This window comes from Acetobacter sp., from assembly GCF_052102375.1.
Lineage (GTDB): Bacteria > Pseudomonadota > Alphaproteobacteria > Acetobacterales > Acetobacteraceae > Acetobacter.
On sequence record NZ_JBQDXI010000005.1, the window covers coordinates 57672 to 115342 of the forward strand.

Here is a 57671-nt window from a genome sequence, read left to right on the forward strand (position 1 = left end):
TGCTGGCTCTCGCAGGGTGCGAACGTAAAAATGACCAACATCAGATGCCACCCCAGAGCGTTGGTGTATTAACCCTCCGTACACAGCCCGTTGTTATACACACCAGCCTGCCGGGCCGTACGGACGCTTTTGAAATTGCGCAGGTTCGCCCACAGGTGACCGGGGTTATTGAAAAACGCCTGTTCAAGGAAGGGTCCGATGTAACAGTCGGGCAGCAGCTTTATCAGATTGATGCCTCCCGCTATCAGGCCGCCTACGACACGGCACGCGGTCAACTGGCTGAAGCAGAGGCAGGCGAAGTTACCGCACGCGCCAAGCTGGAACGCTACCGCGCACTGGTCAAAGAACACGCCGTCAGCAAACAGGAATATGATGACGCTGTCGCCGCTGAAAAGCAGGCACAAGGCCAGATTCTCAGCGCCAAAGGGCAAGTGGAAAGCGCACAGGTCAATCTGGGCTACACAAAAATGTATGCCCCTATTTCTGGCAGAATCAGCCGTACCTTGGTCACGGTCGGCGCATTGGTTACCGCAAACCAGACAGATAACACGGCCATCATCACACGCCTTGACCCTATTTATGTGGACGTCAACCTGCCCGCCATTACGCTGCTGCGTCTGAAGCGGGAACTGGCTGAAGGCCGTATTGAGCGCCAGCCAGATGGTGAGGTACCAGTTACCCTGACACTGGAAGACGGCTCAGGCTATGAGCACAAAGGCCATATGGCCCTGTCGGAAGTGAATGTTGATACGTCAACGGCGTCTGTCATTGTGCGCGCCATCATGCCCAACCCGGACAAACTGTTGCTGCCCGGCATGTACGTGCATGCAGAACTTGAAGAAGGGACAGACCCCAACAGCCTTCTGGTGCCTCAGGAAGCTGTAACCCACAACACCCATGGTGATGCGGAAGTATGGGTTGTCAAACCTGACGACACGGTGGAACGCCGCCAGATCCAGACTGGTGCGGCCTTTGGCACCAACTGGCTGGTAACCAGCGGCCTTAAAGCCGGTGAGCGCATTGTCGTGGTTGGCCTGCAAAAGGTCACACCGGGAGCCAAGGTCAAGCCGCAGGAAATTTCTGCCACGGCAACACCTGACGCCCCAGCCAGCCAGAACAAAGGGCAGTAAGACCCATGTCTCTGTCACGCTTCTTTATTGATAGACCCATCTTTGCGTGGGTTATCAGCCTTATCATCATGCTGATAGGTGGCCTGTCCATCTTCCGTCTGCCTATTGCGCAGTATCCCAGCATTGCTCCCCCACAGATCGCCATTTCCGTGACGTATCCGGGCGCATCCGCCAATACGGTGAACGACACCGTGGTGCGCCCCATTCTGCAACAGATGTTCGGGCTGGATCACCTCGAATACATCTCCTCGCAGTCTTACGCGTCCGGCCAGATGGAAATTGACCTCACCTTTGCCCAGGGGACCAACCCTGATATTGCGCAGGTGCAGGTACAGAACAAGCTTCAGCTTGCTCAGCCCAAACTGCCAACAGAAGTCACCGCGCAGGGCCTGAGCATTACCAAGGCCGTCAAGAACTTCATGATGGTTCTGGGGTTCATTTCAACCGATGGCAGCATGAGTGGGGCTGACATTGCTGACTATGTGGCCTCCAACATTTCTGATCCCCTCAGCCGCGTTACCGGCGTGGGTGACCACACATTGTTCGGTGCCGAATACGCTATGCGTATCTGGATGGACCCTGCAAAACTGTTCAGCTACGGCCTGACGGTAAAAGATGTTCAGGCGGCCATCCAAACCCAGAACATTCAGGTCTCATCTGGTGAACTGGGCGGTCTGCCTGCCGCAAAAGGCATTCAGCTTGATGCCACCATCATTGGCCCAACCCGCCTGAAAGACCCGGAACAATTCCGCAGCATTCTGCTTAAGGTGCAGCCTGACGGGTCACAGGTCCGTATTGGCGATATCGGCAAGGTTGAGCTGGGGCCACAAACCTACAACACCAACTCTTTCTACAACAATATGCCTGCGTCCGGCATGGCGCTGAAGCTTGCCCCCGGTGCCAACCAGCTTGCTACCGAAGCTGCCGTGCGCGCCCAGATGAAAGAGCTTGAGAAATTCTTCCCGCCAGGGCTGAAAACCGTCTATCCGCTGGATACAGAGCCCTTCATCACCCTGTCTATTGAAGACGTTATCGTGACCCTGCTGGAAGCCATTGCGCTTGTGTTTGTGGTCATGCTCATCTTCCTTCAGAACTTCCGGGCCACTCTTATTCCCACCATTGCTGTGCCTGTGGTGCTGCTTGGCACCTTCGGGCTGCTGAACATACTGGGCTACTCCATCAATACCCTGACCATGCTGGCCATGGTGTTGGCTGTGGGTCTGCTGGTGGACGATGCCATTGTGGTGGTAGAAAACGTGGAACGTGTGATGTCGGAGAAAAACCTTTCTCCGGTTGAAGCCTCCCGCGTCTCCATGGATGAAATTTCCGGCGCACTGGTCGGCATTGTGCTGGTGCTTAGTGCAGTGTTCCTGCCTATGGCGGCCTTCTCCGGCTCCGTTGGCGTGATTTACCGCCAGTTCTCCATCACGATTGTTGCCGCCATGTGGCTGTCGGTACTGGTGGCTATGGTGCTCACACCTGCCTTGTGCGCCACCATGCTGAAACCCGGTACGCATGAGAAAGATACCGGCCTTGCTGGCTGGTTCAACCGTAACTTCCACAAGCTCACCAACGGTTACCTGCGTGGGGTCAATTTCCTTGTCAGCCGTATGGTAGTGTCCTTCATCGGGTTTGCCATCATTACCGGTCTGGCTGTGTTTCTGTTCATGAAGCTGCCGGGCGGCTTCTTACCGGATGAAGACCAGGGACTGATTTTTGGGCAGGTCACCATGCCACCCAATACGCCAATGGAAAAAACGGCGCAGATGAACCACGAAATCACGGATTACATCCTCAAGACCGAGGGTAATCTGGTTGAATCCGTGTATGCCATGAACGGCTTTAACTTCGCCGGTCAGGGACAGAGTGCAGGGGCGTTCTTTATCCGTCTGAAAGACTGGAAATTCCGCACCAAGTCTTCAGAAACCTCTGCGGCCATTGCCAACCGCATCATGATGCACTTCTGGTTCAATCCGAAAGCGCAGATCTTTGCCATCAACCCTCCGGCGGTGCTGGAACTGGGTAACGCAACAGGTTTTGACCTTGAGCTGGAAGACCGTGGCCATCTTGGCCATGCCAAACTGCTCGAAGCCCGTAATATGGTGCTTGGCCTTGCCTCCAAGGACCACCGCCTGATGGCTGTGCGCCCGAATGGTATGGAAGATGCCTCCCAGTACTCTCTGGACATTGACCGTGAAAAAGCAAACGCTCTTGGCATCACCATTGATGACATCAACAACACCATTGAAGGTGCTTTGGGGTCCATTTACGTCAACCAGTTTACGCGGGATGACCGTGTAAAGCAGGTTTACATTCAGGGTATTCCGGAAGGCCGTATGCTGCCGCAGGACCTGAACAAATGGTATATCCGCAACGCCATGAACACCCTTACCCCCATGAATGCCTTTGTCAGCGGGCACTGGATCATGGGTCCGCAGAAGGTGGAAGACTATAACGGCCTGAACTCCTTTGAAATTCTGGGCCAGCCAGCACCGGGTTACAGTTCTGGGGATTCCATTGCAGCCATCAAGGCTATTCTGGAAAAACTGCCTACCGGCATAGGGTATGAATGGACCGGCCTGTCTTTCGAACAGCTTGCCTCTGGCTCCGCCACCGGCCCGCTTTATGCTCTGGCAGCTATTGTTATTCTGCTCTGTCTGGCGGCTCTGTATGAAAGCTGGGCCATTCCGTTTGCCGTTATTCTGGTGGTGCCTCTGGGTGTTCTGGGTGCCATTGCGGCAACGCTCTTACGGGGCATGGCTAACGACGTGTATTTTCAGGTGGGTCTGCTCACCACGGTTGGTCTGGCAGTCAAAAATGCCATTCTAATTGTGGAGTTCGCCAAAGCCGGATTTGAACGCGGCGAAAGCCTTGAAGAAGCTGTGCAAACAGCAGCGCGTGAGCGTCTTCGCCCCATTCTCATGACCTCCATCGCCTTTGTGGTTGGTGTGTTTCCGTTGGCCATTGCGTCTGGTGCCGGGTCTGCTTCCCGCATTGCCATTGGCACTGCCGTGGTTGGCGGGATGGCAACAGCAACCCTTCTGGCTGTCTATTTTGTGCCGGTCTTCTTTATCGCGGTGCTGCGTCTGTTCCGGGTCAAACGCCTTAGCGAACGTCAGGAACAAGCCGTCCCCGTCCAGACCCTCCATGAAAGCGAATAAGAGTATGCCAGCTTTCACGCCTTCTTCCCGCACACTCCGTTTGCGCGCAGTTTCCCTGGCTTTGGCTGGGGGGCTGCTGTCGGGGTGTACTATGATCCCGCATTACACACGGCCTGCACCACCACTGGCCAAAACATGGCCTGCCTACCCCGGCACGGGTAACCCCCGTATGCAACAGGCCGCCTACGATATTGGCTGGAGCGACTTCTTTACAGATGCACGCCTGAAGGCCCTTATTGCCATTGCTATTCGTGAAAATCGCGACCTCCGGGTTGCCGCAGCCAATATTGCGGAAGCTCAGGGTCAGTACGATGTGCAGCATGCAGGGCTGTTCCCAACCATTTCTGCCACAGGCGGCCCTATTTATCAGGCCCCTGCCAGTGCATCCGGCCTTAGCTTTGCGCCGGGATTGGAGCAAAACAGAAGTGATGCCGCGTTTGGTAACGGTCGCGTTTTTAAATATTACCAAGGTGGGATTGGCTTTTCGTCTTACGAAATTGACCTGTTTGGCCGCATCCGCAGCCTGACGCGTGAGTCTGCGGAAACCGCTCTGTCCAAGGAAGCCAACCTGCGCAGCCTGCTTATCAGCATTGTCTCTCAGGTTGCCACTGCTTACGTCACCTGGCTGGGCGATAAAGAAGCCCTAGACCTTGCAAACAGTACTCTGGAAACGCAGGAAGCCACCCTGCGTATGACCCAGCAGAAATATGACCACGGGGAAGCCAACCTGCTGACCGTGCGTCAGGCTGAAACACAGGTGCGACAAAGCGCTGCCTTGCGGGCAGATTCCCGCCGCAAGCTGGCACAAGACGAAAACCTGATAACCCTGCTTATTGGGGCGCCTATTCCTGCTACCCTACCAGCCCCGCAGCCTTTAGGCCAACAAACCATTCTGGCTGATCTACCCGCAGGTGTGCCTTCTGACCTGCTCAACCGTCGCCCGGACATTGTGGCTGCAGAGCATGACCTGCTGGCAGCACAGGCCGATATTGGGGCAGCACGCGCAGCGTTTTTCCCACGTCTGACACTGACAGCGAATGACGGCGTTTCCAGCCTTCAGTTTCATAAGCTGTTTACGTCAGCCGCAACCACATGGGGCCTGAACCCAAGCCTGCAAATACCGCTCTGGACCTGGGGCATGAACAGCGGCAACCTTAAGGCATCCAAAGCAAGACGTGATGGTAAGATTGCATCTTACGAAAAAACTGTTCAGTCCGCTTTCCGCGAAGTGGCAGATGCCCTTGCTGCGCGTGAAGCCTATCTGGATGAGAAAAAGCAGGTGGATGACCTTGTCACATCCTCTCAGGATGCCTTCCGTCTGGCCAAGATGCGCTATGATGCAGGAACAGACTCTTACCTGACCACACTGGACTCCCAGCGTTCTTACCTGCAATCCCGCCAGATACAGATTATGGTGGATGTCTCTAACTATCAAAACCTGATCACGATTTATCGTGCTCTGGGCGGCGGATGGAAAGAGCATACTCTCCCACCACAATCTCCGGTGAATGTTGCCCAGCACCCTATGTCTCAAACACGCTAAACAGAGAAAGAGGCACCCCTTGGCATATAAGCCTTTGGGTGCCTCTCTCTTTCTGCTGCTGTGCTAGCCTGCCAACAGCTTGTGCATGACGCACCTTACCCCTGGAAGAAACCCAAAAGCCGCTTCTTCCCGAAGAATATCCAGTAAAAAGCCATCCTGCTGCGTAGGCACGGTTTTGACGAACCCCAGCTTTTCATAAAACGGCCTATTCCATGGCACGCTCTCAAAGGTTGTGAGGGTGATACGCCTGTAATGGCGGGTTAGGGCCTGCGTGCAGGCTTCTCGCACCAGCGCGGTTCCCAGCCCTTGGCCCTGAGCAACCTGTGCCACAGAGAGCTCCAGAATATGCAACGTGTCTCCGTGCGTCTCTGCACAGAGAAACCCCCACGGCCTCTGCGCTGCATCAACAACAACCCAACTGTTCTGCTTGGCGAGGCAATCGCCATGCTCTTCTAGAGAAATAGCCGCAGGCTCCTGCGCAAGAAAAGCCAGATCAGGCTGTGTCTTGAAACTCTGTGCTGCTGAGCATTCAAGGTCAGGGAGTAGGCCTACATCCTCCTGCCGCGTTGCACGAATAGTAAAGGGCGGATGAGGCAAAGCATCACGCAGCATAGGGTCTCCCAATAAAAAAAGGCTGCCACAAGGACAGCCTTTTAACGAAAAAGAAACGGAAAAGTCTCTTACTTCTTGGTAGCAACCGGAGCAGGGGAAAGCTTGAGCACCCAAAGCTGGGCAATATCATGCGTTCCGTTGTCCCCTTCAACAGCTTTAAGCGTTGCAATCGCCTCTGCTTTTTTGCCAGCCTGCATTTGAGCCAGACCGTAATGCAAAGATGCCAAGTTGGGGTCATTAACCCCTTTCGCAATGGCTTTCTGCATAAGGTCCAAGCCCTTATCAGCCTGACCGAACATGACGTAATTATAGCCAACGTTCAGCAGATCATCGCCGGTTTTGGCCTGAAGCGCTTTGGCTTCATCCGCAGCGATAGACGCTTTTTTATCAGCAACAGCTTTTTCTACCAAAGTTTTCAGGCGTGCCTGACGTGGTGCTTCCGCACCCTGCCCCAGAACTTTAGCCTCGTACCCTTTGTTCATCAGGTCGAGTGCCAACTGCGGCAAGCCTGTCTGCACAGCAATCTCGGTCATGTCCATAAAGTCACGGACCTGAGACACGTTTCCGGCTGCCAGACGAATCCGGTAGACATCCAGCTGAAGCGTGGGCGGAATTTTGGCATTCACAATCAGCTCATGCAGCAGCAGATCCCAATACTCCTTTTTGGGGTAGTAGGTTGCCAGCATAACGTAAGCGTGGGTGCTGGCAGTGGAATCTTTCTGTGCTGTTGCACTGGCCGCCAGCATCTGAAGCTGTGCTTCGGTCGGAGCCTTTTTAGCTTTGACCTCAGCAGCAATCTGCGCCTTCAACACGCGGATTGTGTTGGGGTAATCCTTTTGCAAATAGTAAGACTGCGCCAGCAGCGTATCCATTGTGGGGTTAGGGCCCACTTCATGCTGGTAACGCTCAATCGCTTTGATCGCACGCGGGTAATCCTTGGCGGTGTACGCCATGGTCCCTTCGGACATCAGCATCTGCTGTTTGGTCGCTTTGGGCGTGCGGGAAGAAGCAATGAGCTTATCATACGCAGCGCTTGCAGCACTGACATCGCCTGCCTGTGTTGCCACGGCAGCACGCATCTGCGTGACAGTGTAAGAATCGTAATCTGTCTTGCCTTTTACGGCATCTGCCTCATCCACCGCGGCCATGGCTTTGGTGTAATTATGTGCAGCCAAAGCACTCTGGGCTTGCTGCAACGCTTTACCCACTTCCAGCTTCAGCGTGTCTTCTGCGTGGGCCATGGGTAGGGCAAATGCGAATGCCGCGGTGGCAAACAGCGAGATGCGTAAAAGATGGGAAGACATAAACTTACTGTCCTTCTGCAAACTGCTCTTGCCCGACAATACCAAGTTTGGTCACGCCAAGGCGTTGGGCGTCTGCCATAACATGCACCACCGTTTTATAATCCGCTAGCCGGTTTGGCTGCAGATGGACTTCCGGCTGGTTTTCTACAGGGCCAGTAGCGGCTTCACGCAGACGTGCCTGAAGGTCATCCTCACCAGAAATGGGGGAGCCGTTCCATGTAATGCTGTTATCAAAATCCACAGCAAGGGTGACGACTGGTGTTTCCACCGTAGATGGCGGGGGATTGCCTTGTGGCAGGTCAATGGAAACGGCCTGGGTCTGCAACGGAATAGTGATGATAAGCATGATCAGCAGCACCAGCATGACGTCAATCAACGGTGTGGTGTTGATATCTACAATGCCTTCGTCTTCTGTCGTGCTCTCAGATCCGACATTCATGCCCATGGGCTGTCACTCTCTTATCAAACTTCTGGTTCTGCCATCCGGGCCCAAAACGGCCTGATAACAGAAGGAGGGGGACAGAGGCCCTGCCCTTACCCCTAAGGGTAGAAGGCAGGGCTTCGTTAGGTGATCAGCCGTCTTTCGGCTTTTCTGTAATAAAGTCGATATGTGCAATACCGGCTTCCTGACAGGCTTCAATCAGCTTACCCACAGATTCATAGCGGGACTTCATGTCACCCCGGATCTGAATTTGCGGCTGGGGCTGCATGACAGCGACCTTTTCCAGACGGCTCATAAGATCAGCACGTCCTTTAATCGGCGTTTCGTCCCAGTATGCCTGTCCGTTCTCCGTCACTGCAAGCACGACATTTCCCATTTTGGTCTGTGTCGGCTGGTTCATATCCTTCGGTAATTTAACCTTTACCGTGTGCGTTGCGACCGGAATTGTGATCAGAAAGATGATCAGCAACACCAGCATGACATCGACGAGGGGGGTCGTATTGATAGCAGATACGACGTCGTCTTCCCCCCCGCTGTCTCCGACAGACATACCCATGATTAGCCTACCCGGTTAGAAACAGTTGATGTGGTCGGGGAGTTATCAGCGCGGACCGTAATGCCAGCTGCACCAGCACCGTGACGGAAACCACCGATCAGGATGGACTGAAGGTCAGCAGCAAAGTCACGCACATGGTCCATGGCAGCTTTGTTACGACGTACCAGCAGGTTGTAACCCAGAACCGCAGGAACAGCCGTTGCCAGACCGATAGCAGTCATGATGAGAGATTCACCAACAGGGCCTGCAACTTTATCGATGGAAGCCTGACCGGCAATACCGATAGCTGTCAGAGCGTGGTAAATACCCCAAACGGTACCAAACAGACCCACGAACGGAGAGGTGGAACCAACCGTACCCAGGAAGGCGAGGCCTTTCTGAAGGCTGTTCTGAATGTTGTTCACAGAGCGCTGGATGGACATGGAGGTCCAGCTGTTCAGGTCGATGGATTCCTGCATCGTGCCTTCATGGTGCTCAGCAGCCACAATCCCGGTATCCGCAATGTAGCGGAAAGGTGAGGTGGCGCTCAGAGAAGCAGCACCTTCCTGAATGGATGTTTTGGTCCAGAAGTTCTTGGTGGCTTCTTTAGCAGCCGTGAACAGACGAGCCTGCTCAATGAACTTCGTGATCATGATGAACCATGTGCCGAGGGACATGACGAGCATGATAACCAGAACGCCACGCGCAATGATGTCACCGTTGGACCACAGAGCGCTCAGACCGTAGGGGTTGGCTTCTTCTTTGGTGTCTTTTGCAGGAGCATCTGCTGCCGGAGCTGGAGCAGGCGCTGCATCTGGTGCTGCGGCTGCTGGAGCAGCGGCATCAGGGGCCGGTGCTGCAGGGGCTGCGCTGTCAGCTGGTGCGGCAGGAGCTGCTGCATCCGGTGCCGGAGCAGCCGGAGCTGTTGTGGAATCAGGTGCTGCAGGAGCAGGGGCAGAAGCCGCAGGAGCAGAGGCGTCCTGAGCCAGAGCCAGGACCGGTGTCGCCGTGCCCAGCATGACCGCGAGAGCCGGAACCGCGAGACCCGACACTGGAAGACGAGACAGTCTGATCATGAAACGTAAAATCCTTATTCTTGTGCGGCCTGGTGTCAGTACCCTTTATCTGGCACCAGGCAGTTTCCCCAGTAATTCGGCTAAACGCCGGGATCAGTCGTCCAGTCTGAACCTGATCACATAAACCTTGTGCAGCTCCTTAACGGGAACCCCGTTTTTGGTCGCTGGGCGGTAGCGTGCCTTGTGAACATAGTCGAGAGCAGCCTGAGCGAAGGATTGACCACCCTGTACGCCCTGTACGGAGCAGTTGCTCGTCATACCGGTTGTCTCAACGTCACAGGCTACGGTTACGCGGCCTTCAATGTTCTCTTCTTCCATATCCGGTGGATAGACCGGACGGGCGTTGTTAAGCGGCGACGTACCAGCCGTTGTATCCGGCGAGTCAGACGGCGCTGCCTTGGACGCAGGCTCCGTAACCGGTGGTGCCGGTGACGTTACTGTCTGCGGCGGCGAAGGATGCTTAGGCGGCGTCCGCGAAACATGCTTCATCGGCGGGTTAGGCGGCGGCGGCAGCTGAATCTTCGGCGGCGGAATGTATGGCGGCGGCGGCACTGCCATGGTCGGCGGTGGCGGCGGCGGCGGTGGTGGCGGTGGCGGTGGTGGCGGTGGTGGCAGAACCCTGGTCTTGATAGGCGGCTTGGGCACCGGAACGCTCGTAGAAGCTCCCATACCAAGTGTCAGACCGACAACTGCTAAAATGTGCAGCAGAATAACAACCAGCAGAGCGACAACACCGACAACAGCTCCTGTCCCGATGACATAATTCACCGGTCTCCGTTGCTGTTGCGCGTGGTCCTTCATATTTCTACATCCTCCTTCTTCCACGCCAGCCATAAAACGCTGGTGTGTGTTCCGCACTCTTCGCCCAATTTGTCGAGTGTGCGGCTACACCCCAACATTTCGTGCCTCAGCACTGGGCAGACTGACAGAGCTGCATATCTGCCATCTTCCTGGCGCTAATTGGGCAATTTGGAAGCACATATGTCAAGAATGTTCTTTTTGTAAAATACGTCCTGCCTCGTATAAAGCAAATAGCGTAAAAAACAGGCACCTCGCCTTTTTTGGCAGAAAAACGCCATATTTGATCAAGAAATCTTTACCAGTTCCCTAACCACTGCGCTTTTTTATGACAGCAAGATAATGAAAAAAAATTCTGCCGAACGCACAGGATCGTAAAAGAGTTTCTTCACATCAGCGAAATATAAAAAAAGCGGGCCTCGAACATGGGGCCCGCTTTTTAACAAAAGTGTCTTTTTTCTCTACAGCTTATTGTGCGTTTGCACTCGCCTCGGAGCGGGTTGCGCCCACACGGGCCGCAAGAGCCGCTGCCATGAAGGCATCCAAGTCACCATCCAGCACAGCATCCGGGTTTCCGGTTTCCACACTGGTCCGCAGATCTTTAACCATCTGATAGGGTGCCAGAACGTAAGAGCGGATCTGGTGCCCCCAGCCAATATCGGTTTTAGCCGCTTCCGTTGCCGCTGCCGCAGCTTCACGCTTCTGCAACTCGGCCTCATACAACCGGGCACGCAGCATCTGCATGGCTGTAGCGCGGTTACGATGCTGCGAGCGGTCAGTCTGGCATGCCACCACAATCCCTGTCGGGATATGGGTAATACGGATGGCCGAATCGGTTTTGTTCACATGCTGACCACCCGCGCCTGACGCACGGAACGTATCAACTTTCAAATCCGAATCGTTCACCTCAATCTCGATAGAATCATCAATCACGGGATAGACCCAGACTGATGCAAACGAGGTCTGACGGCGTGCTGCGGAATCAAATGGGGAAATCCGCACAAGCCGGTGCACACCAGCTTCTGTTTTCATCCATCCATAAGCATTGGGACCACTGACCAGAATGGTGGCAGACTTCAGACCAGCCTGCTCCCCTTCTGAGCTTTCCATCAGCGTTACCTTGTACCCGTGGGCTTCTGCCCAGCGCGTGTACATGCGCAACATCATCTGGGCCCAGTCCTGAGCCTCTGTACCACCTGCACCGGCATTGACTTCAAGGTAGCAGTCATTGCTGTCTGCTTCCCCGGAAAGCAGACTTTCCGTTTCACGGCGCTTGGCTTCCTCTGCCAGAGCTTTAAGGGTTTTCACGCCCTCCTGCACCATTTCGGTGTCGGCTTCAGCTTCTGCCATTTCCACAAGGTCGCAGGTATCCTGCACACTTGTCTCCAACGCCAGAACGCCTTCAATTTGCCCTGCCAGAAGGGTGCGCTCACGCATCATTTTCTGAGCGGCTTCGGGGTCGTTCCACAACTCGGGGTCTTCTGCCCGGTTGTTTAGTTCTGCCAGTCTGGCTTCAGCGACATCCCAGTTAAAGATGCCTCCTCAGCAGCGCGACCGACTGCTTGATCTGTTCATTAAGGGCGTCTGTCTCGGCGGACATGGGGCCTGCTCTCCATCAACTGCTAGACGTGTCTGTCTGGTTTAGTGTGGCCTCAATAAAGGCCACCCATGCCAATGTCACCCCCGGAAGGCTGCTGAGCGGGTCTTTGTGCATCTGGCCGCTGACCATTGCCTGCCCCACTGCCGGGCTGACCACCGCCACTCGCAGCCATGTCGCTTTCCGAATCCGGCATGTTTTCAGCACCCGTATCGGCGGCTGTCAGTTCCTGCGATGCCCCGTTGTCTGCCAGACTGACACTCACACCCGGAATCTGGTCTGGTTTAAAGCCATCAATCCCCACGCCACGTCCGGTATCATACCGCACAAGGGTAATACCTTCCGGCACCGGGAAGTCGAGCTTCGGTTGACCTTCAAAAGCCGTCCGCATCACTTTGTTCCAGATTGGCCCAGCAATCACGCCACCAGTCTCATTTTTACCCAGAGACTGTGGGGTATCAAACCCGACCCACACCACAGTCACCAAGTCTGGGGAGTAACCAGCAAACCAAGCGTCATTAAAGTTCTGGCTTGTGCCGGTTTTCCCGGCAACTGGCCTATCAATGCCTTTCCCGGCCGAAAAACCGGTACCGTGGCGGATCACGTCCTGCAACATAGCGGTAATCTGGAAGGCACTCTGCTCTGATGCCACGCGCGGCCGGTTATCCTGAAGATAGGGCAGATCATCAATGCCCAAGACCGGAGCGGCTCCCGTTACCGGCTTAGCGGATGCTGCGGGCTGTGGCTCAGGCTGGCCACCGGGAAAGACTGCATCCGGCTGGCTTTGCTGAGATGACGTATTTTTGCCGTCTACCGTCGCTGCTTCAGCCTGAGATGCGGAGATCAAAGCAACGCTGTCCGGACGCCAGATCACCTTGCCCTGCCGGTCCTGTACATCATCAATCAGAGTAGGCGTCACCTTCCGCCCTCCGGCTGCCAGCGTGGCATAGGCCGCTGCTTCCTTCATGACGGTTGTTTCTACAGCCCCCAAGGCTGCTGGCAGCACATGAGGCATGGAGTCAACAAGACCTATCTGCGTTGCCAGATCAGCCACAGTCTTGATGCCGATATGCGCAGCAAGGCGGATGGTCACAAGGTTACGGGACTCCCGTAACGCATCATGCAGGGAAGTAGGCCCCCAGAAGTCTTTCTCATAGTTATTAGGGTGCCACGTCCCGTAAGAAACCGGCGAGTCGTCAAACATCTGGGAAGGAGAAATACCTTGCTCCATTGCCTCCAGATATACGAAAGGCTTGAATGAAGATCCCGGCTGACGAAGTGCCTGCGTAGCACGGTCAAACTGTGACACCTGGAAAGACCAGCCGCCAACAAGTGCCAGAACGCGCCCGGTGTGGGCATTCAGTGTCACCACCGCCCCTTCCACATGGGGTATCTGCATCAGGGCAACACTCTCCGCCTTGGCCTGAGGCTGGATCATGATCAGATCCCCTGCCTTGAGCGGATGAGTGCGGCGGGCCCACCCAATGTCGCGGTCAAGAATCTGCCCGCTCTGCGGCACACCACCTTGTGCTGCGCCATTACGCCGCACAATAGCGCCTTCAAGCCAGCCAACACGGCCTTTTGCGGGGTCAAGCACCACAGCCAGACGCCACTGGTCCAACATGCCGGGAGGCGCAAGCTCAGCCTGAAGTGCTGCAACCCAACCGTCCTGCGCTGTTTCTGCCGTAACGCCAGCAACATGCTTGATGGCGCCACGCCAGCCGCCATGCACACGGTCATACGCCAGAAGGCCTTGCCGCAACGTGTTCTGTACAGTCAGCTGAAGGTCCGGGTCCAGACTGGTATGAACATCCAGCCCGCCCTGCATGGTGACATCCTGACCATATTTTTCAATAAGTTGACGGCGGACTTCTTCTGCAAACCACTCGGACCCAGGGGCTGGGCCTGGGCGCACGAAGGCGCGGGGGATCAGTGGTTCAGCTTCAGCTGCGCGGGCGGCATCATGCGTAATGGCGCCAATCTCTGCCATACGCTCCAGCACCCAATTGCGCCGCCCCCGTGCCGCATCCGGAAAACGAGTGGGGTTGTAGTTGGTGGGAGATTTAGGGAGAGCACCTAGAAACGCCGCCTCGGCATCATCAAGTTGATCGAGCGGTTTGTTAAAATAGGTCTGTGCGGCGGCCCCAATGCCGTAAGCTCCGCTACCCATATAAATTTCGTTCAGATAGATCTCAAGAATCTTCTCTTTGGGCAGAACCTGCTCAATCCGCATGGCAAGAAAAGCTTCCTTGGCCTTTCTTTTCATGGAAACGGCATTGCTGCCCAGCAGCATGACACGCGCCACCTGCTGCGTAATGGTGGACGCCCCAATAGGCCGCCGCCCCTTGCCACGTGTCAGGTCGGTCAGGCCCGCACGGATAATAGCCAGCGGGTCTACCCCTTTGTGGGTCCAGAATTTCTGGTCCTCAGCGGCAATAAAGGCGTTTTTCACCCGGTCTGGGATAGCACTGTAGGGCACAAAAACCCGGCGTTCGTCCGCCAGTTCTGCAATCACCTTGTCATCCGCTGCATACAAGCGGCTCATCACCGGCGGCTGGTAGGACTGCAACCCCTCTACCGTAGGTAAGTCTGCAACTATGCCTTCATATTGGTGCCAGACCACCATCCCGGCACCGGCACTCCCAACAAGTGCAACAGCAGCAACACCACCCAACAGCCCACGCCAACGGCGGAAACGCGGTGTACGCACACGCTTATCCTGCCTGGAAGACGAACCAGAATCACCAGAAGACGAATTTTGTGTCATGCCGGCCCTTTACCACTCCCATGCTCTGCCGTCTTCCTTCTCATGCGGTATCATGACCGCATGATGGCAGAAATTGTACTTAACTCAGCATTTCGCCCAATAAACGGGCTGTATAGTCCACAACCGGGATAATCCGGCCATAATTGATACGCTTTGGCCCTATAACGCCTATAGCGCCAACAATCCGGTTGGTCTCGTTCCGGGCGGGGGCGACCACCATGGACATACCGGAAGACCCGAAAAGCCCGCTTTCCGCCCCTATAAAGATACGCACACCTTCCGAGCTTTCTGCCAACTCCAGCAAACGCAGCATGGTCTCCTGCGTTTCCAGCCTGTCAAAAAGGGTCTGAATAGCTTGCAGGCGTTCCTGCCCATCCACATCTGCCAGAAGCTTGCCTTGCCCACGCACAATAAGCGTTCCGCCACGCTCATCGCTCCCACCACCCCAAACAGCCAGACCGCTCTCCACCACATCAGCGGTCAACTGGTCCAGCATGGTCTGGTTTTCAGCAATTTCTGCGCCTACGCGCTTCCGCAAATCCGGCAAGGTACTGCCTAGAACACGGGTGTTCAGATAGTTTGCGGCCTCCACAAGGGCTGAAGGCGGCATACCAACCGGTGTTTCCATCACACGGTTTTCCACACGCCCATCCGTCCCGACCAGCACAACAAGGGCACGGTTACCCGCCAGCGCTACAAATTCAATATGCTTTATGCCGCCTTCCCCCTTGGGGGCGACAACAAGGCCAGCAGCATCTGACATACCTGACAGAAGGGAAGATGCCTCCGTTAAAGTGTCCTGAAGGGAACGACCCCGCGCTTCCAGAGAGCGCCCAATTCCCGCCTGCTCTTCTTCCGACAGACCACCAAACTGTAAAAGCCCATCCACAAACAGGCGCAACCCTGCCTCGGTTGGGAGCCGCCCTGCTGATGTGTGGGGAGAGAACAGCAGCCCGGCCTCGGTAAGGGAGGCCATGACATTCCGAATAGTTGCCGGAGAAAGGGGCATACCCAATCTGCGGGAAAGCGTGCGAGAGCCTACTGGCTCTCCACTAGCCACATACTCCTCCACCACTTCCCGCAAAATAGTTGCAGAACGTGCGTCCAGCCCCGGCGGCAGGGCAGATTTTACAGGCAGCAGACCGCGCTTCATGGGTAACAGGCCTCCCTTTTACACCTGCATGCGTCAAGCCGCATTATGTAGCACCAGCCTTCTTTCTGCGCAGCCGGAACGTATCTGACAAGACAGGATAATGTTTCACTCAAGCGCAAACCGCTTTATGTGCAGGTAAACCGTTGCCCCAAGGAGATTTCTCTCATGCGTCCATCAGGCCGCCTTGCTAACCAAATGCGTACCATTTCCATTGAAACCGGCTTTGCCCACCACGCTGAAGGCTCTGCCCTTATTCGCGTTGGCAACACGGAAGTGCTCTGCACCGCCAGCGTTGAAAACCGCGTTCCTCCCTTCCTGCGTGGCAAAGGCACGGGGTGGGTTACGGCTGAATATGGCATGCTGCCCCGCGCCACCCATACCCGTGGCAACCGTGAAGCTGCCAAGGGCAAACAATCTGGCCGCACGCAGGAAATTCAGCGCCTTATTGGCCGCTCCCTGCGCTCAGTTGTGGATCTGCCAGCGCTAGGTGAAATGAGCATTACGCTAGACTGTGACGTGCTGAACGCAGATGGCGGCACCCGCTGCGCCTCCATCACCGGTGCATGGGTGGCTCTCCGTCTGGCGCTGGGTAAACTGGTGGCCACCAATGTTCTGCGCCAGTTACCTTTACGTGGGCAAGTTGCCGCTGTGTCCTGTGGTTTAACTGCCGCCGGGCCTGTGCTGGATCTGGACTATGTTGAAGACAGCTCCGCTGCTGCCGATACAAACTTTGTGCTAACCGCTGACCGCCGCATTGTGGAAATTCAGGGTACCGCCGAAGAGTCTCCTTTTACGGAAGACTCCTTTAACGAGCTGTTCGCTCTGGCGCGCCAAGGGGTTTCCGTTCTGTTTGAAGCACAGACAGAAGCTGTCAATCGTGCCGAAAACCGCTGAGGCATGAGCACCCTTCCCCTGAAAGCTGGCACCAAACTGGTGCTGGCCAGCCATAACAAAGGCAAGCTGGCAGAGTTTTCCACTCTGCTGGCAGACTTTGGGATTACCGTTCTCTCCGCCGGGGACCTGGATCTGCCAGAACCCGAGGAGACCGAGACCACTTTTGCTGGCAATGCCGCCCTGAAAGCTTTGGCCGCCGCCAAGGCAACAGGCCTGCCCGCACTGGCGGATGACTCCGGATTGTGCGTTTCTGCTCTTGGCGGCGCACCCGGCATCTACTCTGCCCGCTGGGCGGGGCCGGACAAGGATTTTCTGGCAGCCATGACCCGCATACAAGAAGGCATTGGCCAAGATGAACGGGATGCGTGGTTTACCTGCGTCCTGTGTCTGGCGTTTCCGGACGGCACATCCTACAGCTTTGCCGGACGGGTAGATGGGCAGATTACGTGGCCCCCACGCGGGGACAAAGGGCATGGTTATGACCCTATTTTTACCCCAGAGGGTGAAACACGAACCTTTGCGGAAATAGATGAGGCAGAAAAAAATGCCATCAGCCACCGTGCCCGCGCCTTTGCGCTGTTTAAGAAAGAGTGCCTAGCCTGAAGCCTTGGCAAAGCTTTTTTTCGTCTGATAGGCTTGTACAGCCGGGGCCTTATGCTCCGGCTGTATTTTTATAAAGTCTGTCAGGATCACTCCCCATGAGCACACCCCAATCCGCTTACCGCACTGTGGATGCTGAGGGTGTTCGGGCTTATGTAGCCAAACTCCCCCATCTTGCAGCCCGCCTTGGCGGGAACCCTGCCGACTGGACCATACGCGAAGTCAGCGATGGCAACCTGAATATGGTTTTTCTGGCACACGGGCCAAAAGGAGGGCTTTGTCTAAAACAGGCTCTCCCCCATGTGCGCGTAGATCCTTCTTGGAAAATGCCGCTTGACCGCACATTTTTTGAAGCCTCCTACCTGCGGGAAGTTTTTAGCTCTGTGCCTGACCTGACAACAGAGTGCCTGCATTTTGACCCTGAGCAGTTTATTTTAATTGTCGAAAGCCTTGCTGACCATACAGTGCTACGCACAGCCCTGATGGGCGGAACAGCCCCTGAGCAAAGCGCTGTGCATGTTGGACTTTTTGTGGCCCGCAGCACATTCCACACCTCTTTATTTTCGGAATCTTTTGAAAAAACCATGGACCGGCGCATTCTTTTTGCGCGCAACCAGACACTTACCCGGATAACTGTAGATCTTGTCCTGACAGACCCTTACTTCTCCCACCCGCGCAACCATTGGGCGGAGACAGAGCTGACTGCTACTGTAGCAGACATACGTGCAAACCCGACTGTGAAAACGCGCGTTGATGATTTGCGTTTGAAATTTCTCTCAAACCCTCAAGCTCTTTTACATGGAGACCTGCATACAGGCTCTGTGATGGCTACCCAGTCTGATACGCGTGTTATTGATGGCGAATTTGCAACCTACGGGCCTATCGGGTTTGACATAGGGCTCTTTATGGCCAACCTGTTCCTGAGCCTTTTCTCACAAGAGAATATCGAAAAAACATCTCTTCAGATCAAAATGATTGAGAAATTCTGGCTTTCATTCGAGTCAGAATTTTTAAAACTCTGAATGGCCGCCCCCAAAAACCCTGACCCATCAACACATTATTACGAGAAAGACTCTTCTTCAAAAAACTCTTATGAAAACAAAAAGAAGTTCATACAGACTATTTTTCAAGATGCTTTAGGTTATTGTGCCACAGAAATTATACGCCGCATTATTGGCTACGCGCATGTTGCAGACTTTTCGGCCTTGAAGGATCATCATAAAATTGCAATCCGTAAAAAAACTGCACTCTTGTTTGCAAAAAATCTTTTAACTCACGGAAATAGTGCGGAAACTCTGGAAAACGTTTTTGAAATATTTTCCCAAAAAATTGCATCTCACCCAGAATGTAAATTCTGATTTTTAGTGTTAAAATCACACTCTGTTAAAAATTTGAGAATTCACTATCCTTCTTCCTGTGCGTTATAAGCGGAAACGCCCTCAATGGGGAACCTGATAAGGTGATACGGTGGGCGGCGTTTATCCTGCCCACCATTAAAGCTTGCAAGCCTGTTCCATTGCCCAAGCGTGCAATAAACATGGGTGGCTGTGCAAAAAATACCATCAGGTGACAAAATACGTGGGTCATGCACCATCAAATCAAACGTGCCATCCACATTCCTGCGCAAAATACAATCATGCTCAAAATTAGTTGTGTAGATACGTCCTTTTGAATCTGTTGCCAGACCGTCTGCTGTGCCTTTTTCGCCCTCATCCCGTACGGCGGCACTTAAATCAGCCTCTGTCACGGTCGGGTTTGCCAATAAAGCCGTCGGCAGGCTGTACAGTTTGCGGCTTGTCAAAGGGGCGTAATAAAGTAGGTCACTTTCCGGGCTCAAGGTTATACCGTCTGCACCACCCACCACAAAACGTGGCTTCTGGTCTGGGGTATACACAAGAGGCACCCCTTCCACGACAGCCATAAACCCAGCCTCTGCCTGTGTGGAGGGGTGATGCGCCAGCACCCGCCGCTGTTGGCCAGACGCAACATCCACAACCACCAAAGCCGGGCTATGCCCAAAAGAACTATCTGTCACAAACACGGTGCCTTGGCTGCCATGCGTCAGATCCACGCGCAGGTCATTCATGTGGCTATCCGGCAAAAGGGCTGGGCTTTTAAGAATAATCTTATGCAGCAAGCGCCCCGAAGCTATATCAAAACACATTATTTTGGCCGCACCGGGGGACAATGGTTGCCCGGCCAATTTACCGTCATCAATGGCCCATAAGCGCCCTTGGCTATCAAGGGTCATGCCATGCACTGACATCAACCTGTCGGCAGGCTCTGCACCAGAAGGCAGACTGAGTGCTACGCTTGGCCAAGGCACGACACGCCCCTGCACAAGCTCCCCCAGTGTTGCCCCTGTATGGTTAACTGCATGGCGTGGGAACCCCACAAAAATACGCCCGCTCTCCGTCACCACAACGCCCGAAGGACCGGGCCCGTAAAAATCCGCCACAATTTCAAAAGTCCCGGCAGGCTCGAACCCTTGGTCTCCATTAGGTCCTGTTGTCAGTGTGCCGCCCGCAGCCCGCGCACTCGGGCTTAGAGAAGCAGCACCACTTGTTGCTGCGCACAGTCCGGCCAGAAGGGTTACCCTGCGAGTTAGTCCATTTTTTAGCCTTGGATGCAAGTTTGCACCCAGCACAACGGAAGGAGAGGATGTGGGTTTTCCTGTAAGGAATGTGCGGGGCATGAGGTCCGAACTTTCAGTGACGGCAGAATATGTCCCAATCAGGGGTATATGCTCATGCTTTCACCTCTTCCCGCCTAAAACAACCCTCCCTGCCCCACTCACCCATCACGTTTGCAGAGAGCAGAGACAAAAAAAGCGGCACCCTTGCGGGTACCGCTTTTTTCAAGAAACGATCTTTCACGCTCTGTAACGCGAGAAATGCTCCCCGCGCCAGAGCCTGACAGGCTTCGTCTCTTAGGCGTCTGTGTTACGACGACGGATCGCCGCACCCAGAATATCACCGAGAGACGCACCGCTGTCGGATGAGCCGTATTCGTTGATAGCCTGTTTGTCTTCTTCCACTTCGCGGCCTTTGATGGTCAGGGCCAGCTTGCGGGCTGCACGGTCAACGGAGACAACTTTCGCGTCAACGCGTTCACCAATTGCAAAGCGTTCCGGACGCTGTTCTGCTTTGTCACGAGCCAGTTCAGCGCGACGGATGAAGCCGGTCAGAACATCGTCAACCTTCACTTCAATACCGTTGGTCTGAACAGCGGTCACTGTGCAGGTTACGATAGCGCCTTTCTGAACACTGGTCAGAACGTCAGCTGCCGGATCTTCCTGAAGCTGCTTGATGCCCAGAGAGATACGTTCTTTTTCCACGTCCACGTCCAGAACCTTGGCTTTTACAACCTGGCCCTTTTCGTAGTTCTTCATGGCTTCTTCGCCAGCTTCGTCCCAAGACAGGTCGGACATGTGAACCATGCCGTCGATGTCTGCAGACAGACCCACAAACAGACCGAATTCGGTAATGTTGCGGATTTCGCCTTCTACGGTGGAGCCAACTTTGTGCTCTTCCGCAAACTGTTCCCAAGGGTTGCGCTGAACCTGCTTCAGACCCAGAGAGATACGGCGTTTTGCGCTGTCTACGTCCAGAACCATCACGTCAACTTCCTGAGAAGTTGCAACGATTTTGCCCGGATGGACGTTTTTCTTCGTCCAAGACATTTCAGAAACGTGTACCAGACCTTCAACACCCGGTTCCAGCTCAACGAATGCACCGTAATCGGTGATGTTCGTCACGCGGCCGGTGTAACGTGCACCTGGCGGGTATTTCAGAGCAACATTTTCCCATGGATCAGCTTCAAGCTGCTTCATGCCAAGGGAGATACGCTGCGTATCAGAGTTGAAGCGGATAACCTGCACGCGAACCGGCTGGCCGATCTGCAGAGCTTCGGATGGGTGGTTGATGCGCTTCCATGCAATGTCGGTCACATGCAGCAGGCCATCAACGCCGCCGAGGTCAACGAACGCACCGTAGTCGGTGATGTTCTTCACAACGCCGTCCAGGATCATGCCTTCGGTCAGGCCCTGAATCAGTTCGCTGCGCTGTTCTGCACGGGTTTCTTCCAGCACTGCACGACGGGAGACAACGATGTTGCCACGTGCACGATCCATTTTCAGGATCTGGAAAGGTTGGGGAACACCCATGAGCGGGCTAACGTCACGCACAGGGCGGATATCAACCTGGCTGCCGGGCAGGAACGCCATGGCGCCACCCAGATCAACCGTGAAGCCACCTTTAACGCGACCGTAAATGGTGCCGTTCACGCGCTGGTTCGCTTCGAAAGCTTTTTCCAGGTTGGTCCAGGCTTCTTCACGGCGTGCTTTTTCGCGGGACAGAACAATGCTGCCGTCACGGTCTTCGTAACGCTCAACATACAGTTCAATCACGTCGCCCGGCTTGATGTCCGGCGTTACACCCGGAGGTGCAAATTCACGCAGGGAAACGCGGCCTTCGCTCTTCAGGCCAACGTCAACGATAGCGAATTCGTCGGTCAGGCGAACGATGCGTCCACGCACAACAGACCCGTCAAAGCCGGTATCGCGGCCGAGGGTCTCGTCGAGAAGGGTAGCAAAATCTTCACCACGGAAGTGGTCCGTGGTTGGGGTTGCGGCTGAAGCCATGTGTAACTGTAAATCCTGCACCGGCTTGCTGTGTGGCTAAACCGGTCACTCCTGCGCGCCACCAATGCAGCACGGCTTGCCCGGGACCGTGACATGAAGGAAGGGCCCTTCATGGTCCGCTAGGCCATATGTCGAAAGAAAACGAAGACCTACCGTCAAACGGCAAGCATCTGTTGGCAGAGACACCGTCCTGCGGCGCATTGTCAACACAAACCCCACGAAAATAACGTGAGGAAGCCTGAAAACAGGCGGTTGTGCCGCGCAGGTAACATCCACCCCCTGCGGCAGGACCTTGCTAGCTGCCGAGTCGCTCCCGTGTGTAAGCCAGCGCCAGTGCCAGAACAGCCTCCGCACTCAGGTGGTCTGTCTCAATCACCTTTGCATCAGCAGCAACCTGCAATGGTGCTGCTGCACGGCTGGAATCCGCCGCATCCCGCGCTTTCAACGTGGCTTCCATCTCTGCCAGTTTTTCACCAGCATCCGGTGCAGTCGGGTTACCATCCATCTGCATATATCTACGCAAGGCCCGTGTGGCGGGGGATGCTGTGATAAAAAGCTTTACATCCGCATTGGGGAAAATGGCGGTACCAATATCCCGCCCGTCCAGCACCGCGCCGCGCTCTGCTGCAAACCGCCGCTGCGTCTCAACCAGAGCCTGACGCACGGCAGGTTGAGCTGCCACCTTGCTGGCAGCCTGTGCAACATCGGGGGTCCGCAGGTCTTTGCGGGCCATATCCTGCTGGGTCAGGTGCTGGGCAAAATGCTCAGCCGGACCAGACGGATCTTGCCCGGCATCCAGCGCCAACCGCGCAACAGCACGGTAGAGCAGCCCTGTGTCCAGATACGGCAGACCTAGTTCCTGCGCCAGCTTTTTGGCCAGAGTGCCCTTTCCCGCAGCAGCAGGGCCATCAACAGCAATAACCGGGCCGTGGGGTGTCATGCCGTAAATCCCGCCCCAAGGCTGTTGAGCAGCGGGAAGTAGCCGGGAAAGCTGGTGTCAATAAACGCGGTATCGTCAATTTCCACCGGATTCTCCGCCACAAGCCCCAGAACAGAGGCACTCATGGCAAGACGGTGGTCCATGTGGGTCTCCACAACACCGCCACCGGGAATGGCACCCTGTGTGCCGTAAATAATTAGGTCGTTACCGTCCACTTTGGTGCGCACGCCATTTTTTTCCAGCAGCGCCACAGTGGAAGCCAAACGGTCACTTTCCTTAACGCGCAATTCCTCCACGCCACGGAAGCGCGAAATACCACGGGCATAGGCAGCCGCCACGGCTAGAACAGGATATTCATCAATCATGGAAGCAGCACGGTCTGCTGGTACATCCACCGCCAGAAGGGAGGACGCCTTTACATGCAGGTCCCCTACAGGTTCTCCGCCTTCCGTGCGCTCATTGGTAATATCCAGCCGAGCCCCCATCTCCCGCAGGGTGGTGAACAGGCCGGTCCGCAGGGGGTTCAGGCCCACATTGGTAATCACCACATCCGAGCCAGCAACCAGCAACGCCGCAACAAGCACAAAAGCGGCTGAGGACGGATCACCGGGCACTGTAATATCCCGTGCAATCAGGCGTGGCTTACCTTGCAAGCGAATGATACGGCCGCCCTCTGGCGTCTCTTCCACACTCACCTTTGCGCCAAAATGGCGCAGCATGTTTTCAGTATGGTCACGGGTTGGCACGGGTTCTTCAACCCGGGTTTCTCCCTCAGCGTTCAAACCGGCCAGCAAAACGGCAGACTTAACCTGAGCCGACGCCATAGGCAGCCGATAATCAAGCGGCGGCGGGTTGGCATTTCCCTGAATGGCCAATGGCAGACGCCCCCCTTCCCGCGCTAGAAACACGGCACCCGTTGCTGCCAACGGGTCGGTCACGCGCTTCATGGGGCGGCGGCGCAGGCTGGCATCCCCGGTCATGACAGAGGTCATGCCGTGGCTGGCCAGCAAGCCGGACAAAAGGCGTGCTGCTGTGCCAGAGTTACCCATATCCAGCACATCGGCCGGTTCCTTCAGGGCGCCAAGGCCGCAGCCATGCACATGCCAGCGGCCATCATCTTCCCGCGTAATCCGTGCGCCAAGTGCACGCATGGCGTCTGCTGTACGCAGAACATCCTCACCTTCCAGCAGGCCCACAATGCGCGTCTCGCCTTCTGCAAGGGCAGAAAACATGAGCGAGCGATGGCTGATGGATTTATCACCCGGCACGGCCACAGTGCCGGTCAGGGGTGTGGAAATTCGGCTCACTTGCAAAGAGCGAACAGCGGGATGGGATGGGGTGGATGCTGGCTGTGTCATGCTCATGTTCATTCCGGCTTGTCCTGCCGTAAGTCAATCCGCCAGAGGGGGGAAACTGCCCTTAAAATAGGGAAAATCGTGCTTTTCCGTGTTGTGGGGTTTGACAGCGCCCGTATGCAGTGGCATTTGCCCTCGGCTTAAAGAGTTGTGTGTGATTCCGGCATCGGGGCTGATCCGATCAGGGAATCGCCCATTTTACGGGGTTATATGCCCCCCAATGTCTGCTCAGGATCGACAGGTAGCAAGATGTCCCAGCCCGATCTCGGCACCAAACGCGTCTGCGTGTCCTGTGGTGCCCGTTTTTACGACCTTAACCGCTCTCCCGCTGTCTGCCCGAAATGCAGCACGGAGCAGCCTGAACTTGTCTCCCGTCTGCGCCGCAGCACGGACAGCCTTTCTGCCAACCCGGCTGATACAGCCCCGGTAAAGAAGAAGGATGATGACGAGGATCTGGATCTGGATACGGACACCGAGTCCGATGACGATGATGTGATGGAAGACACATCCGATCTGGATGATGACGATGATGACATCAGCTCTGATATTGATGTCAGCACGGATACGGATGAGCACGATAGCTGATTTGTACCAGCATCCTCCCGGACAATCAGTCCGGGACAGAGCGTAAAAAAAAGCCTGCTTGATGCAGGCTTTTTTTATGCGTGTTTCACCAGTTTTCTAGCGTGTGGCACGAGCCGTCCGCCGTTCTATTTCAACGCCTACGGATTCAATTTCCGCAAAGACATCCAGCTTTTCAATCTTGACCCGTACCACCCGCACGCGCTCATCAGCCAGAACCCCCGCAGCAATGCGTTCGGCCAGTGTTTCAACCAGCCTGACATGCCCTTCCCGCACAATCCGGTGCACCAACTGCACAACGGGTTCGTAGGAAACCGTGCGGCTCAGATCATCCACCCCAATTATCTGGGTATCATCATCATCTACGCCAAACGTAACAGACACCCGGATACGCTGGGTAACACCCTGCTCATGCGGGAAAATGCCAATATGCGCATCCAGCACCATGTTGTTCAGAAACAGGGACCGTAGGGGTGGCTCATCGCCCCATGGAGCAAAAACAGTCATGTCGGGTTTTATTCTTCCAGCGGGCTGCCAACAGCAGCGGGAGACCATTGCAGATGTTGCCCGCCATCAAGAGCCAGCATCTGACCTGTTACGGCGGGGAGAGCCAAAAATGCCAAGGCCGCACGCGCAACCTCTGCCGCAGATGTCCCATGCCCCAGAGGCACAGACGCGCATTGCCGGGCAAACTGCTCATCCGATTGCCGCACACTTGCTATCGCTGGCCCCGGACCAATAGCATTCACCCGGATGCCATGCGGAGCCAGAGCAAGCGCCATGGTGCGCGTCAAAGTCCAGAGAGCGCTTTTGGACACGGTATAGCTTACAAAATGGGGTGTCAGTGACCACACACGCTGGTCCAGCATATTGAGGATAAGACCCTCAGCCTCTTTTGGCAGAGCCTTGCCAAAATCCTGCATCAGCACAAACGGCGCACGCAGGTTGGGTTTCATGTGTTCTATCCAGCTTGACCGGGTGGCATCATGCCACTCGTCCCGCTCAAAGGTAGAGGCGTTGTTGACCAACACCCCTAACGGGCCACCAAGCCCCTCCGCCGCCTTGCCAATCAGGGGTTCAACTTCTTCTTCCCGCATCATATCGGCCTGCAGAAGGCATGCCTTACGGCCAAGGGCGAGAACGGCTTGACGGGTTTTTTCAGCTTCCTCAGCATCACCCCGATAATGAATAGCCACATCAAACCCGGCTTCAGCCAGAGCCAGAACAATGGCCTTCCCCAAGCGGGCTTTACCACCGCTAACCAGTGCACGACGCGGAATTTTAGCGGAAATGGGAAACAGGTTCTCAGCCATGCCTACTTTCTCTGTTATGCGGCTTTGGTCAGGCCTTACGCAGGCCGCCTTGCCCCGAGTGCTGCCGCCAATGTACCATCATCCAGCACATCCAGCGCGCCGCCAACTGGCACACCCTGCGCCACGCGACTAACGGCAACGCCCTCATAGTCTGCCAGACGGTCCATAAGCCAGTGCATGGTTGTTGCACCTTCCACCGTGGCACCAAGGGCTAGAATAACCTCCCGCACGCTGCCACATGCCAGCCGGTCCAGCAGGGAGGCAATATTGAGGTCTTCCGGACCAATGCCTGCCAAGGGAGATAAAGTACCACCTAGCACCTGATACACCCCCCTATGTACCCCTGCACGCTCCAGCGCCCAGAGGTCACCCACTGTTTCCACAACACACACAATGCTGCGGTCCCGCACCGGGTCCGTGCAAATATGGCAGGGGTCTGATGTATCAAGGTTCCCGCAGGTTGAGCAGGTTTTCACCGCCTGTCCGGCAAGTTCCAGCGCACGCGCCAGCGGTGCCAGCCGAGCCTGCGGCTCACGCAGCAGAAACAGGGCAATACGACGAGCAGAGCGCGGGCCAAACCCCGGCAGGCGACCCAGAAGCTTGATAAGCTGCTCTATTTCATGGCCGCCCATAAGACCGCGTTCCTGTCGTATGCTGATAAACGCTGCTTAGAACGGCAGTTTCATGCCGGCTGGCAGGTTAAGACCGCCTGTTACTTTCTGCATTTCTTCAGCGGCTGTAGCGTCCAGCTTGGTGCGGGCATCTGCGCAGGCAGCCAAAATGAGGTCCTGCAACATTTCCATTTCCGTGGGGTCTGCCAGTTTAGGGTCAATGGTAATAGAGCGCATGTCACCCTTGCCGCTCAGCACGATCTTAACCATACCGGCACCAGCAGAACCTTCAATATTCATGGCTTCAAGCGTGGTCTGCATGGCTTCCATCTTGGCCTGCATCTGCGTTGCCTGCTTCATTAGTCCGGCAAGGTTCTTCATGGTCTGCTCTCCTTAATCTGACCACCAGAAAGGTAGTCTGGCATCAATTATAACTGGTGCGGTGGTCATCAAACGTCAAACCGGGGGCGCAACCAGCCCGACTTACTCCATGGAGGAGCCGGGGTCGAAGGGTCGTTCATCGTCGTCCAGAAGTTCTGCGTCAAGCGGGGCGAACAGAAGATCAGGCACCTCTTCGGGCGGCAGGCCGTAATCATCCAACGCATGGTCCCGCACTTCGCCAAGCTCGGCATCCGGAAAAACCGCCAGAATAGCTTTGACGAGCGGATGTGCCTCTGCTGTACGCCGCTGGAACTGGATAATTTCTGCACCCTGCTCGTCCAGTGTTGGCTCACCGGCTTCACGCGACAGGCTTATACGCCACGGCGTCTGGGTTGCCTCCTGCAGGGCCTGCTGAAGCTGCTTGCCAATATCTGGGGGAATGCCAGCCTGTGGGCGAATGGTAATGTGCCCCGGCGTAAAAGAAACCATATGGACCGCATTACGCAGCAATCCGTGCAGACGCGCCTTACGGCAGTCTTTAATCAACGCAACGGCTTCCCGCCATGTGCGGGGCATGGGCGCTATTTCTGGCTCAGCCGCAACAGGGGAAGGCTCCACGGGTTCAGGCACTACAGCGGCAGAGACTGTCGCCTGAGGCTCCGGAACCGGCTCTGAGGCCATGGCAAGAGCGGTGCCACCAACCATACGTAAGGCAGGACCACCGCTTCCCTGTACGAGCATAGTCTGCGCTGAGGCCTGAACCCCGCCTGCATCACCTGTTCCGGCTGAAGTGTGTTGTACGGCAGCGGTTGTGACAGAAACGTTGTTTGCTGAGCCTGAGCCTGAGCCTGAGCCTGAGCCTGAGCCTGAGCCTGAGCCTGAGCCTGAGGGAACGCTTCCCTGCTGGGCGGACAAGTGGCGAATCACGTCTTCTGGAGAAGGAAGATCAGCCACAAAACTCAGACGGATCAGCACCATATCCGCAGCAGCACGGCGGTCCGGCGCAGCTTCTACTTCCCGCACGCCTTTTACCAACATTTGCCATGCCCGCATCAACACGGGAACAGGCAGACTCTCTGCAAGTTCTGTCCCACGCACGCGCTCGGCTTCAGGCAGATCGGCTGAATCACGCAAGCCCGGCACAGCCCGTAACCGGGAAATTGTATGCACCAGATCAAGCATATCGGTCAGCATCAAACCGGGGTCTGCCCCACGGGCATGGGCGGCGTCTGCCAAAGCCAGAGCTTTGTCCGGCTTACCGGTCATGACTGCTTCCAGCAGGTCAAACACCACCTGCCGGTCTGCCAGCCCCAGCATGTCGCTCACCAGTGCAGCGCCAATTTCCTGCGCGGAGCCATCAGCCGCGGTACCCTGTGCAATGGCCTGATCCAGCAAGGAGAGCCCGTCCCGCACGGAGCCATCCGCAGCACGGGCAATAAGAGCCAGTGCATCTGCTGAAAGACGGACATGCTCCTTGTCCGCAATGCGGCCAAACAGGGCGGTCAGGTCTGCCTGTGGTACACGGCGCAAGTCAAAGCGCTGGCACCGGGACAGAACTGTGACCGGAACTTTACGGAGTTCGGTCGTTGCAAAAATAAAGGTAACCTGTGCGGGTGGCTCTTCCAGCGTTTTCAACAGCGCGTTGAACGCGTTACGCGAGAGCATATGCACTTCGTCGATAATGAAGACCTTCATCCGTCCCTGCATGGGGCGGAAACGGGTGGCTTCAATAATTTCACGCACGTCATCCACGCCGGTGCGGGATGCAGCATCCATTTCCAGCACGTCGGGGTGGCGGTCGTTCAGGATGGCCACGCAGTTGGCACAGACACCACAGGGGTCTGGTGTTGGGCCACCTTTACCATCGGGCCCAATGCAATTGAGCGCACGGGCAATAATACGGGCTGTGGTTGTTTTACCCACCCCACGTACGCCGGTCAGCATGAAGGCATGTGCCACACGGCCCAACGCAAACGCATTGCGCAACGTACGCACCATGGCTTCCTGACCAATCAGGTCATCAAAGGTGGTGGGCCGGTACTTACGCGCCAGAACACGGTAAGGAGATACAGTGCTGGACGGAGCAGGAGGCGTTGGAACGGGAGGAGCGGCTATGGGCTCTTCGCCAAACAGACCGGGACCTTCCATTGCAGGAGTGGGAAGCCCCTCATCCTGAGGAAGTTCGGCATCGGTCTTATCGGTCATGACAGTTCCGAGGACTAAGGGTCACGCCGCAGGACTACCAGAGAGCCGGGCGGAATAGGTGGAAAGCCAGACAATGACCCGGACGAAACTCACTGTGGCTGCTTCCTTCCGGATCTGACCAGGTCAACAAGGTATCCGTCCACCGCTGACTTTCCGCTGGGAGCAATAGCACCAAACCAGCCCTCATGCCAACCCTGCACATAGCCCCCTAACCCAAATAACAGGTGTTTACCTCTTGGCCCAACGCCCAAGACCACGCTAGGACACAAACATTAGCCAGATGGGCTTATTGTTTCCTGCTGACCCAGAAAGTGTGCGCGCGTGTCCAGAATTACAGCTTTGTCCGCCCTGCCCGCCCTGCTCGTTGCCCTCCTGTGTGTGCCGCTGAGCGCCCATGCAGAAGGCGGAGACGAAGTACGCAGCAAAGTACCCAACATGCAGTTGCAGAAAGAACTGGCCGTTCTCCAGTTTCAACCTGAAGCCGCGAGTGAAGCCTGTATCGAGTCGCTAAAAGAACTGCATAAAACGCAGGCGCTTTTGGAAGAAGAGCAGAAACACACCAATGATCAGGATCTTGCCATTGCGCAGGATGTTCTGGAATCTGACTTTGAGAACTCCATAGAAATGTGTGCCCCCGATGTGCACAAACTGTGTGAAACCCAAAACCCGGATGCCAGGCTGGTTAAAGCCTGCGAAAATGTTGGCAGCCTGCCTGACACAACGGCATCGGCTCAATAACGTACCCTGCGCGGGCCATGAACAGCGTTTGCCTGTTATTTTTTACGGAACACCCGCTCACAGCCAGACGTTACCTTGAGAGAGCATTCCTGCCTCTTGAGGGTACTTTACAGAAGGCGCAGGCATTAAATGTGCGCCTTCCAACAAAGGGACTAACGTCATGGACTTTCGCCAACTTGGCTCAACCGATTTGCGCATTGCCCCAGTTGTTTTTGGCGGCAACGTATTTGGTTGGACAATTGATGAAAAAACCAGCTTTGCCATTCTAGATGCCTTCGTCGATCACGGCTTTAACGCCATTGATACTGCCGATGTGTACTCTCGCTGGAGCCCCGGCAACGAAGGTGGCGAATCTGAAACCATTATTGGCAACTGGCTGAAGGCCAACCCGTCCAAACGGGATCAGGTTCTCATTTTCTCAAAAGTCGGGTCAGATCTGGGTGGCGCGGGGCAAAAAGGCCTTTCCGAACGCTGGATTACAGAGGCAATAGACGGCAGCCTTCGACGGCTACAATGTGAGCGGATTGACCTCTATTTTTCACACTGGGCAGACCCAGCCACACCGTATGAAGAAACCTTGCGAGCGTATGAGAAACTGCTGAAAGCCGGAAAAATCCGCGCCATAGGAGCCTCCAATCTGGATGCTCAGCAACTTGGAGAAGCTTTGGCAGTCTCTCAGGCACACAACCTGCCTCGATACGATGTACTCCAGCCTGAGTATAATCTTTACGACCGGTCAGGCTTTGATGGTGCTTTGAAAGACCTCTGCCTGCAAAACAATTTGGGTGTTGTGACCTATTACAGCCTTGCCTCTGGCTTTCTGAGCGGGAAATACCGTTCGGAAAAAGACCTGGCCCAAAGTGCGCGCGGCAACGGCATTGCAAAATATCTGACCGAACGCGGCCAGCGTATTCTTCAGGCACTGGACACTGTTGCCGCACGCCACACTGCAAAACCGGCTGAAATTGCTCTCGCATGGCTTATTAGCAGCAAGGGCGTTACCGCTCCGATTGCAAGCGCCACACGGCGGGACCATGTTGCAAGCTTTGCAAAAGCCGCCACACTTATCCTAACGGCTGAGGACAAAGCTGAACTGGAACACGCCAGTACACCTTAATAAAAAAGCAGGGCGACGGCCCTGCTGTTCCTGTCACTGCATAAGTGCGTTACAGAGAGGGTACGCTAAATGTATCGCATTGCTTGACATCACCTGACGCAAGCCCCCGCCGGAACCACTCCACACGCTGGGCAGAAGAACCATGCGTAAAGCTGTCTGGCACAACATAGCCCTGCGCCTGCTTTTGCAGCCTATCATCACCAACGGCCGCAGCGGCATTCATGCCCTGTTCTACATCGCCGCTTTGTAAAATACCTTTGCTGTCATCCGCGCGCTTTGCCCATATCCCTGCGAAGCAATCCGCCTGCAATTCCAACCGGACAGACTTACCATTGTCCCCTTTCTCCGGCATGGGGGCGTTCATGTTTGCATACCGCGACATGATACCAAGCTCGTTCTGGACATGGTGGCCTATTTCATGCGCCACAACATACGCTTTTGCGAAGTCCCCACCCGCTCCCAGCCGACCTTCCAGTTCCCTAAAAAACGCAAGGTCCAGATAAACTTTATGATCTGCGGGGCAATAAAACGGACCAACTGATGTCTGCGCATACCCGCACGCTGACTTCACGCCTCCCGTAAACAGCACAAGCCGCGGATCATGATAGGTGCGGCCCATCTGCTGAAAATAAGTGCCCCATGTGTCTTCAGTTGAGGCTAGAACCCGGGAGATAAACCGCTTCTGGGCATCATTACGGGCTACCAGACCATCCTGATGTGTACTTTGCGAAACGGATGGAGCAGAAGCTGACCCACCATCCAGCAGGCTCATGACCAGCCTTGGGTCTACCCCAAAATACAAAGCCCCCAGCACAAGAACAAGACTACCAATCCCACCAATCCGCAACGGAATACGGCCACCGCCGCCACCGCTGCTTCTCTGGTCGTCAATATTGGTGCTTTCGCGCTCATCATCCAGACGCATGCCGTGGGTATGTCCTATGAAAAAAGAGGGGAAAAACCCCAGTGATTTTGTGCTGCCTGTTTTAAAAGGTAATGGCTATTTAATACCATAGTGCACACTGTGTTTGTTAGGATATTCCGAGGTTTCGTAACAAAAAGGCGTGGGGTTTTCACCCCACGCCGCACATACTACCTCTACGTTTTTTCTGGAACTATTCGGGCAAGCGCAAAATTGCGTCTATTCCCTCAGCACAGCCCAAAATAGCGGCTTTTTCCTTAGGGGTTAAAGCCTTGTCCGCCATGGCAATGTTTTCTGCCTCCGCAATCTTTACCAAGCCCACCAAACGGTCTGCATTAATGGGCTCACCTGCTTTACGGGCAGGCGGCAGCATGTCCCTGTGCGCTTGCAACAAACTGCGATCAGCCCGCAAGGCACGCAGGGCACCATGTGGCAGGTGAGGGGTTTCATCACTTTCCAGCGCCCTCACTGTTTTACGCAGCACATCAGGCATCTGTGTTTCTTCGGGCACCAGCAGCAACCCGGCTTTCAGAAAGCTTTGCCCGACTGCTCGGCTACTGGTCAGCGCCACAAGTGGAATTGAGAAAACCAGACCAAGCAGAACCGGTGTCATCCAGAAAAACAGGGACGGGGAAACAACCCATGCACCGCAGCCAAGAACCAGACCAAACAAAGTGAATTTGGCATATTGCCGCACGACAACCATGAGGGGAAAACCCCCATCGTCCCGGCGCTGGGTATTCCAGCCGGAGTCATGCCCTGACAAAATAGACACAACGCCGGAGGTCTGGATGAGCATGGCTATTGGGGCAATCAGGCCGCCAATAAAGGTTTCAACCAGAACAGACCCTGCTGCACGCACAATACCGCCGCACCCTTTGCGGGTCGTACGGTCAAACAACAACGCCAAGAAGGCGAGCATTTTTGGTGCCAGCAAAATAAGCATCGTGCCGATAAACACATATTTTGCCTGTACCGGGTCCACATGTGGCCAATGCGGATAAAGGGTTTTGGTATCCCCAAAATACTCGACCCGCTCAAAATGAGCCTGAAGAGAAATAAGAATACCTGTCAGCAGAAAGATCAGCCAGAGCGGGGATGTCACATACGCCCCAATCCCCACAATCATGTGCATACGGCTAACCCAGTGCAGCCCTTTACTGGGCAGCACTTTGACATGCTGGAGATTACCCTGACACCATCGGCGATCACGAATAGCCACATCGGTCAGGGAAGGGGGGCTTTCCTCGTAGGAGCCATCAAGAGCTGGCACCATATGAATGGCCCAGCCACCCCGACGCATGAGCGCGGCTTCTACGAAGTCATGGCTCAGAATATGGCCCCCAAAAGGTGGCCGCCCCGGCACATGCGGCAAACCGGCCTGACCCGCAAAAGCACGGGTCCGGATAATGGCGTTATGACCCCAGTAGTTACCTTCCGAGCCATGCCACCATGCAATACCATGCGCAATGATGGGGCCATACACACGGCCAGCAAACTGCTGCATCCGGGCAAAGAGGGTTGTGCCCCCTACAATAACCGGCAGAGTCTGGATGAGCCCAACAGTCGGGTGGCGCTCCATGGCAGCAGCCATACGCACCAAGGTGTCCCCAGACATGACGGAGTCCGCATCCAGCGTCACCATCTGTTCATAGGCACCGCCAAAACGGCGCACCCACTCACCCACGTTCCCGGCTTTGCGCTCTATGTTGTTGTGCCGCCGACGATAGAAAATAGTGTTATGGCCGCCCGTCTGCTCGCGCAGGGCTAGAAAAGCGGCTTCTTCCTGCACCCAGACATCAGCATTCGTGGTGTCGGAGAGGATGAACACATCAAACGCGTGTCCTTGGCCTGTTTCCTGAAGGCTTGTGTAAATGGCCTTGAGGCCCGCCATCACCCTGTTTGGCGGCTCATTATAGGTTGGCAGCAGCAATGCGGTGCGGCTGTTAAGCTGGGGCAAGGGGCCGGAGCGGGTAATACCCAAACCAAGGCCGCCACGCGTAATGAGAGAGAAAAACCCGGCAAGGGAGGACGTAAACGCCAGCGCAATCCACATGAATAGAGCAACGAACAGCACCATCATGATAACGCCAAGTGTTGTCAGCCCATTGGCATCCAACACCTTATGGGTGCGCCATGCACCAAAAACGGTGAGCGCAAACGCTGAGCCCAGTACCGCTAGACGCCGCACCACTATGCTACGCGGTTCTGTAACGGGTGTACGGGGCCTACCTTCAAAATCCGGTGCACCGTGCAGGTCCTGCACGGGCATGGAGAGTGGGGCTTCCGGAGGCAGAGCCTCAAAAAACGGAGTGGTAGAGGGGGAGGCCTGCTGTGTTACGGTGTCCACCGGTACAACCATTCTTCTGAAATCGGAGCGGTATCAGTTGCCAGTACGGCACGGAGCTCTGCCAGTTTTTCATCACCCGGCACAAATTCAAAGGTGGTCCGCCATCCTTTGATATTGGGGTTCGGCTCCACCACAACATTACGGATTGTGCCAGCCGACGCCTGCGGCACAAGATGCAAATGTGCATCCTGAGGCAGGTTCTCAAACGGTGCGCCGCTGAAGTCGATAGCAAAGAAACGCGCGTTCTTGTCATCCACAACGGAGCCCACGCGCGTTCCCGCAATACGCGCCAGAGAGGTGGGGAACGGGTTATCCCACCCCCAGTACATACGGTAGGTAAAACTGTATTCTTTCCCCGCAGCCAAAGGTGTTTTAGGCCGCCAGAACGAGACGATATTGTCGTTCACTTCATTTGGGGTGGGAATTTCAACCAGATCCACACAGCCTTCACCCCAATCCCCGATCGGTTCAATCCAGAGGGAAGGGCGTTTTTCATAATTTAACGCAAGGTCTTCAAAATCATGGAAGCTTCTGCGCCGTTGCATCAAGCCAAAACCGCGTGGCGAGACATCCCGAAAGGCTGAGAACTGAAGGTCCAGCGGGTTGCGTAAGGGACGGAAAAGCTGCTGGCCAGCTCCCGTCCACATTTGCAGAGCCTCACTGTCATGTGCCGCAGGGCGCCAGTCATCCACATGGTTGTGGTCGTTGGTGTCAAAATAGAACATGCCTGTCAGCGGTGCGATGCCCGATTGCTGAATGGCTGTCCGAGGGAAGAAAGTGGACTGCACATCAAAAACAGTCGTATCCCCCGGCCGAATTGTGAAGCTGAACGCGCCCGCAACGGACGGGCTGTCCATCAGCGCATGGATGACAACAGATTTGACATTAGGCTGTGGTTTTTCCAGCCAGAAAGCCCGGAAGAGTGCAAACTCCTCTCCTTTTGGGTCTCCTGTGCCATTTGCAAAACCGCGTGCGGACAGACCGTAATTCTGCCCCTTGGCCACAGCCCGGAAATAAGAGGCCCCCAGAAATACGCAAAATTCTTCCATAACACCGGGCGTATTAATGGCGGTGCGCAAGCGCAGGCCGGCAAACCCCACATCTTCCTGAACTTCCAAAGCCGGATCACCATAACTGAACAAATCCGGGCTATAGGGAACAGCCGCTGACTGGCCGTCCTTAACCTCAAAAATATCAATCCGGGGCCGGTACAGGAATCCACGGGGGAAGAATTCTACGTCAAATGCCAGACTGTCACCGTGCCATAAAGCGCGGTCTTCCCGGTACGTGATATTCCGGAACTGGTCAAAATTAAGGTTATCAATCGCCTTGGGCAGAGATTGGTCCGGTGCCTTATACGGTGCGGAAGCAAGGCGTTTAGCAATTTGCCTTACCGTGCCGTCATCAAATGTTCCTGTTGCGCCTGCAAGCCCTGACGCTGTGTTGCTCTGCGCCTGCGCTTGACTGACAACACCCTCAGCAAGGGTTGCCAACGTTGCGCCTGCGCCAACCCGCATCAGGTCGCGTCGCTGAATAGATGATGACACACCAATCTCCCGCTTTCCGTTATCTGACGGCATTATACTCTAAACTCTTCCTTCAAGGGTTGCTCTTGCCATACGGCTTTTTAAGGGCATTCGGCTTCCGGCACCGCCAGCAGGCGCGCAAGCCTGTTCATGCTGGGGGCGCTGGCGCGGGCTGCCTGCTGCTCAATATCTCGATATAAATACAGAACTGTCTGGCCGGTTTCTGTCAGAAACGCGCCGCCACCGCCGCCAGCGCGCGTTGCCACGACCGGTTCGGCAAACAGAGAATTAAGGCTATCCACCAAAAGCCATGTCCGGCGATAGGACATGCCAAGAGCACGCCCCGCAGCCGAGATAGACCCGGTCTCGACCAGTTTTTCCAGAAGCTTTATCTTGCCGTGCCCAATAGCTGCCTTTCCGTCCGCATCAAGCCGCAACGTCAATTTCAACCGCTGTGACATGAGGCGCTCTCCTGTCGCAACGGGTCATTATGCGTGATAGTTTGAGCACTCATATGTTCTCTTACTTCAGGCCCTGACCGAGGCATTCTATTGTGATGACAGATTTAGCACCTACCATCTGGCGCGCCATGACACCAGATGATCTTGACGCTACTATCCAACTGGCAGGCAAACTGCACACGGATTACCCTGAAGATAACGAAATTTTCATGGAGCGGTTGGCTTTATCGCCTGAGGGCTGTTTTGTGCTGCAAGGGCCAGAAAAGCTTGAAGGCTATATGCTCAGCCACCCATGGCGCGGCACCCTTACACCTGCACTCAATACGCTTCTACACAACCTGCCAGCACAGCCTGACCGCTGGTATTTGCATGATATTGCTTTAACAGAAGACGTAAGGGGGCAGGGCTGTGCTCAAAAAGCCATTTCTCTGGTGGAGCAGGCGGCACGGCACCATCACCTCTCCTTAATCAGCCTGATTTCTACACGTCATGCTCTGGGGTTCTGGCACAAACAAGGCTTCATAGCGGAGAATACGCCAGCGGAAGAACAAGCTGTTCTGGCCAGTTACGACCCATACGCCCAGCTCCTCTCCCGCCCGGTCTGTCTTTAAATTGTCCCCCACCATAATAAGGTGGGGGACAATCACACACTTACGCGTCGTCTACCGCGTCATCCTGCTCCGGGCCAACCATCATGGCATCTGCCACTACACCGGCCTGCTCACGAACTTTGCGCTCAATGGCGTTGGCCATGTCTGGATGGTCACGCAGGTATTGTTTGGCGTTCTCACGCCCCTGACCAATGCGCTGGCTATCGCAGGAGAACCACGCACCAGATTTTTCCACCACACCCGCTTTCACGCCAAGGTCGATCAACTCGCCAACCTTGCTGATGCCTTCCCCGTACATGATGTCAAATTCAACCTGCCGGAAAGGTGGAGCCATTTTGTTTTTGACCACCTTCACGCGGGTCTGGTTGCCCACGACCTCATCTTTATCCTTGATGGACCCGATACGCCGAATATCCAGACGCACAGAGGCATAAAACTTCAGGGCGTTACCCCCTGTTGTCGTTTCCGGATTCCCGAACATGACCCCAATTTTCAGACGGATCTGGTTCAGGAAGATCATCATGGTGTTGGAACGCGCAACAGAACCGGTCAGTTTACGCAGGGCCTGACTCATGAGACGGGCATGGAGGCCAACATGACTGTCGCCCATGTCACCTTCAAGCTCGGCGCGTGGCACAAGAGCCGCCACACTATCCACCACCAGAACATCAATGGCACCGGAGCGCACCAGTGTATCGGCAATTTCCAGAGCCTGCTCGCCTGCATCTGGCTGGCTGATCAGCAGGTTATCAATATCAACGCCCAGCTTTTTGGCGTAACCGGGGTCAAGCGCGTGCTCGGCGTCAATAAAGGCGCAAGTGCCACCACGCTTCTGGGCTTCCGCAATGGCATGAAGCGCCAGTGTGGTTTTACCGGAGCTTTCTGGCCCATAAATTTCGACAACACGACCGCGCGGCAGACCACCGATACCCAGAGCAATGTCTAGCCCCAGAGATCCTGTGGAAATAACATCTGCCTGTTCACGCGGGCGTTGGCCCAGCCGCATAACCGAGCCTTTACCAAAAGCGCGCTCAATTTGCCCCAACGCGCCTTCAAGAGCTTTTGCCTTATCCAATGCTTTACCTTTCCAATTGCCTTTGGAGCTGACCAAAGGCGCATTCCAGTGGCCTTAGCGCGTTGACGCCCTGTTCTACCGTGTGCCCAACGCTCGTGTTACAAGACGTGCCACAAAAGCGGTCTTTCCCGCAATGTATGGAAAAGACCCACTTAATGGTTTGTTAACCTTTTGATCTTTCTTTGTTCTAAAATAGAACAAAATGAGAACATTTCAAGCCAAAAACAGGCGGCTTTTACGCCGCCTGTTATGATCTCCACACAAAGCCTTGTGCAACGCACTATTTCTGCTCGCCAGATGATACGGCAAGCCCATTGCCACGGGGGTCTGTCCAGCCAAAGCATTTTGCGCTGTTGCCCGGCAGCCCGGCGGGGCAGGACACAAAGTTGGCACGGCCAGGACCATTTGTGACCTCTGGGCGACCTCCGGCTATAGCTGCCTGCAAAGCGACGGCCGCGGTATCTGAGGCAACATTCTGCCCCGAAGCCGTTGTAGCAGCCCGGAACTGGCTTGTACCGTTATGCGCAATAGCAGCAGTCAGCAACGGGAGGGGTCGCTTCGCGGGGGAGGCTGCCAGAATAACACCTGTAGACCCGGCAACACGACCAGTCCCGAACAGGTTGTTCATTGTCAGGCCACAGCTCACAACACCACCCTGCCTATCTGTCACCACAAAGGAGGTCGATGCAGGCAGAGGTGGCAGCGCTGAACCACTGGGCAGTGACCCGGAGTTTAGCAATGCCTGCGCATCAGCCACACTCGCACCTTTCCCTGCCTGACGCGCCCGCCAACCAGAGACAACGGATTCCCCTCTGACCGTTGCCTGAGCACGGCTACCGGCAAACGCGGCCGCTGTTCCTAGCCCACCATCTGCCGGAGGGGGCAAAAAGCTGATATCAACGCCATTAGCATGCAGGGTCAGAGGCCGCTCTGTTGTGGCCAGACTATTCCGCAAATCTGCTTTTGTCAGACCACCACCAGCGTCCTGTGCTGCCTGTGCAAACGTCTGCGCCAAAGCGCCGGTATAAAAATCACCTGCACCAGCCAGACGAATACGCTCTAAAGCGCCAGCCAACCGGGGCTGAACCATCAGGTCACTGACCTTAAGAACCTGCCCATTCCCGTTGCTGAAAATACTGCGCGTTTTTTCATCAGCCAGAAGCGGGCCTTCAACGGCGCTCATATCCGCTGCCAGCAGTGGGCTGACCGGCACACCATCGCGCGCCATGTTCCGTGCAGGCAGCACGACATCCGCAAACTCCACGCTGCCGTAGCGTAGCTGCATCAAATACAGGCCACGCACCAGCATAGGCACAGCAGCGGGCCTGTCCGCTTTTGCATCGACCTGCCCTGCGTTAGGTAGGAAGATAAAGGCATGACCTTCCTGCTCACCGGGTTTCCAGGCCAGACACGCTCCACCAGCGCCCAGAGACGCGCGGGAAGGCAGGGTGACAGACAGCGCCATTCCCAGCGCAGCAGCAGCATCAGCCGCGTTGCCACCTTTGGCCAGCACATCCCGCGCTGCCAGAGCGGCCTGCGGTTCATCCGCCACCACGTCCCCCACAAACCCGGAAACGGATTGTGGTTTCTCACGCGTAAATGACGTCAGGGGGTTGAGAGAGCTACATGCTGTCAATGCAGATGCCAACGCCAGGGCCAGCATACGGGCCGGCGCTGAACGTAACGGCGCAAGCCGGGCAGAACGGGTCTTTATGAAACGCTCGGACACGCCGTGGTCTCTCCATCTTTCTGATCGACCCGAAAACGGGCGCTGGGTTCTCTCCCGATTAACCCTGTTCTGCTCCGGCAGCAACACGCACAACGCATTTCATGGAGAGTTTAGCCGATGTAACGCCCCTGTTCCGCCATTCCCATCAGTTCTGAACTGCTTTACGTTTGCCTGCATGAAAAAGCTCATTCCCTCTTCCATAAGGCACTACGCCCTTGCCGGGGCCTCCTGCCTTTTCCTGTTAGGTGCAGGTCTGGCACCTACGCCCGCAACGGCTGATACCGGCTTCACCCCGGCTCAACGCGCCGAGATTGTGAGCATTATGCGCAATGCGCTGAAGACAGACCCCTCCATTCTGTCTGAAGCCATTACCGCCCTGCAAACGCAGGCTACAGCGCGCAAAGCCTCCTCTGCGCTGGATGCAGTCCGCCGCAACCACGCTCAGTTTGGGCAGAGCACAACAGATGTGGTGCTCGGCAACCCCCACGGCAAACTGGAGGTTGTAGAATTTTACGACCCACGTTGCCCCTACTGCCGCAAGGTTCTGGCTGACCTGGACACATTGGTAGCTTCCGAGCCTGACCTGAAACTGGTGGAAAAAGTTATTCCGGTTCTTGGCCCCAACAGCGTGATGGATACGCAGGCCATTCTGGCCGCCAGCCTGCAAAATGCCTATGTGCCGTTCCAGAAAGCCCTGATGGCCGATGCCGCCAGCCCCTCTACAGACCGGATTCGCCGCGTTGCAAAAAAGGTCGGGCTGGACGCAGATCGTCTGGTGACAGACATGAAAAGCCCCAAGGTTATGGACATGATGCGCCAGAATCTTGACCTTGCCCGCTCCATTGATCTGGAAGGCACCCCAACCTTTGTCTTCGGGGACAAGGAAATTATTCCCGGTGCAGCATCTCTGGATGAGCTGAAAGCCGCCCTGACACGCCTGCGTAAAGCCGGTTAGTCACAAAAAAAGCCTCTTTCCCCACTGATGGAGGAAAGAGGCTTTTTCAAGAATGACTGCGTTACGGTCTCAGGCCGCCACTTCTGTCTGGCGTGCCGGAATAACGCCTTCTTCACGCAGCAACGTAGTAAGCGCACGCACCATATCATCCATCATTTCATCCGTATGGAATGGACCCGGCGTCAGGCGTAACCGCTCTGTGCCCTGCGGAACAGTTGGGTAATTGATGGGCGTTGCGTAATGTCCGTAATCGTTCAACAAACGACGGCTTATACGCTTACAAACCTCAGCATCACCCACCGGAACAGGCACAATGTGGCTTGGTGTCATGGTAAAGGGCACACCCGCAGCGCGCAGGCGCTGACGGAAGGTGTTGACCCGCTCAAAAATAGCCTCACGCCGCCAGCTTTCAGCCCGCACCTTGCGCACGCTGGTCAGAGCGGCCCCGACTACAGAAGGTGGCAGGGCAGTCGTGAAGATAAAGCCAGACGCCGTGGAGCGCAGGAAATCCACAATCTGGGCAGAGGCCGTAATGTAACCGCCATGCACCCCAAACCCTTTAGCCAGAGTCCCTTCAATAATATCGACCTGATCCGCCACCTGATCACGTTGGGAAATACCGCCACCCTCTTCCCCGTACAGGCCAACGGCATGGACTTCGTCCAGATAGGTCAGAGCATTATACTTACGGGCCAAAGCGCAAATACCGGCAATATCGGAGATATCGCCATCCATGGAATAAACGCTCTCAAAGGCAATCAGCTTGGGCGCGTCAACGGGTGCGGCTGCCAGTTTGGCTTCAAGGTCAACCAGATCGTTATGTTCAAAAATAACCGTCTGAGAGCCGCGAGCGCCCTTAATGCCTGCAATCATAGAGGCATGGTTCAGACGATCTGAAAAACAGATCCAGCCGGGCATGGAAGTCAGGATGGTTTGCAGGCTGGCCTGATTGGACACATAACCCGAGACAAACAGAAGCCCTGCTTCCTTACCATGTAAAGACGCCAGCTCAGCTTCAAGCTGCGTATGCAGGGGGCTTGTCCCGGCAATGTTGCGGGTGCCACCAGCACCGGCACCATGCTCCCGAATGGCAGCAATAGCAGCTTCCTGTACTTCCGGCACAATGCCCATGCCCAGATAGTCATTGGTGGACCAGACAATAACCTCACGTCCCTCCGGCTGGGCAGCCACGTCTTCTTCATACAGCGGAAAACGCTCTGCCAGCCGGGCCAATGGCGTAAAGGTCCGGTAACGCCCCTGTTGCCTGATCTCGTTCAACGCCGCATCACAATGGTCATAAAACGGATGCCGGGCGTTTTTGATCAATCCCACGCTACTACTCTCCTCGCGTCGTCAGAAACGGTCGGGGCACGGCGCATGGCCCTTCGGCCGTCTGGCCGGTCTGTTCCAATATTTTCACAAATATAATGTGAATGTTACTGCACATACACCCTGATAAGGGGCTTCGTCACGGTCGAATCCGGCATAGCCGTTATTTCAACCTGCTGTGGCGGGGCGCCTGCGTGCGTAAGGGCCTGTGCAACTGCCTGCCCATCCCCTTGCACAAGCTGCACCAATGTTAGCTGGTCAAGCTCTGAATTGCCAGAAGCAGGCACCAGACACTTTACCACAAACAGGATATTGGGCTTCCGTGCCAGCGCCTTGCGGGCCATCTGGTCAACTGGGCCTTCCCATTCTTGGACCGGGGTTCCACCAACCAGTTCAATCAACGGAGGAATAGGGGCAACAACGGGTGCCGGTGGAATATAGGGTTTAGGGGCCTTGCCTGCCTGTGGGTTAAAGGTTTTCTGATCAACCAGCTTGCACCCCCCCAAACCCAGCACAACACCAGCCAGCACCACCATTTTTATGGCAGAATGCTGCGTGGCAGAACGAACAACTGGGGGCATGGCTGGCGTATCTCCGCACACATGAACAAAACGTCTCCCTCTTTTGCGCCCATTCCGTCCAGACGCAAGGAGAACAGGGAGGGTGAGCAAAAAAACAAGTGCTTTTCTCCATCCCAGCTATGCGACTCCAGCACCCCAAACCCCCTTGCCCAAATGCAGGTGCGCCTTTATTGACCAAGCTGTAGTGATGAGAAGACCTGTCATGAATGATCAGGCCCGTCACCATAAGGCAGGCGCGCATGGCAGTAGCCAGTTCGACAGACCAGCGCAGTTTGGAGCAGGACGGAGCCCTCTCTGCCCAGCAGATTGGTGTTGCGCGCATGAGCCACGCAGCCCGGCTCCTGCTTCACGCAGATAATCTGCCCAGCCATGCAGCCAAACTTCTTTCCCTTATGTGCCTGCCGGTAACAGCCTTATGGTGCCGGGTTTTACGGTTTGACCCCGCCGCCCCGGACTGGCCAGACCGCGACAGGTTTGTGGTGCCCTCCACCACAATGCTGCCCCTGCTTGCTGCCATGCTGCGGCTGACAGGTGCTGACAGTCACAGTGCTCCGTTGCTGGAATATGGAGAACACCCGGCCATTGAGGTCGCCCCCGGTCCCGCTGGACAGGGTGTGGCAGCAGCGGCTGGCATGGCGTTGGCAGAACAGATTTTATCTCGCAGGTTTGGGCGCTCTCTCGTTAATCACCGCACATGGGTGCTGGCGCAGGATACAGATCTTGCAACAGGCGTTGCCATGGAGGCGGCCCAACTGGCAGGGCGCTTCGGGCTGGACAGGCTGGCCATGCTGGTTGCCCCTCCGGCTGAAGACCGTGGTTCCGAATTTGCCGACTCGCTGGCACGGTTCAGCGCCTCCGGCTGGACGGTCCGCAAGGTTGCGGCTGATGATCTCCCAGCCATAACCTCCGCTCTTGCCGCAACGTTGCGGGCCAGAAAACCCACCCTTATTGCCTGCCTGCCACCCTCTTCCACTCCCTCCTCACTGGCCGTTCATTTACCGCCGGAGGAAGAACTGACAGGCCCGTGGAGCCCAACAGCACGCCGAGGGGCTTCCACCCGCCGCTCTTGGCTGCGCCGTTTTGCCCGCCACCGCCAACGTGACGCATTTGAGCGGGAGCTGATGCGCCACCGCCCAGCCCTGTTTCAGGAAGACTGGCACCGTGCGTGGCTATGGCGTATGCGCTCAGCACTGGACAATTCCACTCAGGAATCTGCTCTGACAAGCCTGCATGCTCTGTCTGATATTTTGCCGGAACTGGTGTGCCTTACTGCATCATCCGCCTACAGCATGTCCGCAACTGGAGAGGAGCAAACAGGGTGGCGCGCCCCTCCGGCACTGGCCAATGGGCTAGACTGTGGCATTCAGGAACACGGCATGGCCGGCATGTTGAACGGTCTTTCACTGCATGGCGGAATGCTTCCCTGCTGTGCAGCAAGCATGATGACGGTTGACCGTATGCGCTCCGCCCTGCGCATGGCCGCCTTAATGCGCCAAAAAATGCTGTATCTGTTAACCGGTGATGGTCTGGCGCTGGGTGATGGCGGCGGCGGTTGGCAACCGGTGGAACAACTTGCCAGCTTACGGGCCACACCTAATCTGGCCGTATTCCGGCCCGGCAGCCCGTCTGAGACCTTCAAATGCTGGGAGGCCGCGCTGGAGTGGCAGGGCGGCCCAGCGGTTCTGGTGCTATGCCCGCAAAATCACCATAGCGCCGCTCCGCTGCCATCACCCAGCTACGGCAGCGCTGCCCGCGGCGGGTACGTCGTGCAGCAACAGGAAAACCGGCTGGTCACCCTCATTGCTTCCGGGCCGGAGGTTGCTATTGCGGTTGAAGCGTCGCACCATCTGGCCCGGCGCGATATCCGCGCCACTGTAGTGTCCATTCCCTGCTGGGAGCTTTTTGCCATGCAGCCGCAAACTTACCGCCAGAAAGTGCTGGGCGGTAAAGGGCTGCGGGTTGGCATAGAAGCGGCTTCCGGCTTTGGGTGGGAGCGCTGGCTTGGGCCGGAGGGAGTTTTTGTTGGCATGGATGATTTTGGCACCTCTGCCCCAGCCAACGCTTTGTATGAACGCTTTGGTATTACTGCCGAGGCGATCTGTAAAAAGGTGGAACACCACCTTTTTGTTTCCGGTGCAGCACGGGCTACGCCCGCTGCGCCACACCAGCCCCGGGCGCACGCACGGGGACCGTAACTGACAAGACCATAAGATAAAAACGGAGAACAGAAACATGGCAGTCAAAATCGCGATCAACGGCTTTGGACGTATTGGCCGACTTGTCCTGCGTGGGCTGATTGAAAGCGGACGGACCGACGTTGTGCCCGTAGCCATTAACGACCTTGGTAGCGTTGAAGATAACGCCCACCTGCTCAGCTATGACAGTGTGCATGGCCGCCTGCCTGCCGATGTACGCGTAGACGGCAACAAGCTTATTATTTCCGCGCATGGCCGGACGTGGGACCCCATCACCGTTTCTGCTGAACGTGACCCGTCAAAAGTACCGTTTGCAGGCGTTGATGTCGCCATGGAATGCACGGGCCTGTTCACCTCCAAAGAAAAAGCTGGCCAGCTTTTGCAGGCTGGTGCACGCAAGGTCATTATCTCCGCACCGGGTACGGATGTAGACGCCACTATCGTTTACGGCGTGAACCACGATGTACTGACCTCAGACATGACGGTCATTTCCAACGCATCCTGCACCACAAACTGTCTGGCCCCAGTTGCCAAAGTTCTGGAAGATACGTTTGGGATCGAACGTGGTTACATGGTGACCATTCACTCCTACACTGGTGACCAGCGCACGGTAGACACCCTGCATAAAGACCTGCGCCGCGCCCGCGCTGCTGGCCTGAACATGATCCCAACCTCCACCGGTGCAGCCCGTGCCGTTGGTCTGGTTCTGCCGCAGCTTAAAGGCAAACTGGATGGCACGGCCATTCGTGTCCCGACTGCCAACGTCTCTCTGGTCTCCCTCGACTTCGTGCCGAAAAAGGTGCCGGGCTCCGTTGAGGATGTTAACAACGCCATTAAGGCTGCGGCTGAATCCGGCCCGCTTAAAGGCATTCTTGCGTATTCCACAGCACCTCTGGTCAGCTCTGACTTCAATCACGCTCTGGCCTCTTCCAGCTTTGATGCCACCCAGACCTCTCTAATCGACGGCGGCAAGCTGGTCCGTATCTGCTCCTGGTATGACAACGAATGGGGCTTCTCCAACCGTATGGCTGACACAGCCGCTCTGTTCGGATCCCTCTAATGGCCCTGCTTCCTTTCAACACCCTGGATAAGCTGGACCCTCGCGGCAAACGCATTCTGCTGCGTGTGGACCTGAACGTGCCCATGAAGGATGGAGTCATTTCTGACTTCACCCGTATTGAGCGCATTGTGCCCACCATCCGTGAACTGGCGGACAAGGGCGGCCGCGTCATTGTGCTCAGCCACTTTGACCGCCCCAAAGGCAAAGTGGTGCCAGGCATGTCGCTCGAACCGATTGCAACCGCTCTGGCCACCGCACTGGGCAAATCCGTCAGTTTTGCTCATGACTGCATTGGTCCGGATGCTGAAGCCGCTGCGGCATCCCTGCAGGATGGTGAAGTGCTGTTGCTTGAAAACACCCGCTTCCAGCCGGGTGAAGAAGCCAACGCACCAGACCTGTCAGCAGCCCTTGCAAGGCTGGGTGATGTATATGTGAACGATGCGTTCTCAGCCGCACATCGTGCCCATGCCTCCACTGCAGGCGTTGCAGACCATCTGCCTGCCTATGCTGGCCGCCTTATGGAAGCTGAGCTTTCTGCTCTGGATGCTGCTCTTGAAAATCCGGAACGCCCGGTGGGTGCCATTGTGGGGGGAGCCAAGGTTTCCACCAAGCTGGAACTACTGGAAAACATGCTTGAAAAAGTGGATGTTCTGGCTGTTGGCGGCGCTATGGCCAATACATTCCTTGCAGCCAAAGGCTACAAGGTCGGCAAATCCCTGAAAGAAGAGGATATGCTGGATACGGCGCGCCAGATCATGGAAAAGGCCAAGGCCAAAAACTGTGAGCTGATCCTGCCGATTGACGTTGTATTGGCGGAAGACTTCATGGCCGGTGCCCCGACCGCTGTTGCAGCCGTATCCGACATTCCGGATGGCTGGATGGCGCTGGACGTTGGGCCAGAAACGGTCAAACTGCTGAAAGAAAAGCTGGCCGGGCTGAAAACGCTGGTGTGGAACGGCCCGCTGGGTGTGTTTGAGCTACCACCGTTTGACGTTGCGACAAACGCCGTTGCTCAGGAAGCAGCCCGCCTTACCAAAGACGGCAAGCTGAAAACCATTGCGGGTGGTGGTGATACCGTATCTGCCCTGCGCCATGCTGGCGTGCTGCATGACATGACGTATGTCTCCACCGCAGGCGGTGCGTTTCTGGAATGGCTGGAAGGTAAAGTTCTTCCCGGCCTGACAGCTCTGAGCACGACATTGGAAAAAACCATTCCAGTCTAATCGCTTAGCGTCATATCGTCCTGAAAAAGGCCGGTCACATACTGTGTGACCGGCCTTTTTTGTAACCCTTGTTTCAAGGAGCAAAAAGCCCCGGCTTATTCCCGCCGTAAAACCTGATCTGTCATGAAAGACGCAAGCTTACCGGCAACAAAGTCGCGCTTCAGGGCAGCTTCATCATATTCGTGTTCTACCCACTCCAGAAACGGCAGCCGCCCTTCTGCATCAGCCTGATACCGCATAAAGAAGGCATCCAGAATTCCCGTGCGTGACCCGCGGAAATGGCCAAACCGCCATGATAATTCTTTCAGCGCCCGTGCGGCGGAACCACCTTCAAACAAGATAACAAGACCAGAAGCTAAACCAGCCCGGTCAGCCCCTGATTTGCAGTGCATGAGCATGGGGAAATCTATTTGCTTATAAAGCTGGGCAAACCGCAAAATACGGTCCTTATGCGGCGCACCCCGGCTTTCAAACGCCATATCAACATGTGCCAACCCAATAGCCTGGGCAGTAGAGCGTGATAGTGCATCCGAACCGCATTGACGGTGCCCGCGCAAATTAACCAGTGTGCGGAGCCGGTAACGCCGCATGGCCCACTTCAACCGTGCGGGCGTTGGGTGGTTACACCGATACACTTTGCCTGGCACAACCTCCCTGAAATTGGTCCACACCAGTCGAAACACTGCATGGTCCACAAAAAGGCTATCAATCCAGGCCCGTGTACGGCCCGCCTGAGACGTTATCTGACCATCAAACACAATAGCGCGCAGCTCCAGCTCGTCTCTTCTGAATAGGGCCCTCTGTCCCATTCACGGGCAGCAAGGTCAATCTTTTCGTCTCGCTCACCGTGATGGTTGGTTCGTATTTAACGCCAGTGTCATAAAAGTGAGGTCCAACCATCGACCAAATTTGGTGCCTACCTCTTTCATCACACCAGTCTGCTCAAAACCAAGCTTTTTATGCAAAATAATGGAAGGGATATTCCCAGCCTCAATGCCAGCAACCATGACATGCAGTGCGCTGGCACGGGCTGCTGCAATCAAGGCTTCCAGCAAAATATAACCAATTCCTTGCCGCTGATAGCCCGGGTGCACATACACGGAGTGCTCCACAGTGTGCCTATATCCTTCAAAAGCACGCCAAGGGCCAAAACTGGCATATCCCACCACCGCACCATCATCTTGGCAGGCCACAAGCACCGGGAAACCTGCCTTCTGACGGTCCTGCAGCCACGTGATGCGATTAGGCACATCCACGCAGGCTTCATTCCAGATCGCCGTGGTATGCAGTACTGCGTGGTTATAGATTTCCATCAGGGCTGCTGCATCCTGCTCCGTCGCGTCCCGTACTGTTATCATTTTGCGCAGCCTCTCAGTTTCTCAGCGTATCTGGCCTTCATAACAAAAACCCCCGGCTTGCGCGCTGGCAAACCGGGGGTTCTGTCTCATGATCTGACCAGAATAAAGCTGATCAGGCTTTCCGCTCGATCTGCAATTCCTTGATCTTACCAATCGCCTTGGCAGGATTCAGCCCTTTCGGGCAGGTTTGTGTGCAGTTCATGATGGTGCGGCAAGCATATAGCTTGAAGGTATCTTCCAGCTCATCCAGACGGTCACCAGTATGTTCGTCACGGCTGTCTGCAATCCAGCGATAAGCTGCCAGAAGGACTGCCGGACCAAGGTAACGGTCCCCATTCCACCAGTAAGACGGGCACGAGGTTGTGCAGCAGAAGCACAGGATGCACTCCCACATACCATCCAGCTTGGCGCGTTCTTCAATGCTTTGCTTGCGCTCTGCATCTGGCGGCGGTGCGCTGTCAGACTTCATCCACGGTTCAATGGAGCGTAGCTGTGCGTAGGCACCCTCAAGATTTGGCACCAGATCCTTCACCACCGGCATGTGCGGCAGCGGATAAATCCGTACGTCACCCTTGATGTCCTTGATGGGCTTGAGGCACGCAAGCGTGTTCTCTCCATCAATATTCATGGCGCAGGACCCGCAAATCCCCTCACGGCAAGACCGCCGGAACGTCAGCGTTGGGTCCACATCGTTTTTGATGTGAATAATGGCGTCCAGCACCATTGGCCCAATTGTATCAAGGTCCAGTTCGTAGGAATCTACAACCGGGTTTTTGCCATCTTCCGGGGACCAGCGGTACACCCGGAATGTCTTGACGTTTTTTGCCCCGGCTGGTGCGGAATAGGTTTTGCCTTTCCCGATCACACTGTTGCGCGGCAGAGTGAGTTCAACCATCTTTACCTCCCTTTTTCGCTCGATCGTGCCGGCAGATCAGTAAACGCGCTTTTTGGGTGGGAAGACTTCAACGTCATCTGTTAAAGTCTTCATATGAACCGGGCGATAAGTCAGCTTCACGTTGCCTTTTTCGTCCAGCCAGGAAACGGAGTGCTTCATCCACTCCTTGTCATCACGGTCCGGGTAATCGTCACGGGCATGAGCACCGCGGCTTTCATGGCGGGCCAAACCGCTTTCAAGTGTGGCAGTGCCGTTGGCCAGCAGGTTTTCAAATTCCAGCGCTTCCATCAAGTCACTGTTCCAGATCAGTGATGAGTCAGAAACGGAAATATCGCTCAGGCCGCCCCAGATTTCGTGAATTTTGTTCACCCCTTCCTGAAGGCTTTCTTCAGTCCGGAAAACAGCAGCATGGGCCTGCATGTCACGCTGCAGGCGTTCACGCATAGCAGAAACCTTTGTGCCACCCTTGGCGTAACGCAGGGCATCTAGACGGTCGAGCGCAGCTTCACCCGCACCAGCCGGCAAAGGCTTGATGAAGTCGGTTGGTTTCACCACTTCGGCAGCACGGCGGGATGCGGCACGGCCAAACACAATCAGATCAAGCAGTGAGTTTGTGCCAAGACGGTTTGCCCCATGCACGGAAACGCAGGCCGCTTCACCCACAGCCATAAGGCCGGGCACAACAGCATTCGGGTCATTCTTGGTGGGGCGAATAACCTCACCATGAATATTGGTAGGAATACCACCCATATTATAATGTACTGTTGGCAGCACGGGCACCGGTTCTTTGGTGACATCCACGCCAGCAAACACACGGGCTGTCTCACTGATACCTGGCAGGCGCTGGTGCAAAAGGTCTGCGCCCAGATGCTCCAGATGCATCATGATATGGTCTTTTTTCGGACCCACACCACGGCCTTCATTAATTTCGATGGTCATGGCGCGGGACACCACATCACGCGAGGCAAGGTCTTTGGCCGTAGGAGCATACCGCTCCATAAAGCGTTCACCTTCCGAGTTGGTCAGATACCCACCTTCACCACGGCAACCTTCTGTCAGCAGGCACCCTGCAGGGTAAATGCCGGTTGGGTGAAACTGCACAAACTCCATATCCTGCGTAGGAATACCAGCGCGCATAGCCATGCCGTTGCCGTCACCCGTACAGGTGTGGGCAGAGGTGCAGGACTGGTAAGCACGGCCATAACCGCCCGTTGCCAGAACCACCATTTTGGCATTGAAGCGATGCATGGTGCCGTCATCCTGACACCAGGCCATAACACCCCGACATGCCCCTTCATCATCCATGATCAGGTCAATGGCGAAGTATTCAACAAAGAATTCAACGTTATGCTTCAGGCACTGTTGGTACAGCGTATGCAGAATAGCGTGGCCGGTCCGGTCAGCCGCAGCACAGGCGCGGGGCACGGGGGCCTTGCCGTAATCGCTCATATGTCCGCCAAACGGACGCTGATAGATTTTGCCATCTTCCGTGCGGGAGAAAGGCACACCAAAATGTTCCAGTTCCTGCACGGCGGGCACGGCCTCACGGCACATAAACTCAATGGCGTCCTGATCCCCCAGCCAGTCTGACCCCTTTACGGTGTCATACATATGCCAGCGCCAGTTATCTTCTGCCATGTTGCCAAGAGAGGCACCAATGCCGCCCTGTGCCGCCACGGTATGGCTACGGGTTGGAAACACCTTGGTCACGCAGGCGGTTTTAAGGCCAGCAGCCCCCATGCCCAGCGTAGCACGCAGGCCGGAACCCCCAGCACCTACAACAACCACATCATAGGCGTGGTCAACAATTCGGTAAGCTCCCCGGGAAGGAGAGGAAGAAGCATTCATCGTGACGGCGCTCCCATGTGCGTTCGGCCTGTCATGTCTCAGGATTCATGCCGCACCTGTCTGTTCAGACCAGCGGCATAAGGCTCAGTATTGTGGTCAGGATTTACGGTTGCTTGCTGTTGCCACCAGTTTGATGACGGCAAACACACCCAGAAGCCCTATCAGCGATGTTCCAATTTTGACCAGAATACGCGTGGGCAGGTGGGCTTTGCCATGAACATAGTCATCCACAATCACCTGCAACCCAAGCTGGGCATGGTAGAATGTGGTAATGATCAGGGCTGTCAGCATGGTTGCGTTAACGGGCTTTCCGCCCCAGTTAACCACGTCCTTATGGTCAGCACCGCCAAGGCGGAACATCTGGACAATAAACCATGTGGAAAGCGGCAGTAGGGACGCAGCAGAAACACGCTCTGCCCACCAGTGGCCAACACCGGAGCCACCAGCCCCCAGACCACGAGCCCGCCCAAGCTGCGAACGCATGACCTCAACATGTGATAAAGGCGCATTCATGTCAGGATGCCTTCCCAATTTTCGCACGCTTGCGTGAGCGTCCACAAGCTACTGCCAGAAGACCAGCTGCAAGAGCCGTGCTCACGCCAGCCGTGACACCAACTGCAATTGGGCCGTCCTTATTAATTTCGGCCTTATCGTAACGGTAACCGCTGTCCCAGATCAGGTGGCGGATACCGCCCACAGTGTGGAACACGACAGAAGCAAGCCACCCAACCAGCGCAAGCTGGCCAACCGGGTTGCCTGTTACTTTCCGCGCAACTTCAAAAGACTTCGGCCCTTTGGCAGCAGCAGACAGCCAGAACACGCCCAAGGCCGCCCCACCTGTTGCCACAACGCCCGTAATACGGTTCGAAATGGAGAGAACCATAGAAAGCCGACTACGGTAGATTTGCAAATGCGGCGACATAGGCCGCTGTATCAGTTCGCCGTCACTGCGGTTTCCCACATAGAGGGCCTTTCGGATATCCTGCATTGTCCGCCTCGTATCCCGTCCGTCTATCCCTACACCAGCCTGTGTGCCGGTGTTCCAGCATTGAATTTTGTCCTACGCCCCGCCTGCCAAGCGGTCAATTCGGTCAGGCAACACGAGACCGAGAGGCGGGGCAGCCTCACTCAGCCGTGTTTTGGCAGCAGGTCCAATGCAATCATGGTTTCAGCAATCTGCACTGCATTCAGGGCAGCACCCTTGCGCAGATTGTCAGACACACACCAGAACGCCAGACCATGGGGAACCGTAGGGTCAATGCGCAGGCGGGACACATAGGTGGCATCTTCCCCCACACATTCAATCGGGGTCACGTAGCCACCATCTTCCCGTTCATCCCGCAGGATCACACCGTCTGCTTCACGCAGGGCGGCACGGGCCTGGGCCAGATCAACCGGCTCTTCAAACTCGGCAATGACGGACTCGGAATGGCCGATAAACACGGGCACACGCACACAGGTGGCAATAACGGCAATGTCGGGATCAAGAATTTTCTTGGTCTCGACTGTCATTTTCCACTCTTCCTTGGTGGCACCATCATCCATAAAGCGGTCAATCTGGGGGATACAGTTAAAGGCAATCTGCTTCTGGAACTGCTCAATTTTAGGCGGATCATTCACAAAGCTGCCGCGGGTCTGGGCAAACAGCTCATCCATGCCATCTTTCCCAGCACCTGCAACCGCCTGATAGGTTGAGACCACAACACGCTTGAGGCCAAACAGGTCGTGCAACGGTTTAAGGGCTACAACCATCTGAATGGTGGAGCAGTTAGGGTTGGCAATGATGTTGTGTTTCATGCCCTTAAGAGCATTGGGGTTTACTTCTGGCACAACCAGCGGCACACCCGGCTCCATACGGAAATGGGATGTGTTATCAATGACAACGCATCCGGCCTTGGCAGCAATAGGAGCATACTTGGCGGACACAGACCCACCGGGCGAGAATAAACCAACATCCCAACCGGTAAAATCGAATGTTTCCAGGTTCTGGACCTTGAGTGTACGATCACCAAAGGACACTTCCCGACCAACAGAACGGGGAGAGGCAAGGGCGACAATATCGCTAATGGGGAAGTCCCGCTCAGCGAGAGTCTTGAGTATTTCACGCCCCACAGCACCTGTGGCACCTACAACTGCAACCCGATACCCCATTACGTCACCTATATTCTGTTTTTGTTAAAAGTCTGGCCGGGCAAGGAACCTAAACTAAAGTGGGTGCAAAGGGAATTGTCAGGCACCTGACTACAGGCCAGAAAACCACGATTTTCTACGTTCCGTGCACGGTGCGTCTATTTTGCACTCTGGTGAAGGAGACCCGTTTTGACCCTGCGTTCCCCCTCTGCTGCTCTTCATGCCGCCACTGCCGCACCGGCTGCCACGCATCCGGCACCGGCCTGCACACTGGTCATTCTGGGCGCAGGCGGAGACCTGACACACAGGCTGCTTGTTCCCGCTTTATACGATCTGGCATGCAGTAAATTTCTACCAGAGGATTTCCAGATCATTGGGGTCAGCCTGAAAGAGCAGACAACACAGGGTTGGGTTTCCTCTCTTCAGGCCCGGCTGGAAAACTCCATGCGGGACCGGCATGCCGCCTCCTCCAGTGCCACGCTCAATCATTCTGCATGGCAGTGGCTCTCAAGCCGGATGCACTATCTTTCCCTCAATTTTACGGACCCGTCAGCCTTAAAGCCACTCAGTGCGCTTGTTGCCGGGCGGAACGTCGTCTTTTATCTGGCCACTCCACCGCGCTTTTTTGAGCCAGCAACCAATACCCTGTCTCAGGCAGGGCTTCTGCAGGAAAAGACGGATCAGTTCAGACGGGTAGTCATTGAAAAACCGTTTGGCACAGACTTACAGTCCGCTCAGGCACTCAACGCGCACCTTCTCTCCATACTCCATGAAAACCAAATTTACCGGGTGGATCATTTTCTGGGCAAAGAGACAGTGCAGAACCTTCTTGCCCTGCGCTTCAGCAATATCCTTTTTGAGCCGCTTTGGTGCAAAGACTATATCGATCACATCCAGATTACGGCTGCTGAAACCCTCTCGGTTGAAGGACGTGGCCTGTTTTACGATGCTACCGGCGCGTTACGAGACATGGTGCCCAATCATCTTTTCCAAATTCTTGCTCTGGTGGCCATGGAACGGCCTGTATCCCTAAACTCTGAAGAAATCCGTAATGCCAAACAGGCTGTTTTTGAGGCCATACGCCCCATAACGCCAGACAATATGGTGCGGGGGCAGTATCAGGCTGGCACCTGCAAAGGACGCGCCATTCCCTCGTACCGTGATAGTCAGGGCGTCAACCCAGAGAGCGTGACGGAAACCTATGCTGCACTACGGGTTGATATTGAAACAGCACGTTGGCAGGGCGTCCCGTTTTACCTGCGTACGGGCAAAGCCCTGAGCAGAGCCGTCACTGAAATTGTTGTGCAATTTAAAGCGCCAACCAACCCCTTGTTTCATACCAGCCAAGGTGAACCTGAAGCCGCCAATCGGTTGGTCTATAATATCCGCCCAGATAAAGGTGCAAACCTATATTTTAATGTCAAGAATCCGGGGCCGGAAACTATAGTTTCCGAAGTAACATCCGAATTTCGATATGAAAAATCTTTCGGAAACACACCTAATATTGGCTATGAAACTCTGCTTTATGACTGCTTGCAGGGAAATGCCACCCTGTTCCAGCGCGCTGACAATATTGAAGCAGCATGGCGTGCTGTAGACGGTATTTTACAAGAAACAGAAACATCAAACATCGAATTTTACAGTGCTGGAAGTAGTGGCCCGATAAGTGCTGACACATTGTTATCCCGTGATGGCCGGAAATGGGCATCTCTCAATAAAGACGAAGACTGATATTTTTGTAATGAGCACCATTTTTGTACGCCATAGAAACACCCATAAAAATGAGCTTTTTTGAAAATGTTATTGTATAACTTCTCCCTTCAAAATTCTCATAACTTTCTATAGGCGTCTGATCTTATTGTACTGTAACCTCTTTGTGTAAAGAAACGTGCGCTGCCCTGAACATACCCTGATTGGGACAAACCCTGCATCGCACAGAACAAAGGGAACAAAAGCATGTCAGGAAAAATGAAAGCCGCCGTTGTTCGGGAATTTGGTAAACCCCTGAGCATTGAAGAACTGGCTATTCCAGACATCAATGCAAACCAGATTCTGGTGAAAATGATTGCCTGTGGCGTATGCCATACAGACCTGCATGCGGCCCATGGAGACTGGCCGACAAAGCCCACTCTCCCCTTTATTCCCGGCCATGAGGGCGTAGGCACCGTTGTTAAGGTTGGTGCAAACGTGAGCTGGGTGAAGGAAGGCGATGAAGTAGGTGTACCGTGGCTGTATTCTGCCTGTGGCCATTGTGACCATTGCTTATCAGGCTGGGAGACATTGTGCGCCAAACAAGAGGATACAGGGTATTCTGTTAACGGCTGTTTTGCAGAATATGTTGTAGCAGACCCTAACTATGTTGCCCACTTACCCAAAGGCGTTGACCCCATAAAGGTGGCCCCCGTGCTATGTGCGGGCTTAACGGTATATAAAGGCCTGAAAATGACAGATGCCAAGGCAGGCCAATGGGTTGCTGTTTCTGGGGTGGGCGGCCTAGGGCAAATGGCTGTACAATATGGTGTTGCCATGGGTCTTAATATTATTGCTGTTGATATTGATGACGACAAACTGGAAACAGCACGCAAACTCGGTGCGGCACATACGGTAAACGCTTTAAAAACAGATCCTGCTGCCTTTATTCACAAAGAAGTAGGTGGCGCACATGGTGGTCTTATCACTGCTGTTTCAACAAAAGCGTTTTCGCAAGCTATGGGATATGTACGCTCTGGCGGCACACTGGTCCTGAATGGTCTGCCACCCGGCGAATTCCCGATCTCAATTTTTGATATGGTTATGAAAGGCACCACCATTCGCGGGTCCATTGTTGGAACCCGTCTGGATATGATTGAAGCACTATCATTTTTTGCTGATGGTAAAATTACGTCTGTGACCCAGACTGATAAGCTCGAAAATATCAACACTATTTTTGAAAAATTGGAAAAAGGTCAGGTCGAAGGCCGCGTTGTTCTAGATTTTCGGCAGTGATAATACGAGTTTACCCCCTGATACAAAGTCAGGGGGTAAAGTTGATATTTAGTGCTCTAACAAATGCTTTATTAAACTGACACCTGTTTTAACAAGGTAATCTGTTAAAGCTTCTCCTGTCTTACTATCACACAAATACGGATTACCCCGCCCAATACCTTGCGTGGCGGTCTGGTCCCCTTCCAGAGGAATGGAGACTGGCGCACCGTTCAACTCAACTGTGCCAAAATCAAGAACGGGCAAGCTCCAAGCCTTCTTATCAAGAGCCTGTTGTTTTAAATTTTCTGTTTTGACCAAATCAGGTTTGAGATAAAGCGCTATACTGGTTAACGGATTAGCGCCGTGCCCACCTGATTGCTTTGCTTTTTCCTCACCAACAACGGAAGGCAGATAAGCTGCAGCAACACGCCATAAATAAAAACTTGGTATAATTATATTGTTCTTTTTTAAAATAGACTGCGTTACGTCATGAATCATGGTGCAGTTGCCACCATGCCCGTTCAGGATAATCAGTTTCGTAAAACCATGCCGTATCAGGTTACCAAGCATATCTTCAATAACGGCACGTAACGTGCTTTGTGAAAGTGCAATAGCACCAGGCATATATCCAAAATAATCTGCCCCACCAAAAGGAAGGACCGGCGCAACATAGGTCTCACACCCCTCCTGTATTGCCTGCAACGCTATACGCTCTGCGATGGCATCAGCCAACAAATAATCGCCCATAGGCATGTGTGGGCCTTGGTCTTCAAAACTCCCCAATGGCAAAAGAATAACCGGATTACGCTGCGCAGCCTCCCGCATGTCAGCTGCCGTTAACTGCGCCATATGAACGATTTTATTTAGTGGCATACCCTGTGTCCATTCATGAAAAAAGGCATGCGTTTAATACAACACATGCCTTTTCCAATTTCAAAAATTTAGTGTTTTACTATTTTATTT

The 57671-nt window shown here is 55.2% G+C and carries 52 protein-coding genes and 1 other RNA gene (2 of these 53 cut by a window edge); 17 read left to right on the forward strand and 36 right to left on the reverse strand.

Annotated features, from left to right (window positions below; translation table 11 throughout):
• The 3 genes in view from ACTIDN_RS03380 to ACTIDN_RS03390 are tightly spaced (at most 5 nt apart) and all read left to right on the forward strand, a layout consistent with a single transcriptional unit that may run on beyond the window.
• Window positions 1–1130, forward strand: the 3' portion of a protein-coding gene (locus ACTIDN_RS03380; RefSeq protein ID WP_441376019.1) for an efflux RND transporter periplasmic adaptor subunit. 1 nt of this gene lie to the left of the window's left edge; 1130 of the gene's 1131 nt are visible here — the last part of the coding sequence; the start codon is cut by the window's left edge — 2 of its three bases fall inside, at window positions 1–2; the stop codon is at window positions 1128–1130.
• 5 nt (window positions 1131–1135) lie between these two features.
• On the forward strand, window positions 1136–4291 hold the full coding sequence (locus ACTIDN_RS03385; protein WP_441375974.1) for an efflux RND transporter permease subunit: 3156 nt from the start codon (window positions 1136–1138) through the stop codon (window positions 4289–4291).
• A 4-nt stretch (window positions 4292–4295) separates the two neighbouring features.
• Entirely contained in the window at window positions 4296–5834 is a 1539-nt protein-coding gene (locus ACTIDN_RS03390) for an efflux transporter outer membrane subunit (protein WP_441375975.1), read from the forward strand.
• Between the two features lie 63 nt (window positions 5835–5897).
• Here the strand turns inward: ACTIDN_RS03390 and ACTIDN_RS03395 are convergent, their stop codons facing one another.
• From ACTIDN_RS03395 to hrcA, 9 genes are all read right to left on the reverse strand, one after another.
• Complete coding sequence (locus ACTIDN_RS03395; RefSeq protein WP_441375976.1) at window positions 5898–6446, reverse strand: GNAT family N-acetyltransferase; 549 nt, start codon at window positions 6444–6446, stop codon at window positions 5898–5900.
• Window positions 6447–6514: 68 nt separating this feature from the next.
• Window positions 6515–7750 carry a tetratricopeptide repeat protein gene (locus ACTIDN_RS03400; protein WP_441375977.1) on the reverse strand — a complete coding sequence of 412 codons (1236 nt, stop codon included), beginning with the start codon at window positions 7748–7750 and terminating at the stop codon, window positions 6515–6517.
• A 4-nt stretch (window positions 7751–7754) separates the two neighbouring features.
• On the reverse strand, window positions 7755–8195 hold the full coding sequence (locus tag ACTIDN_RS03405) for an ExbD/TolR family protein (RefSeq protein WP_048839027.1): 441 nt from the start codon (window positions 8193–8195) through the stop codon (window positions 7755–7757).
• A 127-nt stretch (window positions 8196–8322) separates the two neighbouring features.
• Entirely contained in the window at window positions 8323–8748 is a 426-nt protein-coding gene (locus tag ACTIDN_RS03410; RefSeq protein ID WP_048839026.1) for an ExbD/TolR family protein, read from the reverse strand.
• 2 nt (window positions 8749–8750) lie between these two features.
• Complete coding sequence (locus ACTIDN_RS03415) at window positions 8751–9803, reverse strand: MotA/TolQ/ExbB proton channel family protein (RefSeq protein WP_415508398.1); 1053 nt, start codon at window positions 9801–9803, stop codon at window positions 8751–8753.
• Between the two features lie 93 nt (window positions 9804–9896).
• Window positions 9897–10604, reverse strand: coding sequence for an energy transducer TonB (locus ACTIDN_RS03420; RefSeq protein WP_441375978.1), 708 nt, complete (start codon window positions 10602–10604; stop codon window positions 9897–9899).
• Between the two features lie 465 nt (window positions 10605–11069).
• Window positions 11070–12201 (reverse strand): peptide chain release factor 2 gene (gene prfB, locus ACTIDN_RS03425; protein ID WP_415509146.1). Its coding sequence is split into 2 segments (ribosomal slippage): window positions 11070–12131 and window positions 12133–12201, totalling 1131 coding nucleotides; the frame shifts between segments, so codons are not numbered across the junction.
• A gap of 52 nt (window positions 12202–12253) precedes the next feature.
• Window positions 12254–14965, reverse strand: a complete 2712-nt coding sequence (locus ACTIDN_RS03430) for a penicillin-binding protein 1A (RefSeq protein ID WP_441375979.1) — start codon at window positions 14963–14965, stop codon at window positions 12254–12256.
• A gap of 79 nt (window positions 14966–15044) precedes the next feature.
• On the reverse strand, window positions 15045–16118 hold the full coding sequence (gene hrcA / locus ACTIDN_RS03435; RefSeq protein WP_441375980.1) for a heat-inducible transcriptional repressor HrcA: 1074 nt from the start codon (window positions 16116–16118) through the stop codon (window positions 15045–15047).
• Between the two features lie 165 nt (window positions 16119–16283).
• Here hrcA and rph point away from each other — a divergent pair, with 165 nt between their 5' ends.
• From rph to ACTIDN_RS03455, 4 genes are all read left to right on the forward strand, one after another.
• Complete coding sequence (gene rph / locus ACTIDN_RS03440; protein ID WP_048839162.1) at window positions 16284–17012, forward strand: ribonuclease PH; 729 nt, start codon at window positions 16284–16286, stop codon at window positions 17010–17012.
• A gap of 3 nt (window positions 17013–17015) precedes the next feature.
• The gene (gene rdgB / locus ACTIDN_RS03445; protein ID WP_441375981.1) at window positions 17016–17615 is read left to right on the forward strand and encodes an RdgB/HAM1 family non-canonical purine NTP pyrophosphatase; all 600 of its coding nucleotides are present in this window, start codon (window positions 17016–17018) and stop codon (window positions 17613–17615) included.
• Between the two features lie 95 nt (window positions 17616–17710).
• Window positions 17711–18634: an S-methyl-5-thioribose kinase gene (gene mtnK, locus ACTIDN_RS03450; protein WP_441375982.1), complete on the forward strand. Its 924-nt coding sequence runs from the start codon at window positions 17711–17713 to the stop codon at window positions 18632–18634.
• Window positions 18635–18970, forward strand: a complete 336-nt coding sequence (locus ACTIDN_RS03455; RefSeq protein WP_441375983.1) for a hypothetical protein — start codon at window positions 18635–18637, stop codon at window positions 18968–18970.
• Between the two features lie 44 nt (window positions 18971–19014).
• On the opposite strand, the gene ACTIDN_RS03460 is transcribed toward ACTIDN_RS03455, so the two are convergent.
• The 4 genes from ACTIDN_RS03460 to aroA form a co-directional block, all read right to left on the reverse strand.
• Entirely contained in the window at window positions 19015–20307 is a 1293-nt protein-coding gene (locus ACTIDN_RS03460) for an L-dopachrome tautomerase-related protein (RefSeq protein ID WP_441375984.1), read from the reverse strand.
• A 234-nt stretch (window positions 20308–20541) separates the two neighbouring features.
• Window positions 20542–22254: a 30S ribosomal protein S1 gene (gene rpsA, locus ACTIDN_RS03465; protein WP_048839020.1), complete on the reverse strand. Its 1713-nt coding sequence runs from the start codon at window positions 22252–22254 to the stop codon at window positions 20542–20544.
• 295 nt (window positions 22255–22549) lie between these two features.
• Window positions 22550–23194, reverse strand: a complete 645-nt coding sequence (gene cmk, locus ACTIDN_RS03470; protein ID WP_441375985.1) for a (d)CMP kinase — start codon at window positions 23192–23194, stop codon at window positions 22550–22552.
• Window positions 23191–24558 (reverse strand): 3-phosphoshikimate 1-carboxyvinyltransferase, encoded by a 1368-nt coding sequence (aroA, locus tag ACTIDN_RS03475; RefSeq protein WP_441375986.1) that lies wholly within the window; start codon window positions 24556–24558, stop codon window positions 23191–23193. The genes cmk and aroA overlap by 4 nt, the downstream gene beginning before the upstream one ends.
• 240 nt (window positions 24559–24798) lie before the next feature.
• On the opposite strand from aroA, the gene ACTIDN_RS03480 reads away from it, so the two are divergent.
• On the forward strand, window positions 24799–25134 hold the full coding sequence (locus ACTIDN_RS03480; RefSeq protein WP_048839017.1) for an FYDLN acid domain-containing protein: 336 nt from the start codon (window positions 24799–24801) through the stop codon (window positions 25132–25134).
• Window positions 25135–25230: 96 nt separating this feature from the next.
• Here the strand turns inward: ACTIDN_RS03480 and folB are convergent, their stop codons facing one another.
• From folB to ffs, 6 genes are all read right to left on the reverse strand, one after another.
• Window positions 25231–25638, reverse strand: a complete 408-nt coding sequence (gene folB, locus ACTIDN_RS03485; RefSeq protein WP_086651438.1) for a dihydroneopterin aldolase — start codon at window positions 25636–25638, stop codon at window positions 25231–25233.
• Between the two features lie 8 nt (window positions 25639–25646).
• The gene (locus ACTIDN_RS03490; protein WP_441375987.1) at window positions 25647–26444 is read right to left on the reverse strand and encodes an SDR family oxidoreductase; all 798 of its coding nucleotides are present in this window, start codon (window positions 26442–26444) and stop codon (window positions 25647–25649) included.
• A 35-nt stretch (window positions 26445–26479) separates the two neighbouring features.
• Window positions 26480–27076 (reverse strand): recombination mediator RecR, encoded by a 597-nt coding sequence (gene recR / locus ACTIDN_RS03495; protein WP_415509199.1) that lies wholly within the window; start codon window positions 27074–27076, stop codon window positions 26480–26482.
• Between the two features lie 36 nt (window positions 27077–27112).
• Window positions 27113–27436 carry a YbaB/EbfC family nucleoid-associated protein gene (locus ACTIDN_RS03500; RefSeq protein ID WP_415509198.1) on the reverse strand — a complete coding sequence of 108 codons (324 nt, stop codon included), beginning with the start codon at window positions 27434–27436 and terminating at the stop codon, window positions 27113–27115.
• 102 nt (window positions 27437–27538) lie between these two features.
• Window positions 27539–29641 carry a DNA polymerase III subunit gamma/tau gene (locus ACTIDN_RS03505; RefSeq protein ID WP_441375988.1) on the reverse strand — a complete coding sequence of 701 codons (2103 nt, stop codon included), beginning with the start codon at window positions 29639–29641 and terminating at the stop codon, window positions 27539–27541.
• Between the two features lie 57 nt (window positions 29642–29698).
• An RNA gene (gene ffs, locus ACTIDN_RS03510) (signal recognition particle sRNA small type) lies at window positions 29699–29796 on the reverse strand.
• Between the two features lie 166 nt (window positions 29797–29962).
• Here ffs and ACTIDN_RS03515 point away from each other — a divergent pair.
• Window positions 29963–30379: a hypothetical protein gene (locus ACTIDN_RS03515; protein ID WP_415508784.1), complete on the forward strand. Its 417-nt coding sequence runs from the start codon at window positions 29963–29965 to the stop codon at window positions 30377–30379.
• 160 nt (window positions 30380–30539) lie between these two features.
• Window positions 30540–31496 carry an aldo/keto reductase gene (locus tag ACTIDN_RS03520; RefSeq protein ID WP_441375989.1) on the forward strand — a complete coding sequence of 319 codons (957 nt, stop codon included), beginning with the start codon at window positions 30540–30542 and terminating at the stop codon, window positions 31494–31496.
• Between the two features lie 49 nt (window positions 31497–31545).
• Here ACTIDN_RS03520 and ypfJ read toward each other — a convergent pair whose 3' ends face one another.
• The 4 genes from ypfJ to ACTIDN_RS03540 all read right to left on the reverse strand — a co-directional run bounded on the left by ypfJ (window position 31546) and on the right by ACTIDN_RS03540 (window position 36755).
• The gene (gene ypfJ, locus ACTIDN_RS03525; RefSeq protein WP_441375990.1) at window positions 31546–32421 is read right to left on the reverse strand and encodes a KPN_02809 family neutral zinc metallopeptidase; all 876 of its coding nucleotides are present in this window, start codon (window positions 32419–32421) and stop codon (window positions 31546–31548) included.
• Window positions 32422–32611: 190 nt separating this feature from the next.
• Window positions 32612–34780, reverse strand: a complete 2169-nt coding sequence (mdoH, locus tag ACTIDN_RS03530; protein WP_441375991.1) for a glucans biosynthesis glucosyltransferase MdoH — start codon at window positions 34778–34780, stop codon at window positions 32612–32614.
• A complete protein-coding gene (locus ACTIDN_RS03535) occupies window positions 34756–36315 on the reverse strand; it encodes a glucan biosynthesis protein (protein WP_441376020.1) in 1560 nt (519 codons plus the stop codon). Before ACTIDN_RS03535 ends, mdoH begins: the two co-directional genes overlap by 25 nt.
• A gap of 80 nt (window positions 36316–36395) precedes the next feature.
• The gene (locus ACTIDN_RS03540; RefSeq protein ID WP_441375992.1) at window positions 36396–36755 is read right to left on the reverse strand and encodes a winged helix-turn-helix domain-containing protein; all 360 of its coding nucleotides are present in this window, start codon (window positions 36753–36755) and stop codon (window positions 36396–36398) included.
• 95 nt (window positions 36756–36850) lie between these two features.
• On the opposite strand from ACTIDN_RS03540, the gene ACTIDN_RS03545 reads away from it, so the two are divergent.
• The gene (locus ACTIDN_RS03545) at window positions 36851–37366 is read left to right on the forward strand and encodes a GNAT family N-acetyltransferase (RefSeq protein WP_441375993.1); all 516 of its coding nucleotides are present in this window, start codon (window positions 36851–36853) and stop codon (window positions 37364–37366) included.
• Window positions 37367–37406: 40 nt separating this feature from the next.
• On the opposite strand, the gene recA is transcribed toward ACTIDN_RS03545, so the two are convergent.
• Complete coding sequence (recA, locus tag ACTIDN_RS03550) at window positions 37407–38441, reverse strand: recombinase RecA (protein WP_441376021.1); 1035 nt, start codon at window positions 38439–38441, stop codon at window positions 37407–37409.
• Between the two features lie 280 nt (window positions 38442–38721).
• On the reverse strand, window positions 38722–40104 hold the full coding sequence (locus ACTIDN_RS03555) for a gamma-glutamyltransferase (RefSeq protein WP_441376022.1): 1383 nt from the start codon (window positions 40102–40104) through the stop codon (window positions 38722–38724).
• Between the two features lie 241 nt (window positions 40105–40345).
• Between ACTIDN_RS03555 and ACTIDN_RS03560 the strand changes: the two genes are divergently transcribed.
• Window positions 40346–41125: a DsbA family protein gene (locus ACTIDN_RS03560; RefSeq protein WP_441376023.1), complete on the forward strand. Its 780-nt coding sequence runs from the start codon at window positions 40346–40348 to the stop codon at window positions 41123–41125.
• 69 nt (window positions 41126–41194) lie between these two features.
• Here ACTIDN_RS03560 and hemA read toward each other — a convergent pair whose 3' ends face one another.
• Together hemA and ACTIDN_RS03570 are read right to left on the reverse strand one after the other, a co-directional pair.
• Window positions 41195–42457 (reverse strand): 5-aminolevulinate synthase, encoded by a 1263-nt coding sequence (gene hemA, locus ACTIDN_RS03565; RefSeq protein ID WP_441375994.1) that lies wholly within the window; start codon window positions 42455–42457, stop codon window positions 41195–41197.
• Window positions 42458–42561: 104 nt separating this feature from the next.
• Window positions 42562–43035, reverse strand: a complete 474-nt coding sequence (locus ACTIDN_RS03570) for a hypothetical protein (protein WP_415508775.1) — start codon at window positions 43033–43035, stop codon at window positions 42562–42564.
• A 239-nt stretch (window positions 43036–43274) separates the two neighbouring features.
• Here ACTIDN_RS03570 and ACTIDN_RS03575 point away from each other — a divergent pair, with 239 nt between their 5' ends.
• From ACTIDN_RS03575 to ACTIDN_RS03585, 3 genes are read left to right on the forward strand one after another with little or no spacing between them, the layout of a single operon-like run.
• Window positions 43275–45230: a transketolase-like TK C-terminal-containing protein gene (locus ACTIDN_RS03575; protein WP_441375995.1), complete on the forward strand. Its 1956-nt coding sequence runs from the start codon at window positions 43275–43277 to the stop codon at window positions 45228–45230.
• Window positions 45231–45267: 37 nt separating this feature from the next.
• Window positions 45268–46290, forward strand: a complete 1023-nt coding sequence (gap, locus tag ACTIDN_RS03580; protein WP_415508773.1) for a type I glyceraldehyde-3-phosphate dehydrogenase — start codon at window positions 45268–45270, stop codon at window positions 46288–46290.
• Entirely contained in the window at window positions 46290–47513 is a 1224-nt protein-coding gene (locus ACTIDN_RS03585) for a phosphoglycerate kinase (protein WP_441375996.1), read from the forward strand. Before gap ends, ACTIDN_RS03585 begins: the two co-directional genes overlap by 1 nt.
• 95 nt (window positions 47514–47608) lie before the next feature.
• On the opposite strand, the gene ACTIDN_RS03590 is transcribed toward ACTIDN_RS03585, so the two are convergent.
• From ACTIDN_RS03590 to ACTIDN_RS03620, 7 genes are all read right to left on the reverse strand, one after another.
• Window positions 47609–48271, reverse strand: coding sequence for a fused DSP-PTPase phosphatase/NAD kinase-like protein (locus ACTIDN_RS03590; RefSeq protein WP_415508786.1), 663 nt, complete (start codon window positions 48269–48271; stop codon window positions 47609–47611).
• 84 nt (window positions 48272–48355) lie between these two features.
• Window positions 48356–48871: a GNAT family N-acetyltransferase gene (locus ACTIDN_RS03595; protein ID WP_441375997.1), complete on the reverse strand. Its 516-nt coding sequence runs from the start codon at window positions 48869–48871 to the stop codon at window positions 48356–48358.
• Window positions 48872–48983: 112 nt separating this feature from the next.
• Window positions 48984–49766: a succinate dehydrogenase iron-sulfur subunit gene (locus ACTIDN_RS03600; RefSeq protein ID WP_048839002.1), complete on the reverse strand. Its 783-nt coding sequence runs from the start codon at window positions 49764–49766 to the stop codon at window positions 48984–48986.
• A 36-nt stretch (window positions 49767–49802) separates the two neighbouring features.
• On the reverse strand, window positions 49803–51614 hold the full coding sequence (sdhA, locus tag ACTIDN_RS03605; protein ID WP_415508770.1) for a succinate dehydrogenase flavoprotein subunit: 1812 nt from the start codon (window positions 51612–51614) through the stop codon (window positions 49803–49805).
• A gap of 96 nt (window positions 51615–51710) precedes the next feature.
• A complete protein-coding gene (gene sdhD / locus ACTIDN_RS03610) occupies window positions 51711–52127 on the reverse strand; it encodes a succinate dehydrogenase, hydrophobic membrane anchor protein (protein WP_441375998.1) in 417 nt (138 codons plus the stop codon).
• A gap of 1 nt (window position 52128) precedes the next feature.
• Window positions 52129–52602: a succinate dehydrogenase, cytochrome b556 subunit gene (gene sdhC, locus ACTIDN_RS03615; protein ID WP_415508768.1), complete on the reverse strand. Its 474-nt coding sequence runs from the start codon at window positions 52600–52602 to the stop codon at window positions 52129–52131.
• A gap of 140 nt (window positions 52603–52742) precedes the next feature.
• Window positions 52743–53765, reverse strand: a complete 1023-nt coding sequence (locus ACTIDN_RS03620; RefSeq protein WP_048838998.1) for an aspartate-semialdehyde dehydrogenase — start codon at window positions 53763–53765, stop codon at window positions 52743–52745.
• A gap of 168 nt (window positions 53766–53933) precedes the next feature.
• Here ACTIDN_RS03620 and zwf point away from each other — a divergent pair, with 168 nt between their 5' ends.
• Entirely contained in the window at window positions 53934–55475 is a 1542-nt protein-coding gene (gene zwf, locus ACTIDN_RS03625) for a glucose-6-phosphate dehydrogenase (RefSeq protein WP_441375999.1), read from the forward strand.
• 225 nt (window positions 55476–55700) lie between these two features.
• Complete coding sequence (gene adhP, locus ACTIDN_RS03630) at window positions 55701–56729, forward strand: alcohol dehydrogenase AdhP (protein ID WP_441376000.1); 1029 nt, start codon at window positions 55701–55703, stop codon at window positions 56727–56729.
• Window positions 56730–56777: 48 nt separating this feature from the next.
• Here adhP and ACTIDN_RS03635 read toward each other — a convergent pair whose 3' ends face one another.
• Together ACTIDN_RS03635 and ACTIDN_RS03640 are read right to left on the reverse strand one after the other, a co-directional pair.
• Window positions 56778–57581, reverse strand: coding sequence for a creatininase family protein (locus tag ACTIDN_RS03635; protein WP_441376001.1), 804 nt, complete (start codon window positions 57579–57581; stop codon window positions 56778–56780).
• A gap of 84 nt (window positions 57582–57665) precedes the next feature.
• Window positions 57666–57671 carry the 3' portion of a CocE/NonD family hydrolase gene (locus ACTIDN_RS03640; RefSeq protein ID WP_441376024.1) on the reverse strand. 1950 nt of this gene lie beyond the right edge of the window, so the window shows 6 of its 1956 coding nt (coding positions 1951–1956); the start codon falls outside the window, past its right edge; the stop codon is at window positions 57666–57668.

Coding starts and splice junctions, on each gene's coding strand:
- ACTIDN_RS03385 (WP_441375974.1), top strand. CDS start 1,136: ATGTCTCTGTCACGCTTCTTTATTGATAGACCCATCTTTGCGTGGGTT.
- ACTIDN_RS03390 (WP_441375975.1), top strand. CDS start 4,296: ATGCCAGCTTTCACGCCTTCTTCCCGCACACTCCGTTTGCGCGCAGTT.
- ACTIDN_RS03395 (WP_441375976.1), bottom strand. CDS start 6,446: ATGCTGCGTGATGCTTTGCCTCATCCGCCCTTTACTATTCGTGCAACG.
- ACTIDN_RS03400 (WP_441375977.1), bottom strand. CDS start 7,750: ATGTCTTCCCATCTTTTACGCATCTCGCTGTTTGCCACCGCGGCATTC.
- ACTIDN_RS03405 (WP_048839027.1), bottom strand. CDS start 8,195: ATGGGCATGAATGTCGGATCTGAGAGCACGACAGAAGACGAAGGCATT.
- ACTIDN_RS03410 (WP_048839026.1), bottom strand. CDS start 8,748: ATGGGTATGTCTGTCGGAGACAGCGGGGGGGAAGACGACGTCGTATCT.
- ACTIDN_RS03415 (WP_415508398.1), bottom strand. CDS start 9,803: ATGATCAGACTGTCTCGTCTTCCAGTGTCGGGTCTCGCGGTTCCGGCT.
- ACTIDN_RS03420 (WP_441375978.1), bottom strand. CDS start 10,604: ATGAAGGACCACGCGCAACAGCAACGGAGACCGGTGAATTATGTCATC.
- ACTIDN_RS03430 (WP_441375979.1), bottom strand. CDS start 14,965: ATGACACAAAATTCGTCTTCTGGTGATTCTGGTTCGTCTTCCAGGCAG.
- hrcA (WP_441375980.1), bottom strand. CDS start 16,118: ATGAAGCGCGGTCTGCTGCCTGTAAAATCTGCCCTGCCGCCGGGGCTG.
- rph (WP_048839162.1), top strand. CDS start 16,284: ATGCGTCCATCAGGCCGCCTTGCTAACCAAATGCGTACCATTTCCATT.
- rdgB (WP_441375981.1), top strand. CDS start 17,016: ATGAGCACCCTTCCCCTGAAAGCTGGCACCAAACTGGTGCTGGCCAGC.
- mtnK (WP_441375982.1), top strand. CDS start 17,711: ATGAGCACACCCCAATCCGCTTACCGCACTGTGGATGCTGAGGGTGTT.
- ACTIDN_RS03455 (WP_441375983.1), top strand. CDS start 18,635: ATGGCCGCCCCCAAAAACCCTGACCCATCAACACATTATTACGAGAAA.
- ACTIDN_RS03460 (WP_441375984.1), bottom strand. CDS start 20,307: ATGCCCCGCACATTCCTTACAGGAAAACCCACATCCTCTCCTTCCGTT.
- rpsA (WP_048839020.1), bottom strand. CDS start 22,254: ATGGCTTCAGCCGCAACCCCAACCACGGACCACTTCCGTGGTGAAGAT.
- cmk (WP_441375985.1), bottom strand. CDS start 23,194: ATGACACCCCACGGCCCGGTTATTGCTGTTGATGGCCCTGCTGCTGCG.
- aroA (WP_441375986.1), bottom strand. CDS start 24,558: ATGAGCATGACACAGCCAGCATCCACCCCATCCCATCCCGCTGTTCGC.
- ACTIDN_RS03480 (WP_048839017.1), top strand. CDS start 24,799: ATGTCCCAGCCCGATCTCGGCACCAAACGCGTCTGCGTGTCCTGTGGT.
- folB (WP_086651438.1), bottom strand. CDS start 25,638: ATGACTGTTTTTGCTCCATGGGGCGATGAGCCACCCCTACGGTCCCTG.
- ACTIDN_RS03490 (WP_441375987.1), bottom strand. CDS start 26,444: ATGGCTGAGAACCTGTTTCCCATTTCCGCTAAAATTCCGCGTCGTGCA.
- recR (WP_415509199.1), bottom strand. CDS start 27,076: ATGGGCGGCCATGAAATAGAGCAGCTTATCAAGCTTCTGGGTCGCCTG.
- ACTIDN_RS03500 (WP_415509198.1), bottom strand. CDS start 27,436: ATGAAGAACCTTGCCGGACTAATGAAGCAGGCAACGCAGATGCAGGCC.
- ACTIDN_RS03505 (WP_441375988.1), bottom strand. CDS start 29,641: ATGACCGATAAGACCGATGCCGAACTTCCTCAGGATGAGGGGCTTCCC.
- ACTIDN_RS03520 (WP_441375989.1), top strand. CDS start 30,540: ATGGACTTTCGCCAACTTGGCTCAACCGATTTGCGCATTGCCCCAGTT.
- ypfJ (WP_441375990.1), bottom strand. CDS start 32,421: ATGCGTCTGGATGATGAGCGCGAAAGCACCAATATTGACGACCAGAGA.
- mdoH (WP_441375991.1), bottom strand. CDS start 34,780: ATGGTTGTACCGGTGGACACCGTAACACAGCAGGCCTCCCCCTCTACC.
- ACTIDN_RS03540 (WP_441375992.1), bottom strand. CDS start 36,755: ATGTCACAGCGGTTGAAATTGACGTTGCGGCTTGATGCGGACGGAAAG.
- ACTIDN_RS03545 (WP_441375993.1), top strand. CDS start 36,851: ATGACAGATTTAGCACCTACCATCTGGCGCGCCATGACACCAGATGAT.
- ACTIDN_RS03555 (WP_441376022.1), bottom strand. CDS start 40,104: ATGCTGGCCCTGGCGTTGGCATCTGCATTGACAGCATGTAGCTCTCTC.
- ACTIDN_RS03560 (WP_441376023.1), top strand. CDS start 40,346: ATGAAAAAGCTCATTCCCTCTTCCATAAGGCACTACGCCCTTGCCGGG.
- ACTIDN_RS03570 (WP_415508775.1), bottom strand. CDS start 43,035: ATGCCCCCAGTTGTTCGTTCTGCCACGCAGCATTCTGCCATAAAAATG.
- ACTIDN_RS03575 (WP_441375995.1), top strand. CDS start 43,275: ATGGCAGTAGCCAGTTCGACAGACCAGCGCAGTTTGGAGCAGGACGGA.
- gap (WP_415508773.1), top strand. CDS start 45,268: ATGGCAGTCAAAATCGCGATCAACGGCTTTGGACGTATTGGCCGACTT.
- ACTIDN_RS03585 (WP_441375996.1), top strand. CDS start 46,290: ATGGCCCTGCTTCCTTTCAACACCCTGGATAAGCTGGACCCTCGCGGC.
- ACTIDN_RS03595 (WP_441375997.1), bottom strand. CDS start 48,871: ATGATAACAGTACGGGACGCGACGGAGCAGGATGCAGCAGCCCTGATG.
- ACTIDN_RS03600 (WP_048839002.1), bottom strand. CDS start 49,766: ATGGTTGAACTCACTCTGCCGCGCAACAGTGTGATCGGGAAAGGCAAA.
- sdhA (WP_415508770.1), bottom strand. CDS start 51,614: ATGAATGCTTCTTCCTCTCCTTCCCGGGGAGCTTACCGAATTGTTGAC.
- sdhD (WP_441375998.1), bottom strand. CDS start 52,127: ATGAATGCGCCTTTATCACATGTTGAGGTCATGCGTTCGCAGCTTGGG.
- sdhC (WP_415508768.1), bottom strand. CDS start 52,602: ATGCAGGATATCCGAAAGGCCCTCTATGTGGGAAACCGCAGTGACGGC.
- ACTIDN_RS03620 (WP_048838998.1), bottom strand. CDS start 53,765: ATGGGGTATCGGGTTGCAGTTGTAGGTGCCACAGGTGCTGTGGGGCGT.
- adhP (WP_441376000.1), top strand. CDS start 55,701: ATGTCAGGAAAAATGAAAGCCGCCGTTGTTCGGGAATTTGGTAAACCC.
- ACTIDN_RS03635 (WP_441376001.1), bottom strand. CDS start 57,581: ATGCCACTAAATAAAATCGTTCATATGGCGCAGTTAACGGCAGCTGAC.